Raw genomic sequence first — 57,671 nt, 5'->3', positions numbered from 1 at the left:
CTTATTCAGGCCTACACCGGGAAGTCGGGGCTGGGTAGGCTTGGCACCGGGAGAAAGAATCAGCTTGTCATAGCTTTCCTCGAGTTCCTCTCCGGTTTGCAGATTCTTGACGGAAACGGTCTTTTTGTCAGGATGGATAGCCGTGACCTCATGGCGTACCTTCATGTTCACACGGAACCGGGAGAAGAAGCTCTCCGGTGTCTGAAGGGTCAGGTCCGACCGATCGGTAATCACATCACCGATATAGTAAGGCAGACCACAGTTGGCATAGGAGATATATCCCGAGCGCTCAAAAACTACGATTTCTGCCTGCTCATTTAGTCTGCGAATACGGGCGGCAGCAGTAGCACCGCCAGCCACACCGCCTACAATAACAACTTTCATATCAGCGTTCCACCTTTCCTGCATAAGCGGAAATTCCGCCTATGTTTTTCACATTGGTATAACCCATCTGCTGCAAAATAGCAGCTGCCTGACGGCTTCTTGCGCCGCTGAGACAATGAACAAAAATGGGGGTAGCTTTATTGTCAATCACGCCAGCCACTTTGTTAATGGACTGCAAAGGAATATTTTTACTGCCGGGGATATGCCCCTGCCGGTATTCGTCAGGGGTACGAACATCCAGCAGGACTGCGCCATCCGTAACGCTATATTCTTTGACACCCTGATTGATGTCAGGGCCTTTCAGGAAATCGAAGAATCCCATCTTTGCACCTCCTTACAGCATGGCGAGAATCTGAGCCTTAGGTCTGGCACCGGTGGCCTGATTTACGACTTTGCCGTTCTTCATAACCACCAGAGTGGGAATGCTCATCACACCAAACTGCATAGCCAGTTCCTGTTCCTCATCCACATTAATTTTAACAACCTTGATATCGGAGCGCTCCTCGGCAATTTTCTCTACCAGAGGAACTACCATGCGGCAAGGACCACACCAGGGAGCCCAAAAATCCATCAGGACGGGCTTGTCCGAGTTCAAAACCTCTTGATTGAAATTGTTTTTATTTACATTGATAGCAGACATATTTAAGTCCTCCTGTTTTCTTTTTTATGGCTTTAGTATATCCAGTAGTCGTTGCTTTTTCCGTGATTTTGTCACTTATCGCCGGCGACGGTTTCACCGGGCCAACTATTAATACCGCCGATTTCAACGATATTGGTGTAGCCCAGTTTTACCAGCTTTTCAGAGGCCTGCTTACTCCGATTACCGCTGCGGCAGTATACCAGAATCAACTGATCTTTATCCGGCAGCTCCGGAATGTCCTCTGTGCCGATGGATTCGTTGGCAATATTAATCGCACCTGGAATATGCTTTTCACTATATTCCTCAGCAGTCCGTACATCGAGGATGATGTATTCGGTTTCCTCCTCCATCATCGTGACAGCTTCCTCCATGGAAATCTGTCGATAGGTAGTTTCAGATGACTGGGCTCCACAACCTGTTAAAAGTAGAAGCATCATTAAAATGGGAATAAATCTTTTCATGTATAGACCTCCATATTTTGAAGATAGGGCAGCCGTTTCCAGCTGCCCTGTTTCCGATTTTTATGTTCTTGCCATACCGTCTACGCTGAGTACAACACCTGTGATATAGGATGCTTCATCAGATGCCAGGAATACAAATGCATTGGCAATATCCTCCGGCTGACCCAGGCGGCGCAGGGGAATCTGATTGATGAGCGGATCAATTACCTCCTTGGGAACAGCCTTCATCATATCGGTCAAGGTAATCCCGGGAGCGACTGCATTCACTCGAATACCCTTCGGACCCAATTCCCGGGCAAGGGAAACCGTCAGGCCATTGACAGCAAATTTGGATGTGGGATATGCAAAGCCACTAGGCTGGCCGTAAATGCTAACCATTGAGGAGGTGGAGAGAATAACACCGTGACCTTTTGCAATCATGCACTCACTGGCGGCTTTTGTAGCATTGAACACGCCTTTTACATTCAGATCCATAACCTTGTCAAAGGTTTCCTCCGTATACTCGGTAAAGGGAGTGCTTTCGGATATACCGGCATTGTTCACCAGAATATCAATGCAACCGTATTTTGAGGCAGCTTCTCGGAAAGCATTGCAGACAGATTCCAAATTGGACAGGTTAGGACTGATTCCCGCAACTGTTGCATCAGGGTACTTTTCTTTCAGCTGCGCAACCGCTTTGTCAGCAGAACCTTGCGAGCTTGCGGTCAAGATTACCGTAGCCCCTTCCTTCAAAAATTTCTCTACGGTAGCGTAGCCAATGCCACGGCTGCCTCCGGTGATGATTGCAACTTTATCTTTCAGCCTCATAAGAATACCTCCTTGTATTTTGTATTTGTAGTATAACCTGTTTCGGAGGAACTCTCCGTGATAAAATCACATTTTTCCAAGAAGGAATGATAGAAAAATCATGCCCATGAATAAATAAAAAAGTCACAGTCACGCTCCGATTTGAACGCAGATAAGCATTCCCCCACTTCAAGTGTGTGGGGCACTAAGCGGTGGGTGAGTGGGATGCTTATGTCAGTGGGAGTTGAAAGCTCCCACTGACAGATCGCGAAGCGACTGCGTTCATGAGCAAGTAGCGAAGCGGATTGCGAATGTCCGCTTTACTTAAGTCAGGGGATTCGCAGCCAGATATTTTTTGCCACTTTCGTAAAAAATATCGAAACACACATAAAAACAACTGCGGTGAAAAGGCTTTAAATCAGTTGATTCATCAACAAGTCTATCATTTATAAAGTTGTAAAGTGGTGAAATGGTGGAAAGTCTTGTGTATCCAGCTGCTTCAGCAGCATATCCAAAATCAATTGGCTTCTGGCAGGCAATGTTAATGATCCAGGCTTTTTCTTCGTCTGTAATCTCAGCATTCCTGCCACGACCAGGGGAATTCCAGGAAAAGAAGAAGGAACAGGAAGCGGCAAAGCCTGATCCGGATGCTGATTATGTGGACGATGACGAGGACTATGGCCACAGTGAGGAATACGAGGACGATGATGTAGGCTTCATCGCTGATGATGAGGACAACGAACCCGTATAACAAAGAACAGGCATAATGCCTGGGGCAATCTTCGGATTGCCTTTACATAGTATCTGCTTTCAAAAATTAAAAAATTTTATGTTTTTGAAAGCGATCTCTTGCATATACTATTAGCAGACGGTATAATAAGTACATCGAAGCAGTTTCAAAAAAATAAAAATCTTCGACTTTTGAAAGCGGGTGACGATATGAAAACAATTACAAGAGCAAAGTATCTCGACAGAATCATTGAACTGAATGGTACTCCTGACATCAAGATCATCACGGGCATTCGTCGATCCGGTAAGTCCAAGCTGATGCAGGCGTATATTGAGTATCTGAAAAGTAATTTTGAAAACATCAATATTATCTTTATTGACTTCATGGATTTGGCGTATGAAGAAATCAAGGAATACCATGCCTTACACGCCTATGTGGAAGAACATTATCAGGAAGGTAAAACGAACTACCTGTTTGTAGACGAGGTTCAGATGTGTCCCAAGTTTGAGTTGGCAATCAATAGCCTGTACTCTAAGGGAAAATACGACATCTATGTAACCGGCTCCAATGCTTTCCTGTTGAGTGCGGATCTGGCAACTCTATTTACCGGACGATATATTGAAATTCATGTGTTTCCTTTCAGCTTCCAGGAATATTGCCAGTATTATGATGATGTTAGTGATAAAGATAAGCTCTTTGATGATTACGCTATCAAGGGCGGTTTAGCAGGTTCTTACGCTTACAGAACCGAAAAAGACAGAACAAACTATATCAAAGAGGTCTACGAAACGATTGTTACAAGGGATTTGGTGCAGAAATATGCACTCCCGGACACGTTGGTTTTACAACGTCTGAGCGAGTTTCTTATGGATAATATCAGCAACTTGACTTCTCCTAATAAGGTCAGTCAGCTGCTGACAGCAAATGAGACTCCAACCAATCATGTAACCGTCGGCAAGTACATTAAGTATTTGTGCAATGCTTTTGTATTTTATGATATTAAGAGATACGACATCCGAGGCAAGAAATACCTTGAAAGCTCTGAAAAGTTCTATCTTTGTGACAGTGGTATTCGATATGCAATACTGGGAAGCAGAAATATGGATTACGGCAGAGTATATGAAAACATCGTTTGCATCGAGCTTCTTCGCCGTGGATACGATGTCTATGTCGGCAAGCTCTATCAAAAGGAGATCGACTTTGTTGCTCAGAGAGGCAGCGAGAAGATTTATATTCAGGTCAGCGACAACATTTCCGGACAGGAAACATTTGAGAGAGAATGCTCTCCTCTGCTTCAGATCCGAGATGCTTATCCGAAAATGATTATTGCCAGAACCAAGCATCCAAAATATAGTTATGAAGGAATCGAAATCCACGACATAGCCGATTGGTTGCTACAAGAATAAACAAGGCGAAATATATCTCTTTTATCATTCCCTTGCCCTTATAAAGTATATTGCAGCTGATGATAAGCTTGACAAGGTTCTTGAAAATCCGAAGGTGATTAAGACACCAGTGGTTAGAAATGGTAAGCAATCAACCCTGGGTTATCTGCCGGATGTTTGGAAAAACTGGAATTAGAGGATAAGAATATGGTGAAAAAAATTATGCGGGACCCATTGTTTCTCGCTCAGAAATCTACAGATGCAACGGAGGCAGACCAACAGGTAATTACAGATCTGCTTGATACATTAAGGGCAAATCTGGATCATTGTGTTGGAATGGCAGCCAATATGATTGGTGTAAAGAAAAATATCATTGTGGTGGCAGCAGGCCCATTTCAATTTGCTATGGTAAATCCAGTTATTACAAAGAAGACCGGAGCATTTATTATAAAGGTTTCCACCACCGGAATGCTGGTTCCCTTAAAAGCGGATTTGCGGTTTCCTATTTCCGGACAGTAGGGACACGGAACCCTGATTATTTAGTTAGTGCCGGAGCATCGTCCTTGCATGAAGCCATCAAACTATTCTGGACCTTCCGTGTTCCGTGGGATGGACATACACTGCAGGAACAGTAGCTGATTGTAAAAGGCATATGTCAAAAAACGTTATTGACATATGCCTTTTATAGAGCTAATATATAAGAAAAGCGAGAAAGGAGCAGTTTATGCCGAGACCAGTAAAATGCAGGAAAGTCTGCCATTTCCCGAATGTTTTAGAATTCTTTCCTGCAGATGATACTGAGAAAAAAGTACCCATTGTTCTGACGGTAGATGAGTACGAGACAATTCGTCTTTTGGACAAGAAAGGTTATAGTCAGGAGCAGTGTGCAGAATCTATGCAGATCGCAAGAACAACAGTTCAACGAATTTACGAGATTGCCAGGAAGAAAATAGCAGATGCTCTCATTGATGGACATCCGCTCAGAATAGAAGGTGGAGATTTTAGAATCTGTGATGGTCAGAGCAGTAACTGTAACCTTGGAGGATGTTATAAGCAGGAGATATATCAAAAATATGCAGTGGAAAAAGGAGAAGGTATCATGAGAATAGCAGTAACATATGAAAATGGACAGATTTTTCAGCACTTTGGACACACAGAGACATTTAAGATCTACGATGTAGAGGAAGGAAAAGTGGTACATTCAGAAGTAGTAGATACGAATGGAAGCGGACATGGTGCATTGGCAGGAGTTCTTAATGCATTAAATGCAGATGTTTTGATCTGCGGCGGAATCGGAGGAGGTGCCCAGACCGCGTTAGCGGCAGCAGGCATTAAGCTTTTCGGAGGAGTTTCAGGAGATGCGGATAAAGCGGTAGAAGCTTTTATCAATGATACACTTGATTATAATCCAGATGTGAAGTGTTCTCACCATGAGCACAGCCACGGAGAGGGACATACATGTGGTGAGCATGGATGTGGAAGCCATAGCTGTCATTAAGAAGAATAGAAAAAAATAATCATACGAAAGGATGCGTCAAGGTAATGGAAGAATTATCGTGATACATCCTTTTGTATTATTTGATAAGATGGCAGATTACATTTTCAATATGGCAATTAAAACCTGTGAATGCGATATCGATCTCTATATGGATTGAGTATTTAGCTTTTCTTGCTTGTAGAAAGTGATGAACGGAAGGTATAATATTGTTAATGATCCAGAGATATTTATTTTGGAAACAGCTTAATCAATTTGGAGGTATAGAATGAAAGCACATAAGTATTGGTCATTCGGAGCGTTAATTACTATGATTGGAACTTTTTATACTGGATATAAAGGATCTAAATCAAGTCATAGGTATTTTGCGTGCAGCACTCTTATATGTATGATTATGTCCATATACACTGGACATAAAATGATTTCAGGTAATAAGAGAACAAGAAAACAGGTGGAAAATACAGAAGCGGAGGAATAGTAAATGTTAGAAATAGGAACCAAAGCACCGGATTTTGAATTGCCGGATCAGAATGGGGAAATGCATAAATTAAGTGATTATGCAGGAAAAAAGGTAATTTTATATTTTTACCCAAAGGATAACACGGCAGGCTGTACAAAGCAGGCATGTGGTTTTTCCGAGCGTTATCCTCAATTCACCGAGAAAGGAGCAGTTGTTCTTGGAGTGAGCAAGGATTCTGTAGCCTCTCACAAGAAATTTGAAGAAAAATATGGATTGGCATTTACACTTTTGGCAGATCCAGAGCGTAAGGTGATCGAAGTATATGATGTATGGAAAGAAAAGAAAAATTACGGAAAGGTTTCTATGGGTGTAGTAAGAACTACGTATCTTATTGATGAGCAAGGGATTATTATCAAAGCCAATGATAAAGTAAAGGCGGCAGATGATCCTGAAAACATGCTTAAGGAATTAAATTGATGAAGATTATATTGTCACCTGCAAAAAAGATGATTGCAGATACTGATAACATAGCACCGGTTGAACTGCCTGCCTTTATTGATAAGACAGCAGAGATATTGGGCTGGATGAAAAGCAAATCAAAAGAGGAACTGAAAGCTATCTGGAAATGTAATGACAAGATTGCAGAGCAGAACTTTAACAGATTGGAAACTATGGATCTTTATAACAGACTTACTCCGGCTGTTTTAGCATATGAAGGAATTGCATTTCAATATATGGCACCAGCTGTGTTTGAAATCCAGCAGTTTGAGTATCTGCAAAATCATTTAAGAATCCTGTCTGCGTTTTATGGCATTTTAAAACCACTGGATGGTGTGACTCCTTATCGCCTTGAAATGCAGACAAAAGCTGAGATTGAAGAAACAACAAATCTATATGATTACTGGGGGGACCGGTTATATCATTCAGTAATTGATGACAGCAGGATTATCATTAATCTTGCATCAAAAGAATACTCAAAATGTATAGAAAAGTATCTGACACCACAGGACAGATATATTACGATTGTATTTTGTGAGTTATCCGGAGATAAATTGGTAACAAAAGGTACCTATGCCAAGATGGCTCGTGGTGAAATGGTCAGATTCATGGCAGAAAATAACATTGAAAATCTGGTGGAAATTCAGAAATTTGACAGATTTGGATATTCCTTTAGGTCTGATTTATCATCAGATTCAGAATATGTTTTTGAACGCAAAATACAATAGTTATTCAGATAAAAGATGCTCAGTTTGGCATTTTTTATAATAATGATAATTATTACTATTTTTGTTGACAACAGGATAATAGTGGTATATAATCCTTATTAAGAACTAATACTAATAAGGAGCATGAATGACAAGTAGGAGAAATACCATTTAAAAAGATCTTGCAAGAAATGCCGTATACGAAATGAGAATACACGTTACGGCAAATGAAGTTACATATTATGGAATGGCAATGTCTGTAAAAAGAATCTGTGAAGTGATTATGAGAAATTAAAAATCAATACTTCCGGTATCGCACATGATTCATGGCGTATATGATATTGACGGAGTATCGTTAAGTATGCCAGTTATTGTAGGTGTTGATGGTATTGAGTCTAATATACCTATTAATTTAAGTGGTGAGGAAGCATTAAAGCTTAAGAAATCTGCAGATTCTTTGAAAAAGATTATAGAGACAATTGAACTATAAATTATACACATGGAAGGAGATAAAAGCATGGAAGTAAAGTATTATATATGTAAGCATTGTGGAAACATTGTTGAAAAGGTAAAGGATAAAGGTGTTCCTGTAATTTGTTGCGGAGAACCTATGCAGGAATTAAAAGCCGGAGTGACAGATGCGGCTGTTGAGAAGCACGTGCCTGTATATACAGTGGAAGGCAATTATGTTCATGTCGTGGTCGGAGAGACAAAACATCCAATGCTTGAAGAACATTTCATTGAGTGGATTACATTAAATACCAATCAGGGAATATACAGAAAACAGTTAAATCCAGGGCAGGAGCCGATAGCAGATTTTTGTCTTTGCGATGGTGAACAGGTAGAAGAAGTATATGCATATTGTAACCTGCATGGATTATGGAAATGCTAAAAGCATTTATACATATTAAGATTTAAGAACAACACAAATATAACCGTAATATAGGCTGTGTATTAATGTATTTACAAGGAGGAACAACAAATGAAATATGTATGTGATGTTTGCGGATGGGAATACGATGAGGAGAAGGGATATCCAGAAGGTGGTATTGCACCTGGTACAAAGTGGGAGGATATTCCGGAAGATTTTGAATGTCCGTTATGTTCTGTAGGCAAAGACCAGTTTTCAAAGGCTGAATAAAAATGAAAGCAGAACTAATGGATGTATGAAATGAAACCAGAATATAATATTGGAATAAATATGATAGAATTGACATAATATTGGAAAATCTTCGTGATTATACAGTAAAACACTTTACTGATGAAGAGCAGTATATGGAATCTATTAATTATAAGAAGTTATTTACACGGAAAGTTCAACATCTGAAATTTATACACAAACTTGATGAATTTATAGAACATCATAATGATGAGATAGAAGATCAAGATGAACAGATTATGGTTATATGTGTAGAGTCTGCGGAGAGACTATGAGAAAATCTCTGTAAATTAGATTCTTCTATGATAATGAAGGGTGAGAAGCTTACAAATCAGGCTTTTCACCCTTGTTTTATATATAACAGTTACTGCTAGGCATGTCAAGAGCAGGCGGCTGGCCGCCTGTCTTAGATTATGTTTTTACTTATTCTGGAAGTCGTCCTTCGTACATGATACTCAACTCCCCATAGACCTGGCCCCAGTCCCGGATGGTAGTTGTCCATTTCTTAGTAGCCTCGAAAGTGGCCAGATATAAGGCTTTTAACAGCGCTGTATCACTTGGAAATACGCTTCTCTGACGATTCAGTTTCCGGTATGTGGAGTTCAGTGATTCTATCGCATTTGTTGTATAAATGACCTTCCGGACAGTGGTTGAAAACTTAAAAATTGAAGAAACAGCATCCCTGTTGTCCTTCCAGCGTTTCATGGAATTCGGATATTTCGGACTCCATTTTTCTGTCACACGGTCTAAAGCAGCCTGAGCATTCTGCTCATCATCAGCCTGATAGATGGTTTTTAAATCTGAGAGGATAGGGGAATGTGCAGCATGTTTCCGTATTACTCCCATTTTGTTACCAATTACTATCCTTTTGCTACCATTCTGCCTCTTTTTTTCAGAATTGACCTGTGCTAATATTATCATAGACAGATGCGACATGCGCTACAAACTTACATTTCATTTGTTTCTCTTTTGCAAAAGAATACGGACAAAATATAAAGCGTCTGCTCATTGCCGGAATGGTGATGAGTATGGCGTTTTTTTGATGCCGAAAACCGGGTGACGACCTGAAAAGAAACACAAAATGATTCGTGGAATGAACGCAGCGAGAATACGGAACGGGCAGTGATCATAGAAAAAATCCAGAAGCGCTTTTATAAAGAGCGCGTGAAAATTCGTACACCATATATTATCTGCAATGATATAATGTATAATACACGGGAGAATATTGCAGAGAGTGATTCAGAATGTTTTCGGCGTTGTATTTGCATTTGTATTTTGTGCTATGTTTTATTTGTTTACGTCGAACAAAAAGGAAACCGGGGTGACCGCAGATGAAGAGTGAGGTGGATTGGAAAGAAAGTAAGTGGTACACGATGTCCGGTGGTCAGAAATGTATTGACTGGAAAAAACATTGAAATCAAAATTTACGGAGAAGACTATGATACGAGAAATTGAGAACAGAAGAAGTATAAGAAAATATAGATCCGATGAGATTGACAGGAAGCTGATCGAAGAGATCATATATAGTGCTACTCTTGCGCCATCAGCCAAAAACCGACAGCCATGGAAATTTATCGTATATCAGGGAGAAGCGAAAGATAAACTGGTTGAGGTTATGCGCCATGGTATAAATTCAGAAAAAATCACACATGAACTTATGCCGGAATGGGCATTTGCAATCCCCGATGCTGAAAATACAGTCAGAATCATGCAGGAGGCGCCGTGCCTTATAGCAGTGCTTAATACAAATCAATATACACCATTTGCAAGCATCGAGAGAGAAAAACGGATCGTAGAAATTTGCGATTCGCTGTCGATCGGTGCGGCTGTTGAGAATATGATATTGACAGCGACCGGATATGGATTAGGTACATTATGGATTGCCAATACCTGCTTTGCCTATAATGAGCTGATAGAATTTATCGGAACAGACAACCAGCTGACAGGAATTGTTGCTGTTGGAGCTGCAAATGAAGCTCCGCCGAAAAGGCCACGAAAAGCATTAAGAGATGTTGTCGAGTATAGATAAAGAAATCTTAGAGAGATTTTAAACTGCCAAACAACGAAGAGATAAAATTCATATTGGAGATGATCAGCTTTGAAGAAAGCATATGAGCAGGAAATAGAAATGTGAACCCGGGTTTTTGAGGAATGTATACCGGTGGATCTGAGAAATCTGGATTTAAAGATGGAACCCATGTCGTTTGATGGAGTGATCCTGTCCAATGTTCTGGATGTAATGCCGAAGGACATATCAACAACCGTGATCGATGATCTGGAACGGGTGCTGAAGCCCGGCGGATATTGGTTTATTAAGATGAATCCGTACTATTCAAAAGAAGAGCTTGAAAGCTTTGAATATAAAAATGCGGGTAATAATATTTATGAAAAAGATCATATTATGAGATTAAGACAGGCAACTACAAACTATTGGAAAGAAAAATTTGCACGTTTTGGGAAAGAGATCATATATTTGGAATTCGAATACCCGTGGCAGGAGGGAATGAACCGTCTGTTTGTTTACCAGAGCTAAAGGTGCCAGAAGATTCGCAGCAAGAAGCCGGATACTGAAAGAGATTGTCCGGCTTCTTTTACGAGGTGCGCCAGACGGCGCACTTTGCAGATGGATATAAATTTCTGGAAGAACGTTTTATTTCTCACGGCAATATTCCCGGATCATTTCCAGAAAATCCCTCGCATGCTGCGGCAGATACCGGTTTTTCCGATAGGCGGCGATGGTAGTTGTGAGGGCCGGTTTATGGCCGACGGAAAAGCAGAGGGCGCGGTTTCCGGTGTACTGGTTTTCATGGTGGAAATAGCTCTCCGGGGCGAAGGCAGCGCCGACGCCGTCCATAGCCAGATGGATCGACATGGAGGAGTTTCTCGTGTGGAGAGAGACCGGTGGATTGATGTTGTACTCTTTAAAGAGATCCAGAGCGATGCCGCCGGTGTTCTGGTCCGGGTAGAGGAGAATGAAGTTTTCCTCTTTTAATAGGGAAAGATCTAACCACGGGTAGCGGAAGCCGGGGCGTGTGATGGCTTTTGCGGCGAGAGGATGGTTTTCATGCAGGACCAGAACAATCTCCTCAGAGCGCAGGATCTGGTAGTCCATGGTCTCGGGAAATTCATGGATATTGTAAAGAGTCAGGTCGATGGATGAGGTCTCCAGACTGTTCTCCGCAATGAAATTTACAGCTTCCATGATATTTAAGGTCACATAGGGGTACCGTTTATGAAACGGCGCCAACATCGGTTCGATCAGTGTGCTGCCCATCATGATCGGCACGGCGATGTTTAAGCGGCCGCGCTGGCGGTGAGCGATATCGTCGTATTCCTGCATCCACTCATCACCGCAGGCAACGATCTGTTCGGCGTAGTGAAGGTAGCGTTCACCCATGTAGGTCGGGTAGTAGCGGTTCTCGTGGCGGCTGAACAGCGGAGCACCGAGACGTTCTTCCAGGTTTTTTAAGTACTTGCTCAGGGACGGCTGGGAGATATAAAGGGATTCGGCGGCTTTGCCGATGCTCTGGTGGCGGGCGATCGCCAGGATATAGCGGGCTTCTTTTAATTCCATACAGGGCCTCCTCATAGCTTTACTGCATAAAAATTATAGATAATATGTATTTGACGTATAGTATATCACTTTTTATAATGAATGTAAAATATAAGTGTAATTGATGAAAAAACAAATATTTATAAGAAACACTAATTAAAACTTATCACGCACAGTTAAGAAAGGGGCAAACCAATGAAAAAGAGCAGTGCATGGTGCATGCTGGTTCCGGGACTGGTGATCTTATTTCTGTTCCTGATGATCCCGCTGCTTCGCGTTCTGGTTCCAAGCGTGTTTACGGGAGATTACCCGTTCAGCGCATACGTGGACTTTTTTAAGGACGAGTATTACAGAAAGATCTTTTTGAGAACCGTGAAGATCGCGGTCATCACCACCTTTGTCTGTATGGTGGGCGGTATCCCGACGGCGTATTTCATCAGCCGCTGTGATAAGAAGTGGAGAGGACTTCTCCTCTCTGCATCGATCTTCCCGATGATGACGAACTCCGTTATCCGAAGCTTTGCATGGATCAATATTCTCGGCAGCAACGGGATCATCAACAAGGCAATGATCGCTATGGGACTGATCGAGAAGCCGATGAAGCTTTTATACACCGACTTTTCTATCATCATTGGTTCTGTCTACCTGTTTCTTCCGTTAATGATCGTGACAGTTGCCGGTGTTATGGAAAATATCGATGATGACATGATGGAGGCGGCACAGAGCCTCGGAGCTTCAAGGACGGAAGCGTTCATGAAAGTCATTTTCCCGATGAGTCTTCCTGGAATCATCGTCGGCGGTATTCTGGTATTTACCGGAACCCTGACAGCTTACACGACGCCGCAGTTATTAGGAGGCAACAGCAACATGGTTATGGCGACATTGATCTACCAGAGAGCGATGTCCGTCAGTGACTGGACCGGCGCGTCCGTGATCGCCCTCATCATGATCGTTGTAACTCTGGTTGTGATCAAAGGATTTAACGCTCTGGCCGCACGGCTGGACCGCAGAGGTGAAGATTATGCGTAAAAATAAAGTGCTGACCATATGGGCAGCGATCGTATTTGCATTTTTGATGATCCCGTTACTGATCATCACCGTAACAGCATTCGGCGGTGGAAGCGCCATCACATTCCCGATCGAGTCCTTCTCGACGAAATGGTTCGCGAACGTGTTCGCGCTAAAGTCTTTCCGCAGATCATTCCTGACCAGCCTTGAGGTTGCGCTCCTCGCGACATGCATCTCTCTTCTGGTCGGAATCCCGGCGGCTTACGCGCTGGCGAGATCCGGTTTAAAAGGAAAGCAGTTATTAAAGTCCATCTTCCTTTCCCCGACCATCGTTCCGGGAATCGTAATCGGCTTTATTATGTACCAGTGCCTGATCCTGACACTCAGGATCCCGGTATTTGCGGGACTTCTGGCAGGACACTTTATGGTAACACTGCCGTATGTGATCCGCGTAGTCGGCTCCGCAATGGAACAGTTCGACTTTTCCATCGAGGAGGCGGCATGGAGCCTCGGATGTCCGAAGGGAGCGGCGTTTTTCAAAGTCGTTCTTCCGAACGTGACCTCCGGAATTTCCTCCGCATTCATGCTGGCGTTCATCAATTCCTTTAACAACATTCCGGTTTCCATGTTCTTATCCGGACCGGGCGTATCGACATTCCCGTCGACACTGATGAACTATATTGAATACAATTATGATCCGACCGTATCGGCGGTTTCCGTACTTTTAATGGCAGCGACCGTGGTCATCATGGTGATCGTAGACCGCACACTGGGTATCGCAGCCCTGGCAAAATAAGGAGAATATGACCATGGCTTTTATGAGTTTAAATGGAATCGATGTTAGTTACGATAAAAAGAAACAGATCTTAAAGGGATTAAATCTTGAGGTCGAGGAAGGTGAGCTCGTTTCCCTTCTCGGACCGAGCGGATGCGGTAAATCCACAACGCTGCGCGTGGTTGCCGGATTTATCGACCCGCAGGGCGGCACCTTCACACTGGACGGTGAGGACATGACGAAGGTTCCGGTCCACAAGCGCCAGTTCGGTCTGGTATTCCAGAGCTACGCTCTGTTCCCGCATCTGAGTGTTTACGACAACGTGGCATTCGGACTCAGAACGAGAAAGATGGACAAGGACGTGATCGATAAGAAGGTCAAAGAGATCCTTGAGGTCTGCGGTCTGACCGAGCTTGCAGACCGTTTCCCGAAGCAGATGTCCGGCGGACAGCGCCAGAGAGTTGCCCTCGCGAGAGCACTTGTCATCGAGCCGAAGTTACTGCTCTTAGATGAGCCGTTATCCAACCTTGACGCGAAATTACGACTTTCCATGCGTGTTGAGATCAAACGTCTTCAGAAGCGCCTTGGAATCACGACATTATTTGTCACCCATGACCAGGAGGAATGTTTCTCCATCTCCGATAAAGTTGCCGTTATGAACGGCGGCGTGATCGAGCAGTTCGACACACCGGAGAACATCTACAAGAGACCGGTGACTGAGTTCGTCGCAAGATTCATCGGTTTCGAGAACTTCCTGGAGCTTGCGAAAAAGCAGGACGGCGTCTACACAGCGCCGGACGGAAGTGAGTTCTTAACTTCCATGGATCTTGACTGTGAAAACTTTGCAGGAACGATCCGGCCGGATGATATCTGCCTGGCGGATGAGATCCAGACAGAGAATGTTTTAAGCGGAACGATCGGCGTCCGCACCTTCCTCGGAAAGAGCTACCAGTACGAGGTCGAGACTTCAGCCGGAGTCTTAAAGGTCAATATGGGTACCGACCATGTTTACAAAGAGGGCGAAAAGATCCGCCTGTATCTCCCGAAGGACAAGCTGATCCTGGTGAGAAAATAAAAATTTAACTTAGTGAACCATCGCGCGGGCAGAGATCCTGTCAACGCGAAGAAATATTATCTCAAAAAGAGAGAAAGAGGAGAAAAAATCATGAAGAAAACAGCAGCAGTTGTACTTTGCGCAGCAATGATGCTTACCGCTTGCGGCGGCGCATCCACAACAGAGACCACAGCAGCAGGAAGCCAGGCAGCAGGATCTGAGGCAGCTACTTCCGCAGAGGAGACAAAGGCAGCTTCCGGAGACGCACAGAAGCTCGTATTATCCACATATGGCCTCAGCGAGGACATTTCCGAGGAAGAGGTTTACACACCGTTTGAGAACGAATTCAACTGTGAGATCGTTACTGAGACAGGCGGTACAAACGACCGTTATACAAAATTAGCGGCAGACCAGAACTCCACCATCGATGTGATCGAGCTCTCCCAGGCTATGACAGCAAAGGGCGCTGACGAGGGACTTTTCGATACGATCGATTTAAGCAAGATCCCGAACGCTGAGAAGTTAATTCCGGCTGCAAAGGAGATTGCAGAGGCTGGTCAGGGTGTTCCGTACACCATCAACAGCATCGGTATCATCTACAACCCGGAGCTTACAGGATTTGAGCTCACAAGCTTTGACGACCTTTGGGACGAGCGCCTTGCAGGCATGGTTTCCATTCCGGAGATCACAACAACATTCGGACCGGCTATGGTTTATGTTGCAAGTGACCATGCAGGCGTTGATGTGACAACTGATAACGGCGAGGCAGCTTTCAAGGCACTTGCTGACTTAAAGCCGAACCTTGTTAAGACATACACAAAGTCTTCCGACCTGATCAACATGTTCACATCCGGTGAGGTTGCAGCGGCAGTTGTCGGTGACTTCGGTGTTCCGACGATCGTAGCAGCAAACCCGACACTTGTTTATGTAACACCGGACGGAGCTTACGCAAACTTCAACACCATCAATGTGACAAAGAACTGTGCGAACAAGGAGCTTGCTTACGAGTACATCAACTACCGCATCAGCGAAGAGCTCCAGACAAAGACAGGTAAGGCATTAAACGAAGCTCCGACCAACATGGATGTTACATTCACTGAGGAAGAGTCCCAGAACATGACTTACGGCGATGCAGCTGAGAAGGTTAAAGTTGTTGACTACGCTTTCGTAAACCCGATCTTAAATAACTGGATCGACCAGTGGAACAGAACGATCAACAACTAATAATGAGGAAATTTATATGAGACCCGATTTCATTCTGAAAAATGTCATGGTCTATCAGACCTTCAGACAGTGCTTTGAAAAACGGGATGTGGCAGTTGCAGGGGAAAAGTTTTATTGCATTTCCCCTGCAATTTCATATCCGGGAGTGCGGGAGATCGACGGAAAAGGCAGATACATGCTGCCTGGTCTCGTGGATATCCATATGCACATCGAGAGCTCGATGACATATCCGGGCGAGTTTTCAAGGATCACGCTTCCATATGGAGTGACAACGGTGGTTGCCGATGCCCACGAGATGGCGAACGTGTTCGGCATGGACGGCATCCGGGCGTTTATGGCCCAGAAGACGAAGCAGGACATTTTCTGGGCGATCCCGTCCAGTGTACCGGCGACAAATGAGAAGTTAGAGACAGCCGGGGCGGCCCTTGGTGTAAAGGAAATTTCTGAGATGGCATCCTTAGATGGAGTTCTCTGCCTTGGAGAGATCATGAACTATAAGGATCTCTCGGCGGAAGGCGAGAGCCGGACGAGGGCCCTCATCGATGTGTGCCGGAAGGCGGGAAAGAATCTAAGGATCGAGGGACACTGCCCGGGACTTACGGGGACGGATCTTAACCGCTTTATCTATGAAGGTGTTGATGCGGACCACACCCAGCAGACACCGCAATCGGTGATGGAGAAGACGGAGCTTGGGATGTTTCTGGAACTGCAGTCCAAATCCCTGACACCGGAGGTCGTGAAGACCGTCTGCGATCATGAACTCTATGAGAATGTGGCGCTGGTGACGGATGACACGATGGCAGATAAGCTTCTGACCGGACATCTCAATAAGATCATCGAGACGGCTGTGAAGGCGGGGATGCCGATGGAGAAGGCGATCTACTGCGCGACCTGGACACCGTCGCGGCGGATGCATCTGGATGACAGAGGGATGATCGCGCCGGGAAAGATCGCAGACTTTATGCTGCTTGACAGTCTGGACGGGATCGAGCCGGTGGTGGTTTATAAGAAGGGCGAGTGTGTGTACTGCAAGGACGAGGAGGCGTGCGGTGCGGCAGAAGCTGCGGCATGCAGTTTCCCTGATCCGTTCTACCACACGATCAACTGCCGTCCGGCGGAGATCTCCGACTTTGTGTTAAAGGCGGAAGATCCAGACGCGAAATGGGCGGAAGTCAATGTCATGAAGATCGGCACCTTCGGAACGGCTACCACGCCGGTGAAGCGCAGAGTCGAGGTGAAGGACGGTGTGCTTGACTGGAAGTCGGCGGGACTTACCCTTGCAGTCGTTTTCGAGCGGTACGGCAAGAATGGAAATGTCGGATATGGTCTTGTGGAAGGAGCGCTGACGAAACCGGGTGCTGTGGCCACCACGTGGTCCCACGACAGCCATAACCTGTTTGTCCTGGGAACAGATGAGAACGATATGAAACTGACCCAGAGGCGCGTCCTGGAGCTCCAGGGGGCATATGTGGTGTTCTCTGAAGGAAGATCCCTGGCAGAGGCGAGACTTACAATCGGCGGCATCGTTTCGGATCAGCCGATCGAGGTCCTCGGACAGGAACTGAAAGAAGTCCGGGCGGCGATGGAAGGTCTCGGATATGTGAACAACAACGTGATCATGTCCATGTCCACGCTTTGTCTGCCGGTTTCACCGAAGTTAAAGCTCACGGATCACGGGCTTTTGACGGTGCCGGGGCAGGAACATGTGCCGTTGGTTGAGAAGTACGGGAAGTAGTTTTACGGCCCGCCGCCGGTTTTCTCCCCGGATAGTGGAAGAGCCGGATCAGATCGAAATTATGAAGGATGAAATTAGAACGATGAAGAAGATTATCAAAAACGGCATTGTTGTGACGATGAACGCGGCAGGTGATGTCTGGGATCATGGTTATGTAATGTTTGAGGATACGAAGATCCTGGCAGCAGGTCCGGAAGATGAGCTTGAGAAAACGCTTCAGGAGCTTACTGCGCAGGGGATCTTAAAAGCTGGCGAGACCTTCGAGGAGATCGACGCGAAGCGCGCTATCGTGATCCCAGGCCTCGTAAACACCCATTGCCACCTCGGCATGATCCCGTTCCGCGGTCTCGGGGACGACTGCAAGGACCGCCTGCGGGTGTTCCTGCTTCCGATGGAGAATCAGGCCATGGACGCGGAGATGGTCAGGCTTTCCACGAGATATGCCATCGGCGAGCTGCTGCTCTCCGGTGTGACGACGGTGCTTGACATGTACTATTTCGAGGAAGTTGTGGCGAAGGTCATGGACGAGATGGGGATCCGTGGAATCGCCGGGGAGACGGTGATGGAAAAGGATTCCTGCGACAGTAAGAACGCGGATGAGGCCATCGAGCGGGGAATCGCCCTGATCGAGGCGTACAAAGATCACCCGCGCGTTTCCGGAGCGATCACGCCCCACGGAACAACGACCTGCAGCCCGGAGACCTTAAAGAGGGCCTATGAGGAGGATGTAAAGGCGGGAACCGTATTTACGCTCCATGTGGCGGAGATGGACTACGAGATGACCCAGTTAAGGGAACAGTATAACATGACGCCCATCGAGTTTATGGAGCATATCGGAGTCCTCGGACCGAATACGCTGGCGGCCCACAGCATCCGCACGACGGAACATGATGTGGAGATCCTCGCGAAGCATGGCGCGTCCGTGGCCCACTGCATCGCCTCCAACACGAAGGCCGCAAAGGGCGTAGCCCCGGTGTCACTGATGCATAAGCACGGCATGTCCGTCGGCTTCGGCACCGACGGTCCGGCGAGCGGAAATACGTTAGACCTGTTCATCCAGATGCGGATGTGTGAGAACTTCCACAAAAATGAGCTCCACGACCGCAGCGCGTTCCCGGCAAAAGAGGTCGTCTCCATGGCGACCATCGAGGGAGCAAGAGCGTTAGGACTCGGTGACATCACCGGTTCCATCGAGCCCGGAAAACAGGCGGATCTCGTCCTCGTAGAGACCGACTCCCCGAATATGTTTCCGGTATACGACCCGTATTCGGCACTTGTGTACAGCGCGATTGCATCGAATGTGAGAGATGTTTATGTTGCGGGTGAGTGCCTCGTAAAAGAAAAGAAGCTTGTCCGTGAGGACTTCGCGAAGATCAGGAATGACCTTCGGGAGAAGATGGAGCGGACGGCGTTTAAGGATATGAAGAATCTGGTGTAGAAGACAAATATCTTGACGGAAACTGTAAAAGTACATATAATTCTGAATATAGGACAAGGAGATAGCTTGAGGAAGAGTTATCTCCTTTTTTTAAAATTTAGAGAGAAAAATACACAGACAGAGGTGCCTGTCAGGCAGCTGGGAGAAAAATAATGAGGATGTTCAGGATAAAAATGACGGCGGCGAGGACAAACCCACAGCAGATCCGTGAGGTGCGGATCGATTCGGAAAAAACGGTGGGAGAACTTCTGGAACTTGTCCGTATTGTATATGAATATGGGGATGTAAGAGGAAGTCTGTTAAATGAGGCGGGGGCCAGCCAGTCCCCGGAGACAAAGCTTAAGGACCGGATCCACGTCAGAGATCTCCTGACCGTAAATTATGCGGACAAATCGATCACACCGATTTATCTGGAAGTCCTTGAGGAGTTTGATGGATCCGGGGAGACAGCCCCGATTCTCGAAAGATACAGGATAATTCCAAGGCGGACAAGAAAGACGGCATTTGGTTATCCTGTGTTTGCGCCTGAAGAGGCGGAGCGCTTTCAAAAATATCTGAATAAGGAGATCAGTAAGGTATTCGCCCCGGAACTTGTGGTGCCGGACTTTGCCTGGGAAATTGCGACACCGTGGCAATCATTGCTGGATTCCGGTACGGCTGCGGATCTGAAAATATTAATAAAAGAAAACAAGCTTCCCGTCAATGTCTATCTGAGAAAAGCGGAGCTGGAAAAGGGGATCATAAAAGAAGCAGGAAAATCAGATTTCTGGGAAAATATCATGCAGACAATGGGAATCACTGAGTATTTTCAGGTCAAAGAGCTCTGCATTCAGGGCAGTAAATTTGTAAATGGAGACGCGGTGGATACAACATTCCCGGTTTTAAGCAGGAACCGTCTTGTTGATGAGAATTACTGGTATCGCACGATACTGGCAAAAGAATTCATGGAATTTTTTGAAAACTGGCTGGGGAGCGGAAAAGAAAGAGAATACATAAAGGACCATGCGGAGCAGACCTGCTTTTTGGCAGCATGCAGGCTTTACGGCTTTGCGGACCGGGAGCTGGTGACTGAATTTTATAAGATCATGTGTCCGGAGCAAAATGCGGCAGAGCGGGTAGGAACTTTCTGGAAACAGGCGATGCAGTGCGCACTCCAGTATAATATCAAAAAGATAGTGGGGATGGAAGTCTACTATGATTCGCAGAGTGTTTCCTCCAATTCTGTAAAGCTGTTATATCGGTCATTTCTTACGTCAGACCGGTTCCATTATGTTCCGACAAAGGCGGAGATCGAGGATATCGCAATTTCCGGCATCGGTTTTTCAGAAAAAGACAGGGAAGCGCTGATAGACATGATGGAGAGAAAATACCGCTGTGAGAGAACGAACGGAAGATTTATAGTTGGGGAACTTGAAAAAGCGATACATACAGGAATTCCGGTGGGAGAGCTTACCGGATATCTTCAGAAGGTATTATTATCGGGCAGAAGATCCTCATACCTTGGCGATATCATGGAGATTCTTGAACGTGCGCAGCGGACGGTGAGGAAAATACCACTGGGAGGATATACGGAGACGGAGATCAACCGTGCGGTGACAAAGAAAAAAGTAGTACGGGTCGAAAAGAAGATATATCCGAATGACCCGTGTCCGTGCGGTTCCGGAAAGAAATACAAGAATTGCTGTGGAAGAAGGTGAGAGGCGTGGGGACAAAGAATGAGATAGTTTACGATCTCAGACATTTTGAGAGAGATTTCAATGGGACAGAGCAGGTCAATGGTCTGGAGCTGGCTCTGGCGGAGCCTAAAAAAGATATCAGGATTAAGATGCTGGCAAACGAGCAGAGGGAGGCTGGGATTCCTTATGTGTCAGGGGATAAGATCTTTTCACTGAGGGCAGTCTGGAAGAATGATTCCAATACGCAGAGCGCGTTATGCAACGTGTACGTGGACGAAACACACGGGGAATGGATCTCGGCAAACTGCAGCTGCTCAGAATTTAATAGGAACAGATATTGCTGCCATCATGTCACCGCGCTTCTCTCCCAATATCTGATGGATCATTGGGGAACGGAAATTTTCCGGGGAACAAAAATCGAAAAGAAGCTGGCGGAGCAGGCCGGAGTACCGGATCCATTTGTTCCGGGAGTTCTGAGAAAAACGGATCAGGATCTTCTTGAAATGTTGAACATGCCCCAGGTCGGGAATATGGATCCGCTGGCGGAACTTGCGACAAACACGGAACTTCATATGGAATGCCATCTGGCGAAAGAAAAGGGTGGTGTCTCCCTGGAGCTGAAGATCGGAAGTAAGAGAAGGTATGTGGTAAAAAGCATGCTGGAATTGTTTAGATCCTGCGATGAGGGAAGAGTGTACCAGATCGGAAAGACAGACTGTCTTTCATCGCTTGACCAGTTTGACATGGATGGGCGGAGAGCGATGGAGCTTCTGCTGGGACAGTACCGTCATAAAAAGAGCACACCATATTTCTCAACTATGTTTCTGCGCACGAGTGGCAGTTACAATGAGAGATATGTTTATCTGGAAGGACGCGATCTTGACGCATGGATGGAAAATGTGGGAGAGATTCCATGCTATGTCGGAGATGATCAGGTAAGAATCAGACTTGATGGTGCGGGACCGGAGATTTCCATGGAGAGGCAGCCATATGGAATGCTTTTAAAGACGGAAAGCTTTTTTATCCTTGCTAAGACGGAAGACTGGATCTATTTTCAGACAGGAGACCGGGTCAGCCGTACCAGGAATCAGCAGGGTGGACGTCTGGGAGAAATTTTGGAGTTATTGTCTGGAAAGTCGGAATTTTATATCAGAAATAAAGAACTCCCCCTGTTTTTTGGGCAGGTGCTTCCGGCAATCGAGGATCAGACAGAGATCCAGACAACGGGATTTGCGCTGGATGAGTATCGTCCGGAGATCCCGAAAGTATCGATCTATCTTGATATCTCTCAGGATGAGATCATCTCCTGCCAGGTAAAATGCAGGTATGACAGAAGCGGGAAAGAATATCTTCTTTATGATGAGACAGACCGTTCCGTGAGAAACAACGGATTTGAGGAAGAGTTGCGGAGAGTGACCGGAAAATATTTCAATGCTTATGATGAGACCAACAAGTCAATGTGCCTCTCCGGCGGTCCGGAGGAGCTGTATCATTTTCTGACAGAGAGTGTGACGGAGTTAGGAAAATCCGGGGAAGTATTTATTTCGGACGCGCTTCAGAAACTGAAGGTGCGGAAGCTGCCATCGGTGGATATCGGAATCCGCATGGATACAGGTCTTCTTTATATGTCGATTCAGGCGCCGGATATGACAAAGGATGAGCTTGCGGAGATCCTGTCGTTATATTCAAATAAAAAGAAATTTTTCCGCCTGAAAAATGGCAGCTTTATGACAACAGATCCGGAAAAACAGAAGGAGTGGGCGGTTCTTGCTGAGACCTTTTTACAGTATGGAAAGAAAGATCCGGCGAGTATGGAGATTCCGGCGTTCCGGGCACTTTATCTGGACGAGATGCTGAAGAACCGGGATGGGATTATCCTTGAGGAGAATCGGAAGTACAAAGAGCTGCTCTTTAATATGGATACAGCAAAAGAGGCAAATGATGAGGTCCCGGAATCCTTGAGGGGAATCCTGCGCCCGTATCAGGCGGATGGATTCCGGTGGATGAAGACGTTAAAACGATGCGGCTTCTGCGGAATCCTTGCGGATGACATGGGACTTGGAAAGACTCTTCAGATGCTGACGTTCCTGCTATCTGAGAAAGAGGAAGGAAAGACAGGAGATGAACTGCGGACGTTGATCGTTACTCCGGCTTCTCTTGTATACAACTGGAAAAAAGAGATCGGCCAGTTTGTGCCGGAGCTTTCCTGCAAGGTGATTACAGGAAATGCGGCAGAGCGGCAGGAAATGATCCAGAATGAGGAAGATAGGGATATCTGGATCACATCCTATGACCTTCTGAAACGCGATATTGCATGCTACGAGAATATCCGGTTCGCAAATCAGGTGATCGATGAAGCGCAGTACATCAAAAACCATGGTACCCAGGCGGCAAAGAGTGTGCGTCTGATCCAGAGTGGATTCCGGATGGCGCTGACGGGAACTCCGATGGAAAACCGTCTCAGTGAGCTTTGGAGTATTTTCGATTTCCTGATGCCAGGCTTCCTTTATGGATACCAAGGCTTCCGGGAGAAATTTGAAGAAGCGATCATGAATGACAGAGATGAAGAAGTGAGTGCGAGATTGCGCAGCATGGTACATCCGTTTATTCTTCGCCGACTGAAAAAGGATGTGCTCACGGAGCTTCCGGACAAGATTGAAAAGACGGTAACGATTGAGCTTGAAGGAGAGCAGAGAAAGCTGTATGACGCATACGCAAAGCGGCTGAAACTGTATCTGGAAAAGCAGAGCAAAGAGGAATTTAAACAGAGCAAGCTGGAAGTATTGAAGGAACTCACAAGACTGCGCCAGCTTTGCTGCGGTCCGGAGTTATTTCTGGAAAACTATCACGGTGAAAACGCGAAGATGGATGCCTGTGTGGAACTTGTGAGACAGGCAGTCGACGGTGGACATAAGGTGCTTCTGTTCTCCCAGTTTACGAGTGTGTTGGATGAAATTGAAAAGGCGCTTGCGAAAGAGAAAATCGAGGATCACCGAATTGATGGAAGCGTGTCGAAGGAGCAGAGGATCCGGCTTGTGGATTCCTTTGAGACGGACGATGTTCCTGTGTTCTGTATTTCCTTGAAAGCTGGTGGTACAGGACTGAACCTGACGGCGGCAGATATCGTGATCCACTACGATCCATGGTGGAATGTTGCTGCGCAGAATCAGGCAACAGACCGTGCGCACCGGATCGGTCAGAGGAACACGGTGACGGTCTATGACCTGATCGCGGAGAACACGATCGAGGAGCAGATTAAAAAGCTTCAGGAGAGCAAGAGTGCTCTTGCGGAGGAGATCTTGTCTGGAGAAGGAATCCAGAGTATTGTACTGGATCGGGATGAGATTTTGAAGATGCTGTAAAAGTGTATTGCCGCTTCAGATAAGCTGGGGTAGTGCATTCAGAAGAAGTAAAGGTCACTTGGCCCCCTTTGATCGGTGGGAGTCATGTGACCTTTGTCTTATTCACGGAATTTTCTACGATAAACTTGATTGAGTAATGTGGTGAGAAAATTCCTTTTCGATATCTTTTTGGTAGACGGGATGAAGCGCGGATTCCACCAGAATAAAGTTTAAGATCCATTGGATCATGTAGCAGAAGCAGTTCCTCTGCGAAAAAAAGCAAATCCAAATATTACTTCGGAACCTAAATATATGGCAGAACCGGAGAAATATCAATGATAGTTCAGAAAGTGAAATAACGTGAGGATAGAAATAAAAAGATCCTGCCCCATAGTAAGACAGGATCTTCGGCGATACTCCTGCAGGAGTACAAAATTGTTTATATGATCAGTGATTGAGGGTTAATCCACCAGCTCATTCTGATGTCTCGACAAATGCTCATAGGGCAGGATCAACCGTCCGCGGTAGAGGCCGCAGCCATCGTTTACGAGGTCATTATTGATGGCGGAGAACATGTTTACGTCGAGGTCGGCGAGGTTTAAGGTTACGAGGCGGCGGCAGCGCTCGTAGGCTTCATCAAAGTAGACGCATTCGCCCACAGGGATCTCGTCGCGGCGGGCGCGCTCGCCCTCCTGGCGCTTCTCGTAGCTTAAGTGGTTGGCGACACCGATCTCCGCAATATCGTCCATGTGCTTGGTGCGGAGCTGGACTTCCATATAGCTGCGGGAGCTGTTGTCGTAGAAGGTGATGTGGAGTGACTGGTAGTCCTCAGAAGTATTTCCACAGATATAGTCGCGGTAGTAAGGCTTCACATCATCGTTTAATAACGGCGAGGTGCTTTTCTTCACACCGTAGGCCGGTTCCGCGGTAAATCCCCGCTCTTCGAGAAAGCCCGGAAGTTCGTTGGCGATCTGGTAGAGGTATCGGAGGTCAGCTTCTTCCTGAGATTCATCAGGTTTCAGGTAGCATTTCGGCAGAGAAGTCACGATCCGGTATGCGATCAGATCCCGAAAACAGCTGAGGCGCTGCTTGAGTTCGGAAATCGACGGGTAGGCCTTATTTTCCATATAGTAATCATAGATATATTCGACGATGTAGCCGTTGAACTTTGCCTCCGCGCGGATCAGGGATTTGATGCGCCCTTTGAAGTTAAAGGCCAAAAGCGGATATTCCTTTGCCATATGGATATAAAATTCCCGGATCTTCTGGGACTGGGCAGTAAGGAAATCATTGTGCTCGAGCAGCTCCCGGATCTGGAGCAGAAAGTTCGCATGCATCAGGTCGATCTCATTGCCGGTGCATTTTGCCTCTTTCTTCAGGTCCTGGCTGTAGTTTTTTAAAATTTTGAACATGGTATCGCCGGAATAAAGATAATCATTTAATGTAACCATGGCTGTCACTCCTCTGTCGTAGATAATTATATTTTATCAAAATCAGCGGCATTATCAAGAAAAATGTAACGATGTTTTCCGATGGTCGAGACATGGATCGGCAAAACAGAAATGGAAAAAGAGCTTGCCGCACGAGTTAGTTTGTGCTAACATATCACACAGACAACTGTGCTGCAGCATGTACTTGTGAATGGAAAGGAAAAGGTAACCGTGAAGGTACTGAATGGTTACAGGAAAATAATAAAATGGAGATCAAACAACTGGAATATTTTGCGGCGGCGGTGGAGTATGGGAGCCTGAACCGCGCGGCAGAGAAATTATATACAACACAGCCGAATGTGAGCCGCGTGTTAAACAGTCTGGAAAAAGAGCTGCATGTGACGCTTCTGGAGAGAAGCAACAAGGGAATCAAGATGACACCACAGGGGGAAGAACTCTATGGTCATGCGATGAGCATCTTAAAACACTCCAATGTCATCCGTTCGATGTCGGAGCGGCCGAACGGGAGAAGATTTTCGGTGTCCGGTTACAGGAGTGGCCTGCTCACAAAACTGATGGTGCAGCTGTATCAGGGCGGTAGAGAGCAGATAAAATATGAATACCGGGAAGGAACTGTGGAGGAGATCACAGATAACGTGGCGGCAAGGATCTCAGAGATCGGGATCGTCTATTTCGCGGAAGCACAGATGCCGTGTTTTCAGCATATCATGTGGCATAAAAAACTGGAATTCTATAAGCTGGCGCTTAGGGGGATTTGTGTCTATGTTGGGGAAAATCATCCGCTATATGAACGGGAATCTATTCGCTTTCCTGAACTGAAGGGGATGAAATTTGTGACGGAGACGGAAGATTTCTTTGCCATGGAACATCATATCGAGAGGATCAGCGTCGGTGCGTTCATCTCGGAACAGCATATGAATGACAGGTTTTATACAAACAGCGATTACATGATCAATAACCTGCTTTTGCATTCTGACGTGTGCTGCCTGGGGATCGATATTGTCCCGGCAGGTTACCGGAAATACGGAATCAAAGCACTTAAAATCGAGGACTGTGAGCCATTCCTGGCATTCGGGTTTGTGGCGGCGGAGAATGCCTCGCTGTCTGCGGAGGCAGAGCAGTATCTGGGGAAATTGAAGACATATTTACAGTGATGATGTTAGTCAGTAACGGTTCAGCAGGCCTGCGTATTTGAACTCTAAAATCCTGTTGACGGAACCGATCTGGAATGGATATCCGCAAGGATGCGCAGTGATTCTGTGAAGAATAAATCAGTTTACGCTGACCAGAATCACGCGCCAGACCTCATGGACGTTCGACTTGAAATGAAAAGCGTATAGCAGATGGTATTTATATGAGTGATATCATATAAAAAATCCTCATTGCTATACGCTTTTGTTATAACTGATCCCCCATGAAATGGCATTGGTAAGTTTGAACTAACCATGGTATAGTAATTCCTGCGAAAAACAGACACAAGCGGGGATTGCAAAAATGTAAAGATCCCCCACACATACTCAAGAGGAGGACAACATGAAAAAAAGAGTACTTAGCCTGTGCCTGGCAGGTCTTATGGCGGCATCTTTGACAGGATGCGGCGGAGCAGGAAACGCAGCAGAGACAACGGCAGCAGCAGGAGCAGAGAACAGTGCCGCAGCATCGGAAGCCGGTGCTTCTGAAGGAAAAGAAGAACTTGTATTTGTAAACTATCGCGATATCCGCGATTTAAATCCACATCTCTACGCAGGAGAAATGTATGCCCAGGAGATGCTTTATGAGACACTTGTAAACATTACGGCAGATGGATATGAGGGATGCCTGGCGGAATCCTGGGACATCAGTGATGACGGAAAGACCTATACATTCCACATTCGTGACGGCGTGAAATTCTCCGACGGGGAAGTTTGCGACGCAAACGCGATCAAGGCAAACTTTGACGCGATCATTGAGAACAAGGACCGTCATACATGGCTGGAGATGATGAATCTTCTCGTGGGCGTATCGGCACCGGATGATAAGACCTTCGTGATCGAACTCTCCGAGCCTTACTACCCGCTTTTAACAGAGCTTGGTGTTACGAGACCGTTTGCCATGATCTCTCCGAAGGCGATGAAGGATGGAAGCACAAAGGACGGAGTCAACGCGTATATCGGAACAGGTCCGTATGTCCTGACTGATTTTGTGACAGACGAATATGCCGTTTTTGAGGCAAATGAAAATTACTGGGGTGAACAGCCGAAGATCAAAAAGATCACAGTTAAGGTGATCCCGGATAACCAGACGAGAATCCTTGCGCTGGAGAAAGGCGAGATCGACATGATTTTCGGTAAAAACATGATCGACGCGGACGCTATCAACCAGTACACAGGAAACGATAAATTTACAGTATCCCTTTCTGACCCGACATCTACCCGTCAGATCGTATTAAACACGACAAGAGATGTCCTTGCGGATAAGGAAGTCCGCCAGGCGCTTCAGCACGCGACCAACAAGCAGGCAATTTCCGACGGCATCTTCTATGGACTTGAGCAGCCGGCAGACACTCTGTTTGCGAAGACAGTTCCGTACTGCGATATCGACCTTGAGCCGTACGCATACGATGTGGAGCTTGCCCAGAGTATGTTAGACGAAGCCGGATGGGTCGTTGGAGCGGACAAGATCCGTGAAAGAGACGGTCAGAAGTTAAACATCGATCTTCTTTACAACAGTGACAGCGTAACAGAGAAAGCGATCGCTGAGTATCTGCAGAGTGAATACCAGAAGATCGGAATTTCCTTAAATATCCACGGAGAGGAAGAACAGTCCTATCGCGACAATATGAAAGCCGGTAACTTCGACATGGTATTCAATATCTGCTGGGGTACGCCGTATGATCCACAGTCTTCCCTGGCAGCGATGCGCGCACCGGTTTACGGTGACTATGCAGCGCAGCTCGGACTTGAAGATAAGGCGGATATCGACCAGGCGATCACGGATATTCTTGTATCCACCGATGAGACAAAACGCCAGGAACTCTACACATTTGTCCTGACAAGACTCCATGAGGACGCGGTATACATTCCGCTCACATATGAGTGCAATAAGGCGATCTACCGTTCGGATCTTCAGGGCTTCCATTTCACACAGACCCAGTACGAAGTTCCGTTTGCGGATTTCTATTTTGAGTAAAAATTCAAGTCGAACGTCCGTGAGACTTGGCGCGTGATTCCGGTCAGCGCAAGCTGACATATTCTTTACAGAATCACTGCGCATCCTCGCGGAGCGTTTATCTCAGTCGGAGACTGAGATAAAGCCCGATCTGACAGGCCGTCCATCCGGGCGGCTTGTTGTTGTGCGTATGTACGGAAAGGAGAATTTCATGAAACAGTACGTCATTAAGCGGATCCTGTCAGCGATCCCTCTTCTGATCGTGATTTCATTTGTTTGCTTTGTATTTATTAACCTGATCCCGTCGGATCCGGCGGAGGTAGCGCTGCGTGTCCGCCAGGTGCCCATCATAACAGAAGAGGCCATCGCGGAAGTCCGTGCAGAGCTGGGACTTGATAAGCCATATCTTGTGCGGTACTTTTCCTGGCTTGCGGATTGCCTGAGGGGAGATTTTGGGATCAGTTATGTAAATCCGAAAAGAACTGTGGCGGGTGAACTGGCAAGATGTATGCCTGCGACACTCCAGTTGGCGGGCGTTTCTTTCGTGATGGTGATCCTTTTAAGTCTGCCGATCGGCTTTCTTTGCGCTGTCTATAAAGATGGATGGTTCGATAAGATCATGAGAGCCATCGTCTTTATGACAACGGCGATGCCGGCATACTGGGTGGGACTACTTCTCATGTGGCTTGTATCCATCAGGCTGGATCTTCTTCCGACAAGCGGAAACGGAACATGGAAACATCTGATCCTCCCGGCATTCACGGTGTCACTCAGCTATATTTCTACCTATATCCGTCTGATCCGCAACAACATGCTGGAAAATATGAAGCAGGATTATGTCCTTTACGCGAATGTCAGGGGGCTGCCCCAGAAGCTGATCCTTGTAAAACATATCCTGAAAAACTCCATGCACACCTGTATCGTTGCAGTCGGAATGAGCATTCCGCAGCTGATCTCAGGAACGATCGTGGTGGAAAATGTGTTTGCATGGCCTGGACTCGGGACGCTCTGCATCAGTTCTATTTTTAACCGGGATTATCCGGTGATCCAGACATACGTGCTTCTGATCGGAGTCCTGTTTGTCGTTTTCAATCTGTTATTCGATATTTTACAGACGGTATCAGACCCGCGTATGAGAAGGGAGGAACATTAATGCTTCAGCGCTTTTTACATAACAGGACTGCAATGTTCACTGTGGTGATCGTTCTCCTCACAGCGCTCGTGGGGATCTTCGCCCCGTTTATTGCGCCGAACGATCCGTATGAAACGGACATCCTCAACAAATTTGCCGGATTTTCGGCTGAATATCCGCTTGGAACGGACAATCTTGGCCGCTGTATTCTTTCGAGAATGATCTATGGGATCCGCCCGACACTGGGGCTGGCAGTCCTGACGATGCTTGGAACCATCGGTCTTGGAGCTCTTATGGGACTTTTGGCGGGATATTTCCGCGGAATCCCGGAGGAGATCATCATGCGGACGGTCGACGTTATGCTCTCCTTCCCAAGTCAGATTATGGTATTTGCGGTGGTTGCGCTTCTCGGCATCAATGTCCAGAACGTGATCCTGGCGAATGTGTTCATCAAGTGGGCTTGGTATGCACGAATGATCCGGACCGGAGTCATGCAGCACAGAGACCGCAATTTCGTCCAGTTTTCCAGATGCGTGGGAACTCCGGAGAGATTTATCCTGTTCCGCCATCTGGTGCCGTCCATCGCGGCGGACCTCGCGGTTCTCGCGTCACTCGATGTGGGCTGGGCGATCATCAATATCTCCACGCTTTCATTCCTGGGACTCGGTGTTCAGGCACCGACACCGGAGTGGGGAGCGATGTTAAATGAGGCAAAAAATGTCCTCACAAGCAACCCCACCCAGATGATCGTGCCGGGTGTCGCGATCGTGATCCTGGTATCTGCCTTCAACTTGATGGGAGACGCGCTGAGGGATGTTCTTGATCCGAAGGAGGTGAATGTATGAGCACAGTGATACGGGCGGAAGACTTGTGCGTAACGTTAAAAATTCCGCGCAGACCGGAAAAAGAGCTTGTCCGCCATGTAAACTTTGAGGTTCAGCGAGGGGAATGCCTTGGAATCCTGGGAGAATCGGGAAGCGGAAAAAGCATGAGCATCAAGGCGATGCTGGGACTTCTCGATAAGAATTTCTCCGTCTCCGGTCATGCCTGGTTTGGGGAAAAGGATCTCTTAAAGGAAAGTGGGGAGTCCATGAGAAAGATCCGTGGGAGTGAGATCGCTGTCGTCCTACAGAACCCGATGACGTGTTTTGACCCACTCTACCGAATCGGAAGCCAGATCGGGGAGACATTTGCGACACACACGGACTGGAATGCGAACGAGATCCGAGAGAAGTCACTGGAGACACTGGAACGCATGCGGATCCGCAATCCGGAGGAGACGCTTCAGAAATACCCGCATCAGCTCTCCGGCGGCATGCTGCAGAGGATCATGATCGGGATCGCGATGGCATTAAAACCGGCACTTCTGATCGCGGATGAACCGACAACGGCCATCGATTCGATCACCCAGTATGAGATCCTGGAAGAATTTGTCCGGATCAAGAAAGAGCATGATACGGCAATGATCTTTATCACCCACGATCTCGGTGCGATCTCTAAGGTTGCGGACGACCTTGTGGTCATGAACAGCGGAACGATCGCGGACCGGGGAAGCTTTTCCCATATCCTGCATCATGCGTCAGATCCATATACGAGACTTCTGGTGGAAAAACGGTCGGCGGTCATGAAAAAATACAGGGAAAGCATTGGGCATGAGAATGGAGGTGCGGCATGATCCGGATGAGAGATATCTGCGTCAGCTTTCGCAGTGAGCGGCAGGAAAAGATCTTTGGTGTCAGCAGGACACAGGTACTGTTTAATGTGTCACTCTCGATCCCCAAAGGAAGCTGCCTTGGAATCTTAGGTGAATCCGGAAGTGGAAAATCGACGCTTGGACGGGTGATCTGCGGTCTGTTAAAGCCGGACAGCGGGGAATACCTGCTGGAAGGGAAAAATGTGTATGCGTCACGAGATGGAAAGAAGAATCTTCAGAACATGCTCAGCGTTGTATTCCAGGATTATACGACATCTGCAAATCCGCGGTTCAGGATCCGGGATATTCTGGCGGAAGGAATCCGGGTGAAGGAACGGAAGAACGGAAAAAAAACGGACCGGAGCGCGGAATACTGCAGACTTTTGGAGTTAGTCGGCCTGGATGAGACGTTTCTCGACCGTTTTCCGCATGAGCTTTCGGGTGGACAGCTTCAGCGTGTCTGCATCGCCCGTGCCGTGGCGTGTGAGCCGGAGTTTATCCTGTTTGATGAGGCGATCTCTTCCCTCGACGCGCACACGCAGGTGCAGGTGATGGATCTCTTAAAGGAGCTGAAGGAGAAGCTGGGGCTGACGTATGTGTTTATCACCCACGACCTTACATCAGTCACATATCTCTGCGACGAAGTCATGTTCTTATATAAAGGACGGATCACGGAACATATCCCGGTATCCCGGATCGCGCAGACTACGGATGTGTATGCGCGAAAGCTGCTGGATTCCATTATTGAGTTTGATGAAGAGTACGATGATGAAATGGACGTAAAAGAAAGTGAAGAAAGTGCATAGTAGCTGTGAGTGCATTGAACAGTTACAGTGCACGACAGAAAATATGCTCAGGAGGTGGCAGAAATATGCTGGAGATCGGAATGATCTGTGCAGAAGCAGGAGAAAAGAAGACTGGGTGGCTGGAAATAGAAGGCGGCGGACAGAAACTTCCGCTAACACTTATCTGCGGGGCAAAGGAAGGACCTACGATGATGATATCAGCGGGAGTCCATGGAGCGGAATATATCGGCGTGCAGGCGCTTTCCGAGCTTTCCAGAGAGCTTGATCCCAAGGATACTGCGGGGAATGTGATCTGCCTTCATGTGGCAAATCCTTCAGCATTCCGGGATTATGTGCGCTTTTTCGTGCCTGAAGATGGAAAAAATCTGAACCGGGTATTTCCGGGGAAAAAGGATGGAACATTGTCGGAGCGGATCGCGTGGACGATCACGGAAAAACTCCAGTCAAAGGCGGACTACTATATCGATCTTCATGCGGGGGATACCAGTGAAGAGGTTATGCCGTTTGTCTATTATAATGTGGCAGCAGGAGAAAAGATCGCCAGGGTGTCTGCGAACATGGCAATGGCAGCGGATATGGAAGTGCGTGCCAGCTCCACAGCGACCACCGGCGCGTATAGCAGCGCTTGCCAAAGAGGTCTTCCTGCGATCCTCATGGAGCGCGGAGGCGGCGGAAAATTTACGGACAGCGAAGTTCAGGCATATAAGCGGGATGTGAAGAATATTATGATCCGCATGGGACTTCTTTCCGGTGAAGAGGTTCATACAGTGCAGCAGAAAAATGTGACCAGAGCAGAGTATCTGGAGGCAGAGACAGATGGATTGTGGTATCCGGTATTTTCCGCAGGAGATACGTTCGCGGGAGGTGCGGTTCTGGGAACGGTGAGAGATATCTGGGGAAACCTTTTACGGGAGTATCGGGCAGACTATCCGGGAATCGTTCTGTACCAGACGGTAGGTCTTGGCGTGAAGACAGGGGATCCGCTGATCGCTTATGGGGAATATGTGGATAGATAAATAACAGATGTGAAATAAAAATGTCAATAAAAAGCCATTTTATGGGAAAGTCCTGGAATTCAGGAGATATCCATAAAATGGCTTTTTATGCTGCCATGCATACAAAAGAAGCTGCCGGCGGCAGGTTTCGCAGGCGCGCACTGGAGCAAACAGGATATTAAATCTTAAAGCATTTCTGCAGATCGCGATACTGTCCGAGAACCAGAATCGTATCGCCTTCTTCAAAGCTGGTTTCCGGCTTGACGGAGAAATCCAGGGTGCCGTTTCGACGGACGGCAATGATGTTGATGCCGTATTTTTTCCGGATATCGATCTCACCTACGCTCATGCCAACCCATCGTTCCGGAAGATCAACCTCATAGATATCGTAGTCGCCTTCCAGATTGACGAAATCAAGAATGTGGTCGGAGCTGAAGCGGATCGCTGTCCATTTCGCAAGCTGCTGTTCCGGGTAGACGACCTGATCGGCACCGTTTCGCAGAAGAAATTTCTGGTGAACGTCACTGGAAGCGCGGGAGACAACGAGCTTTGCTCCGAGCTCCTTTAAGAGAGAGGTCGTTTCAAGGGAACTCTGGAAATTATCGCCGATCGCGACGATGCAGGCATCAAAATTGCGGATTCCCAGAGAGGAAAGGAAGGACTCATTTGTACTGTCACCGATCTGCGCTTCCGTCACATAGGGAAGGACTGCGTTGACACGTTCTTCCGTACTGTCAATGGCCATAACCTGGTGTCCGAGGTTGTGAAGATGCATGGCAACATGTTTTCCAAAACGGCCGAGACCGATCAAAAGAATTGATTTCATAATTTTCTCCTTAAATATATGATCTATTATCCGACGGAAATTTTTTCCTGCGGGAATTTTCCGCACCGGATCCTGTAACCGGACATGGTCGCGTAGATGATCGTGAGCCCGCCAACACGGCCGATGAACATAAATGTGATCAGGATCAGCTTCGATGGAACGGAAAGTGTCGGGGTGATCCCGAAGCTCAAGCCTACCGTAGCAAGCGCAGAAATCGCCTCAAACAGACACGGTATAAGAGGCAGGCTTTCCAGAATGCTGAGCGTCATGGCACACAGGATACCGAGGCTTGTATACATGAAAAGGATCGCGATCGCTGTGGCGACAATATCGGGGATAATGCGCCGTTTAAACATTTCCGGGCTGTCCTTTCTGGCAAAGACAGCAGTCGCACAGGAGATCAGAACGGCCAGAGTGGTCGTCTTGATTCCGCCGGCGGTGGATCCCGGGCTTCCTCCGACCAGCATGAGAAGAATCATAAGAAACTGGCCGGATTCCCGCATGGAGGAAAGATCCGCTGTATTAAAACCGGCAGTTCGCGTTGTCACCGACTGGAATAAGGATACAAGGATCCGTTTTCCGGCCGGGATATCCTGAAATTCCAGAAAAAAGAAGAGGATAGCCGGGATAAAGATCAGTGCCAGCGAGTAGGAGAGGATGACCTTACTCTGCATCCGGTATCGGGAAATATGGTGGCGGTTTCTGTAAATATCATCCCAGGTCAGGAAACCGATTCCGCCGATCACGATAAGCAGGATGATCACGAGATTGATCAGCGGGTCATATGCGTAGGATGTCAGGGAGGAATATGCTCCCCGGACACCAAGCAGATCGATTCCGGCATTGCAGAATGCGGATACGGAGTGGAATAAAGACATCCAGAGTCCCCGGAAAAGACCAAAATCGCGGCAGAATACAGGTGCCATCAGGAGAGCGCCGATCAGTTCGATACCGAGAGTGACTCTTACAATAAAACCGGTCAGGCGGACAACTCCTCTGAGCTGAGGGGCAGCGACCGATTCTGCCATGATACTCCGCTGGGAAAGACCGATCTTCTTTCCGGAGAGGATCGTAAAGGAAGCGGAGATCGTCACAACGCCGAGACCGCCGGTCTGGATCAGAAGCAGAATTACGGCATGTCCAAAGGAAGACCAGTAGGTTCCGGTGTCACAGACCACAAGACCGGTCACGCAGACGGAGGTGACGGAGGTAAACAGGGCGTTTACAAATGGAGTCCAGCTTCCGTCCGCGGAGGATACCGGCAGCATCAGGATGCCGGCGCCGAGCAAGATCACGAAGGCAAAGCCTAAAACAATGATCTGAAATGAATTTAACCGCCTGAAAGCGGAAAGAATACGAAACATAATCTGAATCCTTTCATAAAGCATTTGTTCCATTATAAACGTTTATGGATGTAAAGAAAAGCGAAATTTATGGATTTTAAAGTCCTGAAAATTCCTGATTCGCACAGGAAATTATAAAGAGCGGCTGGATCCGTTCTGGTCTGCGAAAAGTGTGAGAGGTGGACGTGTGGAAATTATTTCCAGGTGGTCTGTTTAAAAATGTTGTAATTACAACATACGAAAGCTGATTTCGCGGATATAATGTGTACATGGTTCGGCGGTGCCGGACAGGGAAACATGATGACTTATCGGTTATGGCTGCCGCAGGGACGGCAGGCGTGTCAGGATAATTTGAGATCGGCAAAACTGCGAAGACAGTGTTGGCTGCTTGTATGGGCTGCCTGGAGTCACGCGGGAAGAGTCGGGGAAATATATGGAGGTATATGAAATGGATCAAAAAATGTTCTGTTATCAGTGTGAGCAGACCGCAGGCTGCGCGGGATGTACCGGGAGCACGGGTGTCTGCGGAAAGACGGCGGAGACAGCAAGGCTGCAGGACCAGCTTGTAGGTGCGATGATCGGGCTTGCGAGAGCGGCAGAAGGCGTGGAATGTCCGGGAGATCGAGTGTACCGCACGGTGATCGAGGGGCTTTTTACGACACTTACGAATGTAAGCTTTGATGATGACGCGATCCGGGCGCAGATTGAGAAGACGCACAGGGAGAAGGAGCGGCTGCTCGCAGCGCCGGTGAAGAAAAGTGCAGGACCGCGCGAAAAGGCAGCGGGAGAGTCAGGTGCGGCAGCAAGTGTGCAAGATACGGATGATTATAATCTCGGTCTGCTGTGGGACATGGACCCTGATATCCGCTCCCTGAAATCCCTGATCCTGTTCGGATTAAAGGGTATGGCGGCGTACGCGTACCATGCGCTGATGCTGGGGGCATCTGATGAGACGGTAAACCAGTTCTTCTTAACGGGGCTCCGGGAGATCGCAAAAGACGGTACCGTCGAAAGCCTGCTCCCGACGGTCCTGAAGGTCGGCGAGGTGAACCTCACCTGCATGGCGATGCTGGACGCAGCAAACACGGGAACTTACGGGACTCCGATCCCGGTCAGCGTACCGCTTGTAGTAGAAAGAGGACCGTTTATCGTTGTGACGGGACATGACCTCAAGGACCTGGAGCTTCTCTTAAAGCAGACAGAGGGAAAAGGCGTTAACATCTACACCCACGGCGAGATGTTGCCGGCCCACGCTTACCCGGAGCTCAGAAAGTATCCGCAGTTAAAGGGCAATTTCGGAACTGCATGGCAGAATCAGCAGAAGGAATTTGCGGATATCCCGGCTCCGATCCTCTTTACCACAAACTGTCTGATGCCGCCGAAGAAATCCTACGCGGACCGCGTGTTCACGACGGAGGTCGTAGCATATCCGGGAATGGTTCATATTGATGATGAGAAAGACTTTACCCCGGTGATCGAGAAGGCGCTGGAACTCGGCGGATATCAGGAAGACCGCCAGTTTACGGGAATCAACGGCGGAACTCAGGTCATGACAGGATTCGGACATGGAACGATCCTTTCCATGGCTGATCAGGTCATCGACGCGGTAAAATCCGGCGCGATCAGACATTTCTTCCTCGTTGCGGGCTGCGATGGCGCGAAGCCGGGAAGAAACTACTATACGGATTTTGTAAAGCAGACTCCGGCGGACAGCCTTGTCCTGACGTTAGCATGCGGAAAGTTCCGCTTTAACGATCTGGACCTTGGAAATATCGGCGGTCTCCCGCGGATCATGGACATGGGCCAGTGCAACGATGCCTATGGTGCCATCAAGGTGGCTATGGCGCTGGCGGAGGCGTTTGGGTGCGGGGTGAACGAGCTTCCGCTGTCCTTCGTGCTCTCCTGGTATGAGCAGAAGGCAGTGTGTATTCTCCTGACACTCCTGCATCTTGGGATCAGGAATATCCGCCTCGGCCCGTCCTTACCGGCGTTCCTCTCCCCGAATATCCTGAATTTCCTTGTGGAAAATTATGGAATCGGGCCGGTGACAACGCCGGAGGAGGATTTGAAGGCGTTATTGGGATAAGATAAAAAGCCCCCGGATAGGGAATGTGCCATCGGTCAGTTGACCAGCTGCGGTAGTTCCTTATCCGGGGACTTTACTTATGTACTTAAATTACAGTGATCCGCATGATCTGCGGTCAACCGAATTTTACAGATGCTGTAAAAGCTCCAGCTGTTCTCCGTTCGGTCCGATAAAAAATGCGTTGCGGATGCCGCCGAAGATCGGGAGGTCAGCTGCCTTGTCGACACCGCCCCGGAAGTTTGTGATCCCGGCTGCCTTTAAGTCTGCGATGGCAGCGTCGATGTCATTGACTTCGATTGCGATGTGCGGGAAGAGACTGCCCAGGGCGGTCACATCAGTGCCGTCATGTGGCTCGATGATCTCGAGGTCAAAGCCCGGCATGCTGACGATCTTGATGTGGTTAGTTCCAAGCGGCTTCTGGACATCAGCCTGTCCAGTGACCTTTCCACCGAGACATTCGTAGAATTTTATGGATGTTTCAAGATCCTTTGTGAAAAGCGCGATATGCGCAAGTCCTGTGATGTGTTTCATGATAAGAATCCTTTCCGCGTTCCAGCGCAGCAAATCTCCAGATAAAAGCACCAGATCAGAAGCAGATGGTCTTACCTGAGTGATCCTACAGAGGCGGAAACGCTGTTGCTGTAGTTTTTCTATCTCAAACTATGCTTATTATAGGATTATTTGAAACAGAGTGCAAGAAAAAAGTAAGCGACTGATCCCTGCCCGTGTACAGCAACAATTTTCTCAGTGACGGGCAGAAAAAACTGTGCTATACTCTTGTATTATGAAAAATTTTATTGTATTTGATTTGGAATGGAACCAGAACCCGGGCGGTAAAGAAGCGTCTGTGGAGCGGCTTCCTTTTGAGATCTTTGAGATCGGAGCAGTAAAACTGAATGAAGAGCGTGAGAAGGTCGCGGAGTTTCACCGGATCATCCGTCCCTGCGTGTACCGCCAGATGCACCGGATCATCTCTGAGGTGACCCATGTTTCCATCGAAGAGTTAGAGCGGGATGGAGAGCCGTTTGCGGCGGTAATGGAGGATTTCCTTAAATGGTGTGGAGAGGACTGCATATTCTGCACCTGGGGAAGTATGGACCTTACGGAACTGCAGAGGAACATGGTCTATCATGGGATGACGATCCCGTTCCCGAAACCGTTCCTTTTTTATGATGTCCAGAAACTGTACAGCCTGTGTTATCAGGACGGAAAGGCGAGAATTTCGTTGGATGAGGCGGTGGAGTCCTTTGCACTTGACGTGGACGCGCCGTTCCATAGGGCGCTTGGCGACGCAGAGTATACGGGACGTGTGATGCGGGCCATGGATTTTGAGTCTGTGAAGGACTATGTGTCCGTGGACTACTATATGCCGCCGGAGAGCGAGGATGAGGAGTTCACGCTGCGTTTCCCGGAGTACACGAAGTTTGTGTCCCGGATGTTTGAGACAAAGGAAGAGGCGATGGAGGAGAAGCGGGTGACAGATGTTGTCTGCACGAAGTGCCGCCGGATGTTGAGGAAAAAGATCCGCTGGTTTTCCTCGGGGCAGCGCTATTACCTCTGCCTTGCGACATGCCCGGAACACGGTATGATGAAAGGAAAAATCCGGATGAAAAAGTCGGAGGACGGCAGAGTTTTTGCCGTAAAGACGGTAAAACCGGTGGATGAGGAAGGTGCAGAAGCTGTTTTCCTGAAAAAAGAGGAGGCCCGGATCCGCCGTGCGGAGAAAAGCAGGCAGAAGAAACTCCATGGAGTGGAATAGAGGCGGCAGCCCGGAAGATACGGCAGCAATTGAGCACTTTGCTCCTGAAAAAACGGATGTGAAAAGATAGAAAAAGAGCAGAGGTATTGCTTCAAAAAGCATACATCTGCTCTTTTAGTTTACATAAAATAAAACTTATCGTCTCCGAAAATGATCTCTGAGCCGCTCCCGGAATCCCGGCTGCTTAATCCCGGACTTGGATCTTAAGTGCTTTTCCATGATCATATCAAATTCTGTGGAAGAATATCCCCATTCCTTTAAACGTTTTTCGCGCCGCTGATGACGGAGAAAACGCTCGTTCTGGGCTTTGTTTTCCTGATAGATCATGATTCCGGAGACGGCGCCGCCGATGGCTCCGATGACAGCGGCAGCGATCAGGACTTTCTTAACAATGCCGAAAGCAGGAGAGGAGGTCCAGGATGTCTTATTGCTGCCCGTTTTTTTAGAGGAAGGTTCGGTTTCCTTGTCAGGTGCCTTAGAAGGAATGGTTTCAGCCACAGTCTCAGTCTCCGCGGTATCCGTGCTCTGATTCACTGCTCCGGGCACATATCCCTGTGTCACAGTCGCCTCCAGATAAGCCTGTCCCACAAGCTTATCCCCATAGCGGTAATCGATCCGTGCAATCGCCCCATCCGGTGCATCGTCAGTCAGGTCGTAGTCCAGTGTGGAAGTCACATCGGAGAAGCTCCCATCCGCAGGTAAAGTCACCGCGCTGTTTTTATTTACCGTGAGTCTTGTAGCACTCCCGGAAAAGATCCCGGAGATCGTCAGATCATCAGCCACCTTGCTGTAAGTGCTGTCCTGATCCGCAACCGGAACGGACTTGAAATTTTTAAATCCATAGTCAAACAGTGCTTTTGTGTCGGAATAATGGGTCTGGTGACCATTGAGAACGACAGCTATGAGCTTCATTCCATCGCGCTCCGCGCATGTCACCAATGTATTTCCCGCGAGCAGGGTGTAACCGGTCTTTCCGCCGATGGCACCGTCGTAATAAAGGGAATCATTCCGCCGCAGCATTCTGTGGTGGGCGTAGTAGCGCCAGCCATCCGGGTACTGCTTTAATTTCCCCGCAGGAACGTCATAGTATGTTGTGGAATCAACCTCTACAAATGTCGGATTATTAAATGCCGCCTTCGCGATCAGAGCCATGTCATAAGCGGATACATAGTGATTCGGATTATTCAGACCGCTCGGGTTTGCGAAATGGGAGTCCGTACATCCAAGCTCCGCCGCCTTCTCATTCATCTTCTCCGCAAAAGCATCAATACTGCCTGCGCAGTGTTCGGCCAGAGCGTTTGCAACCTCATTCGCGGACTGTAAAAGCAGGGCATAAAGACAGTCCCGGACACTTAACGTATCTCCGGCGCGGGCCCCCAGAATGGAGGAGTTCGGCTCAAGAGAGTTCACCGCTGTATTGGAGAACGTCACGGTCTCATCAAGCCCACAGTTTTCAATCACGATCAGTGCCGTCAGGATCTTTGTGATACTTGCCGGATAATACGGTTCATGGCTGTTCTTCTCAAACAAAACCGCTCCCGAATTGATGTCCATTAGGATCCCGCCGTCCGCCGAGATCGAGATCTCCGACGGCCACTCAGCCGCCGCATATGCCGTCTGTCCCGGACAAAAGCCGAGGATCAGCGTCAGACAGAGAAAAATACTTAAAATTCGTTTCATGGAACTCCTTGAAAAAATTGCCGCCATGTTTACCCGACGTGGCGGCTGTTTTGATGTCTCAAATCCCATCGGCACAGCCGATCAGGAATGGATTTTTGCCTGTAATTGTGAAGGATTGAATGATCACAGTACTCGTACTATGGATTATAGCAGTTTGAAGACAGGGCTGCAACCGATAAATGATATAAAAAAACCGGCAGATCTATCTGCCGGCTCTTTTATATAATACCAGATTTCCAACAAAAAATACCATAACGATCCCTGCAAACACCATCGCGATCCGGGCGGCGGTATCGAAGAAGAAACCTTCCGGAACGATGTTGATGAGCATGTCGGTACGTGGATCGAGGACCCACAGATCATTGTTGAAAAAGATTTTGTGGAAAACAATGAAATATTTTGAGAAGTCTGTGGATATAATGCCGATCAGGGCCAGTGCTACAGCAAAGACCGCGCCGGTGCCGATACAGAGGGATTTCGGGATCAGGCGCTTTAACGCCTCTGTCCGCTCCGCACTCTTACGTCCCCGGAAATAAGCCAGGGCCGCGAAGCATAGGGTGATCAGGATCCCGATCCGGCGGAGCCACAGGCCGCCGATGAAGAGTCCCTGCACGTCCTCCATGTGGGCAATCTCCCGGTCATTAAAAAATTCCCGGTATTCCCCGCCCATGGTGGTGTATACGTGAAGATCCTCGCGCTTTCCGCGAAGGAACGCCATCATCTGGTCGGTGACGTCAAGAAGATCGTCCATGGTCATCTCAGGGAGATCGTTTAAAACCTGGTATTTCGTGTATTCCTTCTCATAATATCCCGGCGTCCAGTAGGTGACTGCCTCAACGGACGTGATAAGGAACGCGATGATCAGCCAGAACGCGGTGAAGATCCCGGCGGCGTAGGTAATGGTCTTTGCTGTTTTTGTCATTTCGTGGTACTCCGTTTGATTACTTTTAGTCTTGTGAACTCCTCGCGGTCCTTTTCCTCCAGAGCATTTGAAATGTCCTTCACAAGTGCCTGGTATGACGGGATCGTGATGTTTTTCAATGCATTGGCCCGCTTCTGGGTCTTCTTAATGCTCTCGGCAAGACGGTAGGCGGATGTCTCCACGGTTGCGAGGTCTGCGGTCAGTTCCTTCACGCGCTCGAAGGCGATTCGTGCCTCGTCCAGCGAATCGCTGGTGCTGTAAAACGAATAAGGCGGTTTTTCATCTTTTGACGGTGTATACTCGACAAGCGGGATCTCCGTTCCCATGATGCTGCGCGCCTTGATCCGGATATCATCCGTGACGGGAAGTGAACCTGCGATCTCCTCCACATAGTGGATTCCCATCTCGATATTGGCCTTCTGGAGTGCCTTGTAGGCGGCGGTAAAAGTGGAATCGATCTCGGACTGGATTGCTTTTGCCTGATCGATCAGGCCCATAAGTTCCCGCAGCAAGATGTTCCTCTTTTTATCCATCAGTCCGTACCCCTGAGTCGCAAGGGCGAGGGAGTTTTTCGCAAGGATCAGATTTCCCTTGGTGGGGAATGTGTTCGGATTCATGAGATCCCCTCCTTATGAAGCGTCTGAAGCGGCGTCTGCAGGTTTATAATACTTGTCTAAGATCTTCGTGTCAATACGGTCGAGCTCTTCTCTCGGAAGAAGTCCTAAAAGCTCCCAGCCGATGTTTAAGGTGTCGATGATGGTACGGTTGTCATGGATATCCTGTCCGATGAACCGTTTTTCAAATTCCCGGCCGAATTCCAGATATTTTTTATCGATCGGGGAGAGCTCATCTTCACCGATAACAGATGCGAGGGCTCTCGCGTCGCCCACCTTTGCGTAGCAGGAAAACAGCTGGTTTGCCACATCCTGATGATCTTCACGGGTAAATCCCTCACCGATGCCGTCCTTCATAAGACGGGACAGGGACGGAAGCACGCTGATCGGCGGGTAGATGGACTGACCGTTTAAGCTGCGGTCCAGAACGATCTGACCTTCTGTGATGTAACCGGTAAGGTCCGGGATCGGGTGGGTGATATCATCGTTTGGCATAGTCAGGATCGGGATCTGTGTGACAGATCCGTTGACTCCGGCGACGATTCCGGCGCGCTCATAGAGAGATGCCAGATCACTGTATAAGTATCCCGGATATCCCTTACGGGACGGGATCTCGCCCTTTGAGGAGGAGACCTCACGCAGCGCCTCAGCGTAGGAGGTCATATCCGTCAGGATGACCAGGATATGCATGCCCTTTTCAAATGCGAGGTATTCGGCAACTGTGAGGGCAACCTTCGGTGTGATCAGACGCTCGACGACCGGGTCATTTGCAAGATTGATGAACATGGCAACATGGTCCAGAACGCCGCTCTCGCGGAAGGTCCGTTCAAAGTATTCGGCAACATCGTACTTGACGCCCATAGCTGCGAATACGACGGCGAATTTTTCATCGGAATTGTCTCCCAGAGAGGACTGCATGACGATCTGCGCTGCCAGCTGGTCGTGGGGAAGTCCGTTTCCGGAGAAGATCGGGAGCTTCTGTCCGCGGATCAGGGTCATCAAACCGTCAATGGCGGAGATACCGGTACGGATGTAGTTACGCGGATATTCACGGGCCACCGGGTTTAACGGCTTTCCGTTTACATCCAGTTTTTTATCAGCTAAGATCGGTCCCAGACCGTCGATAGGATTTCCAAGACCGTCAAAGGTACGGCCTAACATATCGGCGGAGACGCCGATCTCCATTGGATGTCCGGTGAGACGGGTATGAGTGTTTTTCAATGCCATGTTTCCGGTGCTCTCAAACACCTGGATCACGGCTTTATCCTCGTACGCCTCGATAATGCGTCCGAGCTTCTTTTCTTTTCCGTCGACGGTCATTTCCACGATTTCATCATAAGATGCCCCGGAAACGCCTTCGAGGACGGCAAGAGGGCCATTTAAGGAACTAAGGCCAAGATATTCGACTGCCATTGTGATCTGCCTCCTTATGCGTTGCGCTCGATGACGGAATTGTAGAAGTCATCGATCTGCTTCTTATAGTCGTCAAACATGTCGAGACGGTCATTCGGGACGTCATATTTGATGGCAATGATCTTCTCAAAGATCTTTTCTTCTTTGAGGACGGATACCGGCATGCCCATGGCAACGAGGGCACGGGATTTTTTATAGAGATAAAGGATGATCTCCATCATCTTAAACTGCTTTTTCAGCGGAACGCAGGTATCTTCCTTATGGAAAGCGTTCTGCTGAAGGAAACCGAGACGGATAACCTTGGCGATCTCGAGAACGAGCTTCTGGTCATCAGGGAGAACATCGGATCCGATCAGTTTTACGATCTCCATCAGGCTGCTTTCCTGATTCAGGATCGTGACGAGCTGGTTACGGTAATTGACAAAGTTTTTATCCACATGCTCAGAGTACCAGGAAGAAAGATCCGTGAGGTATTCCGAGTAGCTGGTCAGCCACTGGATCGCCGGGAAGTGTCTCGCGTAGGCGAGGTTCTTATCAAGTCCCCAGAAGCAGCGGACGAAACGCTTGGTGTTCTGTGTGACCGGCTCGGAGAAATCGCCGCCCTGCGGGGATACGGCTCCGATGATGGATACGGAACCTTCCGTTCCGTTTAAGTTCTGGACCATTCCGGCACGCTCATAGAACTGGGACAGCCGGGATGCCAGATAAGCCGGGAAACCTTCCTCGGCCGGCATCTCCTCCAGACGGCCGGAGAGCTCACGGAGCGCCTCTGCCCAACGGGAGGTGGAGTCTGCCATGATCGCTACGTTGTATCCCATGTCGCGGTAGTATTCTGCAAGTGTCAGGCCGGAGTAAAGACTCGCCTCACGGGCGGCAACCGGCATGTTGGAGGTATTGGCGATCAACGTAGTCCGCTCCATCAGTGGGTTTCCACTCTTCGGGTCGATCAGCTCGCTGAATTCCTCCAGAACCTGTGTCATTTCATTTCCACGCTCGCCGCAGCCGATGTAGATGATGATATCGGCATCAGACCACTTGGCGATCTGGTGCTGGGTCATGGTCTTTCCGGTACCGAATCCGCCCGGGATCGCCGCCGTGCCGCCCTTTGCGAGCGGGAACAGGGTGTCAAGGATACGCTGTCCTGTGATCAGCGGTTTGGATGCCGGATAGCGCTTTACGGTCGGACGCGGGATGCGGATCGGCCATTTCTGTGTCATAGTGATGGTTTTTTCTGTTCCGTCCTTTGTCATAAGAGTGATCAATGTATCATTGATCGTATATTCACCGTCGGAGACAACGGAGAGGACATCGCCCTCCAGATCCGGCGGGATCATGACTTTATGGGTAATGGCTCTCGTCTCCGGGACCTCCGCGATGATGGTGCCGCCGTAGACATGATCACCGCGCTTTACGGTCATGTGGGTCTGCCATTTCTTTTCTGTATCAAGGGATGTTACATGAACACCGCGGTCAATATAATAGCCGCTTGATTTTTTGATCGCGGCTAACGGACGTTCGATTCCATCAAAAATATTTGTGATAATGCCGGGGGCAAGTGTGACGGAGACAGGAGCTCCTGTTCCTGTGACCGGCTCTCCGGGCTTCAGACCTGTGGTCTCCTCATAGACCTCGATCGTTGTGCGTTCGGAGGTCAGTCCGATGACCTCGCCGACGAGGTTTGCCTCTCCGACGTAGACCATCTCATTCATCTGAAAACCGGAATCACCGGCAATATAGACAATCGGGCCGTTGATCCCGTAAATTGTGCCTTTTGCAGCCATGTTGATTTCCTCCAAAAATGTTATAAAAAGTAACTGTCCGGCAGGTCTGCGCGTGTACCGCGCTGACCACGGGAACGTATTGCACAGTTACAGTGAGAACTGGAAGTCCTGTTCAGCTTCTTTGAGCTTCGTCTCAAAGGAGTTATCGATCAGGATATTTTTCGAGGCGATGACGGCCCGCGTGCCGCCGAGAAACGGGTACTGGCTGACGCGGATGTCGCAGTCGGTCCTTAAGGATAAAAGATTCTGCTTTTCCTTGTCGGACGGGTCGATATAGATGTGGATCTCACTGGATCCTGCAAATGCTTTTTCTTTTTTGATCTGCGCCTCTAAGAGTGCATCATATTTCGGGGTCTCCATGAACCGCGCCAGTCTGTCGCGAAGCTCGGAGAAGACTTTCCCGCGGAGTTCCTCATCTTTTCTGCTATAGGAACGGCGGATCTCGATCTGGCCTAAGGACAGGTTTTTGTTGGTCTCCCGTGCGATCCGCTCTTTTTCGGCAGCGATCTGCAATGCTGCCTGCTTTCTGGCGTTTTCTTTATGCTCATTCAGGATCTTTTCCTCATAAGCGGTATAATCAGAGACTGCCTGCTCGTATTTCTTTAATGCGTCGCCTGTGCAGATGTCTTCAAAATGCTGTAATTTTTCTTCGGTTGTCAAAGCAGCCACCTCCTTGATTCCAATATCGATCTGCAGCGGTTCCGGATCGCTGTCGCCTGCGGACGGAACCGCTGTGTGCATACTATAACTTTAGTCCGATCGCGTCATTTACATATGCCGTGATGAAATCGGGCCGCCGTCCTGTTCCGTGGCGGTCCGGGATTTCGATGAGAAGCGGCTTTTTATGTTCTGTGCGTACCGTCTTAACCAGCTCCGGATACTTCTTTCCGAGAGCTTCGGTGAGCAGGATGATCCCGATATTTTTGTCTTTTAACACTTCGTTCAACGCCTTTTCCAGCGTTCCTTTTTCATTTGCGATCACACCGTCCACGCCCGCCAGCCGCATGCCGGTCAGCGTGTCGGTATTATCGCTGATCAAATACATTCTCATAGCCGGTCTCCATTCCTGGTAATAGTTCAGCCATGTTGTCAGGCATTAAAGTTTACCGATGATCATGAAGGAGATGATAAGTCCGTACAGGCAGACACCTTCGGCAAGACCTACGAAGATAAGAGATTTACCAAGAATGGAGGAATCCTCACTGATAGCGCCAAGTGCTGCGGATGCTGCCGCGGAAACGGCAACGCCGCCGCCGATACAGGAAAGTCCGGTGGAAAGAGCAGCTGCGATGTAGCCCATACCGGTGGAGATGCCGCCAGCTGCAGCTGTGGACTCGGCTGCGAATGCAGTGCCGCCAAAGAGTACGCAGACGGCGAAGAGCATGGTTCCGAAGAACATTACGGTGTTGGCTGCGAGGGCTGTTTTATAGCGTCCTTTTGTCTTTTCACCTGCGGCGAAAGCTCCGAAGGGGACAGCAATGCTGAAAATAAGTGCAACGGTTAAAAGAAGTTTTACTGCGATTGTCATGACGATGACCTCCTAAAATCTGTATTTTACCATTTATTGTAACGATTCAGTGCCTTCATAGTTACACGCAAAAATCCATTCCAGATCAGCTTCGCTGATGGGATTTTTGCCTTCCAGCCTATGTTTTATTACGGTCAGCGCAGCAAGTGCGCAGACCTACTGAACAGTTACCATTTATTCTTATTTCTCGTAGAACGGTTTAAATTCCCGGCCGCTTCCTTTATAGAACCGGCTGAACAGCTCGTAGTACTCGAGACGGAGTACCTGGATCCCGACGATCAGGCCCTCCATGCCGCACACGAACAGGTTTCCGAGAACAATGACCGGTATGGACGGTGCTCCGGTTTCTGCGCCTGCGAGCATTAAAACAACCTGCATCATGGCTGCATGGCTGACGGCGAAGGCGCCCACACGGACGAAGGAAAGCGTGTTGGAGAAGTAGCTTAAGAGTACTTCAAACAGCTCGAAAAATCCCTGTGTGATGAACATTCCCACGCCACCGGAGATCTTCTCAGATTTCTTTTCCAGAACTGCTGTGAGCGGTTCCTTAAAGAACATCACGAGAAGCGGCAGGACGAACATGATGATCAGGACCGCTGCAGCCGGAAGTGTATGTCCGCTCATGAACATTACGATGGTGGCTGCAAGACTGAAATAAAAGACGAAGCCTGCGAGACCGTTTGTATCGAACCAGGTCTTTTCGGTGTCATGGTTCTTAAAGCTCGTAATCATGTTTAAGATCATCGTAAAGAGGATGACTCCCATGCCGAGAGCAATGGCAACGACGAACACGGTGTTCAGACGACCCACAAACGGAAGATCCGTCATGGCTTCGGTCGGCTTTAACCACAGCGCCGGAATCACATCTTCAAATCCGAAGACGCTTCCGAAGAGGCATCCGAAGATCGTTGAGAAGAATCCGCAGCAGGAGATAATGGCTGCCAGATCGATCTTTTTGAACTTATAGAGCAGGAAACCGCCGATCAGAAGGACAAGTCCCTGTCCGGCATCTCCGAACATGAAGCCGAAGAAGATGGAGTAGGTGATGGCGATCAGAAGCGTCGGATCAAACTCGCCGTAGGACGGAAGTCCGTACATCTTTACGAACATCTCAAACGGCCGCAGCAGCGGAATGTTTTTTAACTTGGTGGGCGGAATGCTGGTCACGTGCTCTTTGCTGTCCTCTAAGACGAAGAATGTGTCCGCGTCCTTTGCGAGGTCCCTGTGGAGAGCTTCCGCGTCCTCTTTTGTCATCCAGCCGCAGAGAATGTAGAACGGATGATCCTTATCATGGGTGCATGCCGCATACTTTCTCACATTGAAGTTTGCTTCATAGGATTTCAGCACCTGGCTGGCATCCCGGAGACTGGTCTGTCTCGTCAGCAGGTACCCGGAATCTTTTGCGTCCAGGGCCTGTTCCTTTGCTTTCAGATTTGCAAGCTCGTTTTCCAGACGTTCGACCTCGGTCTTCGGGGTTCCGGCGTACTCATCCGGGAGATAGATCCTCTCGAACTGCAGGGACGAGAAGACGGTGTCGATCCGGTCGGAGGTGATATCCGGTGTGAAGTAGAGCAAAGAAATATAGTGGTCTGATTCGTGGCATTTGAACAGGATCGTCTCATCCGAGCGGTCGGCGAATGCCTGAAGCTGCGGGAAGCTTTCCTTTCTGATACGTCCGAACCGGTATTTGATGTGCTTCAGCTTTAGAATTGCCGGAATATCGAAGTCCAGTTCCACATACAGGCGTACCTGCTCCAACAGGGAAGAGACTTCTTTTTCTTTTGCCTTTAAGGACTCCCGCTCCTCATCGGAGGCGGCGAGCTCCGTATCCATGTCATTTACAAGTGTGATGGCGTTCTCCACAGGCATTGTTCCGGTGGAAATCTCCTGCTGTTTTGCGCCGGGACAGGAAGCGAGAAGTTTCTGCGCTTTCTGAAGCGGTTCCCGGTATGGATTGGTTCCGGGATATGGTTCTAATTTTGATGCGGATCTTAATTCGGTCAGCGCGTTTTCCAGCTGGATCTCATAGTGGGAGAGATACTGGTTGACCATTCGGTCCAGATCGTTCTTTGGCCCGGAGATGCTGACGAATTTCATTTTTTCGATCACAAAGCATACCCCCTTTTCTAACTTTCTGCCAGGCAGGTGAGAATTTCTGAACTGCCAAGGCTGTAACGGATCCCCTCAACGGTGGTGATGATTTTTCTGATCTCCTCTTCCTTAAAATAGAAGTAGCTGTTTAACGCAGCCGCGGAATACGGATCATTCCGTCCGGATTTGCTGTACACAGCATCCAGAAGCGCCCGGAACAGGGAATGCAGTTCCGGATTCTCCTGCTGTTCGCCGGATGCCCGAAAGATCCGGTTTCCGTAGCGGGTCCCCTTTAGGATCCGGTCGAATTCCTCTATAGACGGCGCTTCGGCAAGCTCTCTTGCCTGAGACTTTTTTAAACGGTGCCATACGGGGATCAGAAGCTCCATAATGGCATCGGCAGATAATTTGTAGTGGCGTTTCGCTCTTGCGAGCCATTCAATATTTAAAAGATCGATCTTTTCACCGGCACAGTCGGCGATGGCCTCCCGGTCGTCTTTTGAAAGCTGGTCTTTTAAACTTTTCCAGAAACGGATGAAGTACAGGATGTCCAGAGCAGATTCGAACTCAGACAGGGAAGTGATGCCCTGATCCCTTAAGTCCTTTAACGGACCATAATAAGGGGTGTTCTGAATGCTGTCCAGATATTCGTCCAGATCTTTTGAATCAGTCAGGGCGGTGAAATCCAGGTGGGAGTGCTTTCGGAAGAAGGGCTCAAAGCTCTTAAAGTTCAAATCTGAGCGTTTTCCGGAAACCGCGTCCCTCAGACACCGTTTCATGACATCGATCTCGAAATGGAGAAAGTAGAGATCCAGAAATTTTCTCTGGGTTCCGTTTGCGAATCGGAACAGCCTTGAGAAATCACCGTAGAGGGAGTGCCACAAAAGCTCTTCGATCTTACTTCTGTGGAGTTCCTCATTTTCGACACCGGAAAAAACATCCCTGTAGGCGGGAGAACTTTTCAGGTATTCGACCGCAGCAGGTACATTCTCCATTCCCGCGAGGACCGAGAACTCATCATCCGTGAGGAAATGCCCGCGCATCGCGGCAAGCTTGGCAGCGATCGCACTGTAAGTGATGAGACTTCCCATAGATCACACCTCGGTCATAGAACGGAAGAGGGAGTCCACATACCAGGAATGCTTTTCTTCGTAATGCTGTTCCAGGCGGGCGATCTGGTCACCGGCGGCGGTTTTCTGCCTGTCAAGCTCCGCGGCGGCTTCTGCCTCCATTTTCTGGCGCATGGACTGGATCTCCAGTTCGGTTTCATGATTCAGCTCCTTGTCAAACTGTTTCGTCTTTGCCTCATATTCTGCTGCAAGAGTTTTTTTCTTGTCAGCAGCGCCGTCTAAGATCGCGACAGTCTTTTCTTCAATCTGGGAGAGCTGATTGATGATATTGTTCATTGATTTGTCTCCTTTCTGAGAAGGATTTTCCCTCATCCGGGGGGATGGGGCCAGAAACCTCGGAGTTTTATGCGGTAAAATTCAAGTCAGGTTTTCCTGGGTGTCTGACCCCGGTAACATTATAATATAGCTTGAAAATCAGGAATTTCAAATATATAATAATTATGCTATTATAACATGAATGTTATAATAATCGGAAAATGCTATAAATGAACGAAAAATTAGCACAAAATTAACATGATCGTTAAGGCGCGAAAGAAAAAGGGGGAATGATATGGAAATCCAGCAGTTTCGGTATTTTTTGGCGGCAGCGCGGTATGAAAATCTGACAAAAGCGGCAGAAGATCTGCATATCGCCCAGCCGGCATTGTCCCAGTCCATCAAGCGTCTGGAGACGGAGCTCGGCGTAAGCCTTTTTGACCGGAAAAATCACCGGATCGAGCTCAACGAACAGGGGAAACTCCTGAAAAAACGCCTGATCCCGATTCTGGAATCCATCGATAATCTAAAGGATGAGCTCTGGGAGTCGGTTTATTCATCGGAGCGCACGATCTATTTAAATTTCCTGTCCGCGTCGAACCTCATTACGAACAGTATTATTTCCTATCGGGCCCTGAAACCGGATGTCCAGTTTCAGGTATCCCAGCTTGAGATGACGGAGAGCTGTGATATCCATATCGAATCAAGGATCGCTATATCTGTGACGCCTCCGCATCCGCAGGAACTTCCGGATGGCGTGGTAAGACGGGAATATCTGAGGGAGGAGATTTTTCTGGCAGTACCGCCGGATTCAAAGTTTGCGAAACATAAGACCGTCGATCTGCGGGAAGTGAAGGAAGAAAATTTCATCCGTCTCGGAAACGGCTGGCAGCTCCGCGGGATCTGCGATGATTTCTGCCGGAGAGCGGGGATCCGCCCTCAGGCGGTGTTTGAGAGCAACAGTCCGGAGTCGGTGCGCAACCTGATCGCGGCAGGGCTTGGAATCGGCTTCTGGCCGGAAAAAGCCTGGGGTGGAAAGCCGGGGCATGGTGTTGTCCTGATCCCGATCCGTTACCCGAACTGCAGGCGTGACCTGGTGGTCACGGTGTTTGAGCAGGCAGGAAATAAGCCGGTGGTGGATGAGTTTGTGAATTATTTCTGTAAGTATTTTGAGAAAGACCCGTCGGGGATGGGAGATGTGACGGTGTAAGAATGTAGTATAAATGAAAAAAGAACTCTGAAGTCAGCAATAGGGCGGGATCCATCGGAATCCCGCCCTAAATATTGGCTTTAGAGCTTTTTTGAATTTGATATTCCAATAAGTTATTACTCCGCTGTTAGAAATTCCTTCGCGACATAGGCTTCCTGTCCGTTGTACTTGATGACGGCCCAGGTATCGTCGTGGTCGCGGAGATATTCAACGGATGCGCCCGGGTCCAGTTTTCCGATGCGGTCAGCGTCGGTGGACGGTTCTTTGCGGACGTTCAAGGTCGTTGTTGTCTTGTAGGAGGAGCCGGAAGCTGTGCTCTCCGGTTCAGTCTCCGGGGCTGTGGTCTCTGCTGTTTCCGTTGTGATCACTGGTGCGGAGGTCTCCTCTGTAGCCGGTTTCTTCGGCGTGAGGACACGGATCAGGACGATCAGGATGATCACGAGGACGATCGGAACCACAAATTTTAAAAGATCAGCCGGCTGCATGCCGCTTCCGGACTGCCGGGAACCGGCGCTGCGGTTTCTGGACTGCTGGGGACGGCTACCGGCCGGGCGTCTTCCGCGGGGGGCTTTCCCGTTGTCTGCAAAGGAGTAGATCTCCTGGGACAGCACGTGGTAGGCCTGGTTTGCATTGTAGGCACCGTTATCGCCGTTTTTTGCGGCTTTTGTGCCGATGTCGTAGATCTGTAAGTAGTGCTCGGCGGTGGATTTTGAGATCCAGCCGTTGTTGTAGAGCTCGTGGATCATAGAGTCCATGGAGCCTTCCATGATCCCCGCCTGTTCACATTGGAGCTTAACCATGTATTCCACGGTCTGTTTTGCTTTGATCATGGACTGGTTGTATTGTTTTTGTCCCATGAGACGCTCGGTCTCCTGAACATTCTGACGGATCTTATCCCATCCGTTAGGAATGTCGTTTCTTGCCATATAAATCCCTCCGTTTTATGTATTTTAACGGCGCGTGAAGGTGAAAATCCGGTGCCGGTGAAGGTGCCGGATACTCACAGATGCCGTTTTCTTCTATGTAATGCTGTGCGCCTGATGAAACGATCACAGACACGAAAAGAGCGATTTTGTCAGCCATTATCTTTATTATACTGGAACAGTGGGAAAATTGCACGAAAAATTTTTGGACAATTTAAGAATTTTCTGTTTCCAAAAGATATATTGAAAGAAAAATTCTGCGCGTCACTGTTACCTTGCAAAATAAGGCTTTCAATGATAAAATGAGACACAAGCAATATCAGGAGGAAATACATTATGAGATTACGCCATATCAAAGGCGCGGAAGAAGAGATTGCTGAGAGCCCATATGTGGTCCAGGATCCGCAGTCACTGAAGGGAAGGTGGCATGAATTTTTTGGAAACGATAATCCGATCCGCATTGAGGTCGGAATGGGAAAAGGAAAATTCATCATGGAGCTTGCCCAGATGAACCCGGATATCAATTACGTGGGAATCGAGCGTTACTCCAGCGTTCTGCTTCGCGGACTTCAGAAGCGCGCGGAGCTGGAGCTTTCTAATATTTATTTTATGAGGATCGATGCCTTAGAGCTTACGGAGGTGTTCGCGGATAATGAGGTGGAGCGGATCTACTTAAATTTCTCGGATCCGTGGCCGAAGGACCGTCATGCGAAGCGCCGCCTGACATCAGACCGTTTCCTTGCCGTGTATGATAAGATTTTACAGCCGGACGGAATTATCGAGTTTAAGACCGACAATCAGGACCTGTTCCGCTATTCTTTAGAATCCATTCCGGAGGCAGGCTGGCAGGTGACATCCCATACATTTGATCTTCACCACAGCGATATGGCCGAGGGAAATGTTATGACAGAGTACGAGACGAAGTTCTCCGCGGAGGGCAAGCCGATCTGTAAGCTGACCGCCCGCCGTGATAAGTCATAAATATCTGCATATAATAGACGTGAAATGACGGAAAGGCCGTGTGCCGGATGAGTATGTGGGCATGCGTAAAGCGGTGGCTCTCACAGGCAACCTGCGACAAGATGGAACTGAATCGGAAAATTATCCGGATCAGGAAATGTTTTGACGAGGCAAATGATGTTGTCTGCGGCAGAAAGAAAAAATAAGCGCGGCAGAGAGGTTTTCTGTGACCGCCGGAGCGGTAAGCGAATGCGGTGGAAAAGCTTTGAATGCAGCAGGATATTAATGGAAGGAGAAAATAATATGGAAACAGTATTTACAAGCGCAAATTTTGATGCTGATGTTCTGGGCTCAGAGATCCCGGTAGTTGTGGATTTCTTTGCGACATGGTGCTGCCCGTGCCGTATGATGGCTCCGGTGATCGAAGAGCTCGCTGAGGAGTACGACGGAAAAGTAAAGATCGGCAAACTCGATGTAGACGAGAACAGTGATATTGCTGCCCGCTACGGAGTTATGTCTATCCCGACGATCATTCTTTTCAAGGATGGAGAAATTTTTTCCAAGGGCGTTGGACTTCAGGATAAAGAAGTTCTGGAAAATGCGATCAAAGAGATGTTGTAAGAAACAGGGACAAAAAAGCCGGCAAACCCGCATGTTTGCTGGCTTTTTTAATCGTTTCATTTGTACCTGTTTTTTGAAAAACAAAAAAATTAAAAAAATTTCAAAAAAGGTGTTGACTTTTTTCTTGGTTTATCCTATAATACAAAACGTGCCACGGATGAGGCAAACAAAACAAAGAAAAACAACAAACCAAGCACCTTTAGCTCAGCTGGTAGAGCAGTAGACTCTTAATCTATTTGTCCAGGGTTCGAATCCCTGAAGGTGCACGAAAAAAAGCACTGTTTTAGCGGATGATAAGCCGCCGGGACGGTGTTTTTTGTTACACTGATATCGAATCATTCAATAATCATATCATTCGTTCAAATATTTGTTATCCATTATATATTCCCGATTTTATGATTTTAATTTAATTTTAAAATGTGATATACTATATAAATAGAAAAAGTGTATGAAAAATTTACCAACAGGATCCTCATTTAGGGGATCCTGTTTCGGAATCACAGGTAATTAAAGGGAGATTAAAAGGATGAAAGAGATCAAGATCACAGAGATCGAAAATATCAGGATCGGCAGCGCGGAGAATAAGGAAGCGGGGACCGGGTGCACGGTTATTATCTGCGAGCGGGGCGCGGCAGCCGGGCTGGATGTGCGTGGAGGCGGCCCGGCATCCAGGGAATCGGAGCTCTTAAAGCCCATGGCGGCGGCTGACGTGATCCAGGCAGTTTTACTCAGCGGCGGAAGTGCGTTCGGTCTGGACGCGGCTGGGGGCGTTATGGAGTATCTGGAAGAACGTGGGATCGGCTTTGATGTGGGAATCACGAAGGTACCGCTTGTATGCGAGTCCTGCCTGTTTGACCTGATGGTCGGGGATTTTAAGACGAGACCGGATAAGGCCATGGGATACGCGGCATGCGAGGGCGCGGAGAAGAATAATTATCAGGATGGAAACTTCGGCGCTGGAACAGGCGCGTCCGTCGGAAAGCTGGGGGACAAGTCTCTCTGCATGAAGGGCGGAATCGGAAGCTATGCGGTGCAGATTGGGGATCTGAAGGTCGGCGCAATCGTTGCGGTGAATGCGAGAGGCGATATCTATGACTGGAAGGACGGAAAGAAGGTGGCCGGTCTTTTAAATGCGGACAGGAAGACATTTGCGGACACAGAAGAAGCCGTTTATAAGAGCTATGAAGTGGTCAAGAACAAGTTCACCGGCGCAACAGAGAATACGACCATCGGTGCGGTGATTACGAACGCGGCATTCCCGAAGAGCAGCCTCTGCAAGATCGCCGGGATGGCTCACGACGGCTATGCGCGGGCGATCCGCCCTGTTCATACTTCTTCCGACGGAGACAGCATCTACGCGCTGTCTGTGGGCGATGTGAAGGCAGATCAGGATATGGTCGGAACCCTCGGTGCCCAGGTTATGGCGGAGGCGATCCTGAGGGCTGTGAGGAGCGCGGAGTCGGCCTATGGACTTGTTGGAGCGAAGGATTTGTAAAAATAGTGAAAAAGAGCGGCTGCCCGGCAAAGCTTTGCCGATATGACAGCCGCTTTTTCTATACGGTTACATCTGTCCTGTCACGCGCAGGTACAGACCAAGCTCCATCTCAAGCGCCTCTGAAATTCCGCGCTCATCTAATTGGAAATGGCAGTTATGGTGCGGGGAAGAGGTAATCGGGCGTTCGGGATCAGCCATTCCGATCTGAAAGTAGGCACCCGGCTTCTCAAGAAGATAGTAGGCAAAATCCTCACCGCCAAGGGCATCCGGGCGCTCGTAGACGGTATATCCGAGGTCTCTTGTGACACTGCGGACCGTTTCGATCTCCTCCGGCACGTTGATGGCTGCCGGATAGCCCAGAGTCGTGGTCACATCGCAGGTGAGGCCGAATCCGGCGCAGATCCCCCTGCTGATGGAGTGGATGGAGTCAAAGACTTTGTCGATCAGGTCATTGTTTAAAGTGCGGACATTGCCGCCGAGAGTCACAGTGTCCGTGATGATATTCGGATACTGGCCGCCATTTATATAGGAAACCGTAAGAACACCGCCTTCCAGCGGATTCTTTTTCTCAGCCAGGATCTGGTTTAAAGCAGATCCGACCATGCAGGCCACGGGGACCGGGTTCAGGGCATTCTGCGGATAACCGCCATGACCGCCCTTTCCATGGATCTTCACTTCATAAATACCGATCGCTGCGGAATACGCCCGGGGAGTCACGGCGATGGTGCCGAGCGGAAACGCGGAAGCACAGTGGAAACCATAGATGAGATCGACATCCTTCATGACACCTTCCTCGCAGAGCGCCTTAGCGCCTCCCGGGAGCTTTTCCTCGGCTGCCTGAAAGATCAGCTTCACAGTTCCACGGACAAGCTCCGGATGTGCTGTGAGAACCTTTGCGAAGGTTAAAAGGACTGCGGTATGGATATCGTGTCCGCAGGCATGCATAACGCCGGGAACCTCGGACTTAAACGGGAGATCATTTTCTTCCTCCACCGGGAGCGCGTCGATGTCCGCGCGGAACGCGATGCATGGACCGTTTTTTTCACCTTTTATGACAGCGACCGTGCTGGTTCCGGAGATCCCTTCCATCAGCGGGACGCCCAGGGCATTCAGGCTGCTGCGGATGTAATCGGCAGTGTCTGTCTCCTGAAAGGAGAGCTCCGGGTGTCGGTGCAGGTAACGGCGTGTTTCGATCAGTTCTTTTTCATAAGGGCTTGTGATGGACTTGACAAATTCTTTCATATAAAACCTCCGTTTTTCTCGTTTATACTATTTATAGGAACAACTTATTGGAACAACAG

The 57,671-nt window shown here is 48.4% G+C and carries 57 protein-coding genes, 1 tRNA gene and 3 pseudogenes (1 of these 61 cut by a window edge); 37 read left to right on the top strand and 24 right to left on the bottom strand.

All coding sequences use genetic code 11. The annotated features are described in order from the left end of the window. The 5 genes from DW677_RS04300 to DW677_RS04280 all read right to left on the bottom strand — a co-directional run. A protein-coding gene (locus DW677_RS04300) for an FAD-dependent oxidoreductase (protein ID WP_117566535.1) crosses the window boundary here: on the bottom strand, positions 1 to 384 show its beginning. Its footprint begins 1,308 nt before the window's first position; the window shows 384 of its 1,692 coding nt (coding positions 1-384); its start codon is at positions 382 to 384; the stop codon falls past the left edge of the window. A gap of 1 nt (position 385) precedes the next feature. Next, entirely contained in the window at positions 386 to 706 is a 321-nt protein-coding gene (locus DW677_RS04295) for a rhodanese-like domain-containing protein (RefSeq protein WP_117472034.1), read from the bottom strand. A 12-nt stretch (positions 707 to 718) separates the two neighbouring features. Continuing rightward, entirely contained in the window at positions 719 to 1,024 is a 306-nt protein-coding gene (gene trxA, locus DW677_RS04290) for a thioredoxin (RefSeq protein WP_117472032.1), read from the bottom strand. A 71-nt stretch (positions 1,025 to 1,095) separates the two neighbouring features. Then, on the bottom strand, positions 1,096 to 1,485 hold the full coding sequence (locus DW677_RS04285) for a rhodanese-like domain-containing protein (protein ID WP_117471148.1): 390 nt from the start codon (positions 1,483 to 1,485) through the stop codon (positions 1,096 to 1,098). Between the two features lie 60 nt (positions 1,486 to 1,545). Further along, positions 1,546 to 2,292 (bottom strand): 3-oxoacyl-ACP reductase family protein, encoded by a 747-nt coding sequence (locus tag DW677_RS04280; protein ID WP_117566534.1) that lies wholly within the window; start codon positions 2,290 to 2,292, stop codon positions 1,546 to 1,548. A gap of 523 nt (positions 2,293 to 2,815) precedes the next feature. Between DW677_RS04280 and DW677_RS04270 the strand changes: the two genes are divergently transcribed. From DW677_RS04270 to DW677_RS04215, 11 genes and pseudogenes are all read left to right on the top strand, one after another. Then, the gene (locus DW677_RS04270; protein WP_015552814.1) at positions 2,816 to 3,022 is read left to right on the top strand and encodes a hypothetical protein; all 207 of its coding nucleotides are present in this window, start codon (positions 2,816 to 2,818) and stop codon (positions 3,020 to 3,022) included. A 188-nt stretch (positions 3,023 to 3,210) separates the two neighbouring features. Further along, entirely contained in the window at positions 3,211 to 4,407 is a 1,197-nt protein-coding gene (locus DW677_RS04265; protein WP_117472074.1) for an ATP-binding protein, read from the top strand. A gap of 31 nt (positions 4,408 to 4,438) precedes the next feature. After that, positions 4,439 to 4,582 (top strand): annotated as a pseudogene (locus tag DW677_RS18670) (ArsC family transcriptional regulator); the annotation flags it as partial. A gap of 11 nt (positions 4,583 to 4,593) precedes the next feature. Then, a pseudogene (locus DW677_RS04255) lies at positions 4,594 to 4,824 on the top strand (peptide deformylase); the annotation flags it as partial. A gap of 286 nt (positions 4,825 to 5,110) precedes the next feature. Further along, positions 5,111 to 5,884, top strand: coding sequence for a DUF134 domain-containing protein (locus tag DW677_RS04245; protein WP_117515978.1), 774 nt, complete (start codon positions 5,111 to 5,113; stop codon positions 5,882 to 5,884). A gap of 265 nt (positions 5,885 to 6,149) precedes the next feature. Then, positions 6,150 to 6,359: a DUF6219 family protein gene (locus tag DW677_RS18665; RefSeq protein WP_015552817.1), complete on the top strand. Its 210-nt coding sequence runs from the start codon at positions 6,150 to 6,152 to the stop codon at positions 6,357 to 6,359. 3 nt (positions 6,360 to 6,362) lie between these two features. Then, positions 6,363 to 6,818, top strand: a complete 456-nt coding sequence (gene bcp / locus DW677_RS04235; protein ID WP_015552818.1) for a thioredoxin-dependent thiol peroxidase — start codon at positions 6,363 to 6,365, stop codon at positions 6,816 to 6,818. Next, on the top strand, positions 6,818 to 7,567 hold the full coding sequence (gene yaaA / locus DW677_RS04230) for a peroxide stress protein YaaA (RefSeq protein ID WP_117471152.1): 750 nt from the start codon (positions 6,818 to 6,820) through the stop codon (positions 7,565 to 7,567). Before bcp ends, yaaA begins: the two co-directional genes overlap by 1 nt. Before the next feature lie 280 nt (positions 7,568 to 7,847). After that, the gene (locus DW677_RS18660) at positions 7,848 to 8,036 is read left to right on the top strand and encodes a hypothetical protein (protein WP_278286988.1); all 189 of its coding nucleotides are present in this window, start codon (positions 7,848 to 7,850) and stop codon (positions 8,034 to 8,036) included. 27 nt (positions 8,037 to 8,063) lie between these two features. After that, positions 8,064 to 8,438, top strand: a complete 375-nt coding sequence (locus tag DW677_RS04220; RefSeq protein ID WP_107000936.1) for a desulfoferrodoxin family protein — start codon at positions 8,064 to 8,066, stop codon at positions 8,436 to 8,438. 90 nt (positions 8,439 to 8,528) lie between these two features. Then, positions 8,529 to 8,687 (top strand): rubredoxin, encoded by a 159-nt coding sequence (locus tag DW677_RS04215; protein ID WP_117472024.1) that lies wholly within the window; start codon positions 8,529 to 8,531, stop codon positions 8,685 to 8,687. Between the two features lie 441 nt (positions 8,688 to 9,128). Here DW677_RS04215 and DW677_RS04205 read toward each other — a convergent pair whose 3' ends face one another. Then, positions 9,129 to 9,626 carry a transposase gene (locus DW677_RS04205; RefSeq protein WP_278286987.1) on the bottom strand — a complete coding sequence of 166 codons (498 nt, stop codon included), beginning with the start codon at positions 9,624 to 9,626 and terminating at the stop codon, positions 9,129 to 9,131. A gap of 310 nt (positions 9,627 to 9,936) precedes the next feature. Between DW677_RS04205 and DW677_RS19160 the strand changes: the two are divergent. The 3 genes and pseudogenes from DW677_RS19160 to DW677_RS04190 all read left to right on the top strand — a co-directional run. Continuing rightward, positions 9,937 to 10,047: pseudogene (locus DW677_RS19160) on the top strand (FUSC family protein); the annotation flags it as partial. A 96-nt stretch (positions 10,048 to 10,143) separates the two neighbouring features. Next, positions 10,144 to 10,734, top strand: a complete 591-nt coding sequence (locus tag DW677_RS04195) for a nitroreductase family protein (RefSeq protein WP_015552824.1) — start codon at positions 10,144 to 10,146, stop codon at positions 10,732 to 10,734. 132 nt (positions 10,735 to 10,866) lie between these two features. Further along, positions 10,867 to 11,238: a class I SAM-dependent methyltransferase gene (locus DW677_RS04190; RefSeq protein ID WP_117471020.1), complete on the top strand. Its 372-nt coding sequence runs from the start codon at positions 10,867 to 10,869 to the stop codon at positions 11,236 to 11,238. 117 nt (positions 11,239 to 11,355) lie between these two features. On the opposite strand, the gene DW677_RS04185 is transcribed toward DW677_RS04190, so the two are convergent. Further along, positions 11,356 to 12,279 (bottom strand): LysR family transcriptional regulator, encoded by a 924-nt coding sequence (locus DW677_RS04185; RefSeq protein WP_117504407.1) that lies wholly within the window; start codon positions 12,277 to 12,279, stop codon positions 11,356 to 11,358. Positions 12,280 to 12,453: 174 nt separating this feature from the next. Here DW677_RS04185 and DW677_RS04180 point away from each other — a divergent pair, with 174 nt between their 5' ends. The 8 genes from DW677_RS04180 to DW677_RS04145 all read left to right on the top strand — a co-directional run bounded on the left by DW677_RS04180 (position 12,454) and on the right by DW677_RS04145 (position 24,530). Continuing rightward, positions 12,454 to 13,287 carry an ABC transporter permease gene (locus DW677_RS04180; RefSeq protein WP_015552826.1) on the top strand — a complete coding sequence of 278 codons (834 nt, stop codon included), beginning with the start codon at positions 12,454 to 12,456 and terminating at the stop codon, positions 13,285 to 13,287. Continuing rightward, positions 13,280 to 14,062, top strand: coding sequence for an ABC transporter permease (locus tag DW677_RS04175; RefSeq protein WP_117566533.1), 783 nt, complete (start codon positions 13,280 to 13,282; stop codon positions 14,060 to 14,062). Before DW677_RS04180 ends, DW677_RS04175 begins: the two co-directional genes overlap by 8 nt. Positions 14,063 to 14,075: 13 nt before the next feature. Continuing rightward, positions 14,076 to 15,116, top strand: a complete 1,041-nt coding sequence (locus DW677_RS04170; protein WP_117566532.1) for an ABC transporter ATP-binding protein — start codon at positions 14,076 to 14,078, stop codon at positions 15,114 to 15,116. A gap of 90 nt (positions 15,117 to 15,206) precedes the next feature. Continuing rightward, the gene (locus DW677_RS04165) at positions 15,207 to 16,319 is read left to right on the top strand and encodes an ABC transporter substrate-binding protein (protein WP_117566531.1); all 1,113 of its coding nucleotides are present in this window, start codon (positions 15,207 to 15,209) and stop codon (positions 16,317 to 16,319) included. Between the two features lie 16 nt (positions 16,320 to 16,335). Then, positions 16,336 to 18,054, top strand: a complete 1,719-nt coding sequence (locus DW677_RS04160) for an adenine deaminase C-terminal domain-containing protein (RefSeq protein WP_117566530.1) — start codon at positions 16,336 to 16,338, stop codon at positions 18,052 to 18,054. Positions 18,055 to 18,136: 82 nt separating this feature from the next. Beyond that, on the top strand, positions 18,137 to 19,492 hold the full coding sequence (locus DW677_RS04155) for an amidohydrolase (protein ID WP_117566529.1): 1,356 nt from the start codon (positions 18,137 to 18,139) through the stop codon (positions 19,490 to 19,492). A 158-nt stretch (positions 19,493 to 19,650) separates the two neighbouring features. Then, on the top strand, positions 19,651 to 21,189 hold the full coding sequence (locus DW677_RS18650) for an SEC-C domain-containing protein (RefSeq protein ID WP_242992103.1): 1,539 nt from the start codon (positions 19,651 to 19,653) through the stop codon (positions 21,187 to 21,189). Positions 21,190 to 21,194: 5 nt separating this feature from the next. Next, positions 21,195 to 24,530, top strand: coding sequence for an SNF2-related protein (locus DW677_RS04145; protein WP_147324924.1), 3,336 nt, complete (start codon positions 21,195 to 21,197; stop codon positions 24,528 to 24,530). 440 nt (positions 24,531 to 24,970) lie between these two features. Here DW677_RS04145 and DW677_RS04140 read toward each other — a convergent pair whose 3' ends face one another. Beyond that, positions 24,971 to 25,960, bottom strand: coding sequence for a guanosine polyphosphate pyrophosphohydrolase/synthetase (locus DW677_RS04140; protein ID WP_021904008.1), 990 nt, complete (start codon positions 25,958 to 25,960; stop codon positions 24,971 to 24,973). Between the two features lie 245 nt (positions 25,961 to 26,205). On the opposite strand from DW677_RS04140, the gene DW677_RS04135 reads away from it, so the two are divergent. The 7 genes from DW677_RS04135 (at position 26,206) to DW677_RS04105 (ending at position 33,754) form a co-directional block, all read left to right on the top strand. Then, a complete protein-coding gene (locus tag DW677_RS04135; protein WP_117566527.1) occupies positions 26,206 to 27,114 on the top strand; it encodes a LysR family transcriptional regulator in 909 nt (302 codons plus the stop codon). Between the two features lie 379 nt (positions 27,115 to 27,493). Next, the gene (gene nikA, locus DW677_RS04130; protein ID WP_117566526.1) at positions 27,494 to 29,128 is read left to right on the top strand and encodes a nickel ABC transporter substrate-binding protein; all 1,635 of its coding nucleotides are present in this window, start codon (positions 27,494 to 27,496) and stop codon (positions 29,126 to 29,128) included. A 190-nt stretch (positions 29,129 to 29,318) separates the two neighbouring features. Next, complete coding sequence (opp1B, locus tag DW677_RS04125) at positions 29,319 to 30,260, top strand: nickel/cobalt ABC transporter permease (protein WP_015552835.1); 942 nt, start codon at positions 29,319 to 29,321, stop codon at positions 30,258 to 30,260. Continuing rightward, entirely contained in the window at positions 30,260 to 31,084 is an 825-nt protein-coding gene (gene opp1C / locus DW677_RS04120) for a nickel/cobalt ABC transporter permease (RefSeq protein ID WP_117504417.1), read from the top strand. The genes opp1B and opp1C overlap by 1 nt, the downstream gene beginning before the upstream one ends. Then, positions 31,081 to 31,914, top strand: a complete 834-nt coding sequence (locus tag DW677_RS04115; RefSeq protein ID WP_117471010.1) for an ABC transporter ATP-binding protein — start codon at positions 31,081 to 31,083, stop codon at positions 31,912 to 31,914. Before opp1C ends, DW677_RS04115 begins: the two co-directional genes overlap by 4 nt. Continuing rightward, a complete protein-coding gene (locus DW677_RS04110; RefSeq protein ID WP_117471009.1) occupies positions 31,911 to 32,738 on the top strand; it encodes a dipeptide/oligopeptide/nickel ABC transporter ATP-binding protein in 828 nt (275 codons plus the stop codon). The genes DW677_RS04115 and DW677_RS04110 overlap by 4 nt, the downstream gene beginning before the upstream one ends. A 65-nt stretch (positions 32,739 to 32,803) precedes the next feature. Beyond that, on the top strand, positions 32,804 to 33,754 hold the full coding sequence (locus tag DW677_RS04105) for a M14 family metallopeptidase (RefSeq protein ID WP_117471008.1): 951 nt from the start codon (positions 32,804 to 32,806) through the stop codon (positions 33,752 to 33,754). A gap of 157 nt (positions 33,755 to 33,911) precedes the next feature. On the opposite strand, the gene DW677_RS04100 is transcribed toward DW677_RS04105, so the two are convergent. Both DW677_RS04100 and DW677_RS04095 read right to left on the bottom strand, forming a co-directional pair. Next, entirely contained in the window at positions 33,912 to 34,559 is a 648-nt protein-coding gene (locus DW677_RS04100; RefSeq protein WP_117471007.1) for a TrkA family potassium uptake protein, read from the bottom strand. 26 nt (positions 34,560 to 34,585) lie between these two features. Beyond that, the gene (locus tag DW677_RS04095; RefSeq protein ID WP_117471006.1) at positions 34,586 to 35,923 is read right to left on the bottom strand and encodes a potassium transporter TrkG; all 1,338 of its coding nucleotides are present in this window, start codon (positions 35,921 to 35,923) and stop codon (positions 34,586 to 34,588) included. A 427-nt stretch (positions 35,924 to 36,350) separates the two neighbouring features. On the opposite strand from DW677_RS04095, the gene hcp reads away from it, so the two are divergent. Beyond that, entirely contained in the window at positions 36,351 to 37,988 is a 1,638-nt protein-coding gene (gene hcp / locus DW677_RS04090) for a hydroxylamine reductase (protein WP_117471005.1), read from the top strand. Between the two features lie 126 nt (positions 37,989 to 38,114). Here the strand turns inward: hcp and DW677_RS04085 are convergent, their stop codons facing one another. Further along, positions 38,115 to 38,519: a VOC family protein gene (locus DW677_RS04085; RefSeq protein ID WP_147324922.1), complete on the bottom strand. Its 405-nt coding sequence runs from the start codon at positions 38,517 to 38,519 to the stop codon at positions 38,115 to 38,117. Between the two features lie 253 nt (positions 38,520 to 38,772). On the opposite strand from DW677_RS04085, the gene DW677_RS04080 reads away from it, so the two are divergent. Further along, entirely contained in the window at positions 38,773 to 39,747 is a 975-nt protein-coding gene (locus DW677_RS04080; protein ID WP_117503610.1) for a 3'-5' exonuclease, read from the top strand. A gap of 135 nt (positions 39,748 to 39,882) precedes the next feature. On the opposite strand, the gene DW677_RS04075 is transcribed toward DW677_RS04080, so the two are convergent. The 11 genes from DW677_RS04075 to DW677_RS04025 all read right to left on the bottom strand — a co-directional run bounded on the left by DW677_RS04075 (position 39,883) and on the right by DW677_RS04025 (position 51,182). After that, entirely contained in the window at positions 39,883 to 41,427 is a 1,545-nt protein-coding gene (locus DW677_RS04075) for a D-alanyl-D-alanine carboxypeptidase family protein (RefSeq protein WP_117471002.1), read from the bottom strand. Positions 41,428 to 41,629: 202 nt separating this feature from the next. Further along, positions 41,630 to 42,349, bottom strand: coding sequence for a TIGR01906 family membrane protein (locus DW677_RS04070; protein WP_117551970.1), 720 nt, complete (start codon positions 42,347 to 42,349; stop codon positions 41,630 to 41,632). Further along, entirely contained in the window at positions 42,346 to 42,966 is a 621-nt protein-coding gene (locus DW677_RS04065; protein WP_117566524.1) for a V-type ATP synthase subunit D, read from the bottom strand. The genes DW677_RS04070 and DW677_RS04065 overlap by 4 nt, the downstream gene beginning before the upstream one ends. Before the next feature lie 12 nt (positions 42,967 to 42,978). Then, positions 42,979 to 44,376, bottom strand: a complete 1,398-nt coding sequence (locus tag DW677_RS04060; RefSeq protein WP_015552849.1) for a V-type ATP synthase subunit B — start codon at positions 44,374 to 44,376, stop codon at positions 42,979 to 42,981. A 14-nt stretch (positions 44,377 to 44,390) separates the two neighbouring features. Then, on the bottom strand, positions 44,391 to 46,157 hold the full coding sequence (locus tag DW677_RS04055) for a V-type ATP synthase subunit A (protein WP_117566523.1): 1,767 nt from the start codon (positions 46,155 to 46,157) through the stop codon (positions 44,391 to 44,393). Positions 46,158 to 46,244: 87 nt separating this feature from the next. After that, positions 46,245 to 46,826: a V-type ATP synthase subunit E gene (locus DW677_RS04050; protein ID WP_347472270.1), complete on the bottom strand. Its 582-nt coding sequence runs from the start codon at positions 46,824 to 46,826 to the stop codon at positions 46,245 to 46,247. Between the two features lie 73 nt (positions 46,827 to 46,899). Continuing rightward, positions 46,900 to 47,208, bottom strand: coding sequence for a V-type ATP synthase subunit F (locus tag DW677_RS04045; protein WP_117470998.1), 309 nt, complete (start codon positions 47,206 to 47,208; stop codon positions 46,900 to 46,902). A gap of 45 nt (positions 47,209 to 47,253) precedes the next feature. After that, positions 47,254 to 47,685, bottom strand: coding sequence for an ATP synthase subunit C (locus tag DW677_RS04040; RefSeq protein ID WP_015552854.1), 432 nt, complete (start codon positions 47,683 to 47,685; stop codon positions 47,254 to 47,256). A gap of 180 nt (positions 47,686 to 47,865) precedes the next feature. Next, positions 47,866 to 49,794 (bottom strand): V-type ATPase 116kDa subunit family protein, encoded by a 1,929-nt coding sequence (locus DW677_RS04035; protein ID WP_117566522.1) that lies wholly within the window; start codon positions 49,792 to 49,794, stop codon positions 47,866 to 47,868. A 17-nt stretch (positions 49,795 to 49,811) separates the two neighbouring features. Further along, the gene (locus DW677_RS04030; RefSeq protein ID WP_117470996.1) at positions 49,812 to 50,867 is read right to left on the bottom strand and encodes a V-type ATPase subunit; all 1,056 of its coding nucleotides are present in this window, start codon (positions 50,865 to 50,867) and stop codon (positions 49,812 to 49,814) included. A 3-nt stretch (positions 50,868 to 50,870) separates the two neighbouring features. Further along, on the bottom strand, positions 50,871 to 51,182 hold the full coding sequence (locus DW677_RS04025; protein WP_117483838.1) for an ATPase: 312 nt from the start codon (positions 51,180 to 51,182) through the stop codon (positions 50,871 to 50,873). 274 nt (positions 51,183 to 51,456) lie between these two features. Between DW677_RS04025 and DW677_RS04020 the strand changes: the two genes are divergently transcribed. Further along, positions 51,457 to 52,371: a LysR family transcriptional regulator gene (locus DW677_RS04020; protein ID WP_117470994.1), complete on the top strand. Its 915-nt coding sequence runs from the start codon at positions 51,457 to 51,459 to the stop codon at positions 52,369 to 52,371. 116 nt (positions 52,372 to 52,487) lie between these two features. Here DW677_RS04020 and DW677_RS04015 read toward each other — a convergent pair whose 3' ends face one another. After that, complete coding sequence (locus DW677_RS04015) at positions 52,488 to 53,297, bottom strand: SH3 domain-containing protein (protein WP_015552858.1); 810 nt, start codon at positions 53,295 to 53,297, stop codon at positions 52,488 to 52,490. Between the two features lie 333 nt (positions 53,298 to 53,630). Here DW677_RS04015 and trmB point away from each other — a divergent pair, with 333 nt between their 5' ends. The 5 genes from trmB (at position 53,631) to DW677_RS03995 (ending at position 56,370) form a co-directional block, all read left to right on the top strand. Then, entirely contained in the window at positions 53,631 to 54,275 is a 645-nt protein-coding gene (gene trmB / locus DW677_RS04010) for a tRNA (guanosine(46)-N7)-methyltransferase TrmB (RefSeq protein WP_117470993.1), read from the top strand. Between the two features lie 47 nt (positions 54,276 to 54,322). Next, entirely contained in the window at positions 54,323 to 54,460 is a 138-nt protein-coding gene (locus DW677_RS18245) for a hypothetical protein (protein ID WP_165859928.1), read from the top strand. A 97-nt stretch (positions 54,461 to 54,557) separates the two neighbouring features. Beyond that, positions 54,558 to 54,875, top strand: coding sequence for a thioredoxin (gene trxA, locus DW677_RS04005; protein WP_117566521.1), 318 nt, complete (start codon positions 54,558 to 54,560; stop codon positions 54,873 to 54,875). Positions 54,876 to 55,068: 193 nt separating this feature from the next. After that, positions 55,069 to 55,141, top strand: a tRNA-Lys gene (locus DW677_RS04000). 260 nt (positions 55,142 to 55,401) lie between these two features. Beyond that, positions 55,402 to 56,370 carry a P1 family peptidase gene (locus tag DW677_RS03995; RefSeq protein WP_015552862.1) on the top strand — a complete coding sequence of 323 codons (969 nt, stop codon included), beginning with the start codon at positions 55,402 to 55,404 and terminating at the stop codon, positions 56,368 to 56,370. 66 nt (positions 56,371 to 56,436) lie between these two features. Here the strand turns inward: DW677_RS03995 and DW677_RS03990 are convergent, their stop codons facing one another. Further along, entirely contained in the window at positions 56,437 to 57,612 is a 1,176-nt protein-coding gene (locus DW677_RS03990; protein ID WP_117566520.1) for an amidohydrolase, read from the bottom strand. Between the last annotated feature and the right edge of the window lie 59 nt (positions 57,613 to 57,671).

It is taken from the genome of Clostridium sp. AM25-23AC, assembly GCF_003435125.1.
Taxonomy (GTDB): domain Bacteria; phylum Bacillota; class Clostridia; order Lachnospirales; family Lachnospiraceae; genus Pilosibacter; species Pilosibacter fragilis.
Note: the sequence above shows the minus strand (reverse complement) of the source record. Positions and strands in the feature narration are given on the sequence as shown.

Bases quoted from the DNA above. Each gene is read 5' to 3' on its own strand.
- trxA (WP_117566521.1), top strand. From the start codon at position 54,558: ATGGAAACAGTATTTACAAGCGCAAATTTTGATGCTGATGTTCTGGGC.
- nikA (WP_117566526.1), top strand. From the start codon at position 27,494: ATGAAAAAAAGAGTACTTAGCCTGTGCCTGGCAGGTCTTATGGCGGCA.
- DW677_RS04180 (WP_015552826.1), top strand. From the start codon at position 12,454: ATGAAAAAGAGCAGTGCATGGTGCATGCTGGTTCCGGGACTGGTGATC.
- DW677_RS04020 (WP_117470994.1), top strand. From the start codon at position 51,457: ATGGAAATCCAGCAGTTTCGGTATTTTTTGGCGGCAGCGCGGTATGAA.
- DW677_RS04170 (WP_117566532.1), top strand. From the start codon at position 14,076: ATGGCTTTTATGAGTTTAAATGGAATCGATGTTAGTTACGATAAAAAG.
- DW677_RS04100 (WP_117471007.1), bottom strand. From the start codon at position 34,559: ATGAAATCAATTCTTTTGATCGGTCTCGGCCGTTTTGGAAAACATGTT.
- yaaA (WP_117471152.1), top strand. From the start codon at position 6,818: ATGAAGATTATATTGTCACCTGCAAAAAAGATGATTGCAGATACTGAT.
- trmB (WP_117470993.1), top strand. From the start codon at position 53,631: ATGAGATTACGCCATATCAAAGGCGCGGAAGAAGAGATTGCTGAGAGC.
- DW677_RS04085 (WP_147324922.1), bottom strand. From the start codon at position 38,519: ATGAAACACATCACAGGACTTGCGCATATCGCGCTTTTCACAAAGGAT.
- DW677_RS04025 (WP_117483838.1), bottom strand. From the start codon at position 51,182: ATGAACAATATCATCAATCAGCTCTCCCAGATTGAAGAAAAGACTGTC.
- DW677_RS04115 (WP_117471010.1), top strand. From the start codon at position 31,081: ATGAGCACAGTGATACGGGCGGAAGACTTGTGCGTAACGTTAAAAATT.
- DW677_RS04140 (WP_021904008.1), bottom strand. From the start codon at position 25,960: ATGGTTACATTAAATGATTATCTTTATTCCGGCGATACCATGTTCAAA.
- DW677_RS04220 (WP_107000936.1), top strand. From the start codon at position 8,064: ATGGAAGTAAAGTATTATATATGTAAGCATTGTGGAAACATTGTTGAA.
- DW677_RS04030 (WP_117470996.1), bottom strand. From the start codon at position 50,867: ATGGGAAGTCTCATCACTTACAGTGCGATCGCTGCCAAGCTTGCCGCG.
- DW677_RS04280 (WP_117566534.1), bottom strand. From the start codon at position 2,292: ATGAGGCTGAAAGATAAAGTTGCAATCATCACCGGAGGCAGCCGTGGC.
- DW677_RS04265 (WP_117472074.1), top strand. From the start codon at position 3,211: ATGAAAACAATTACAAGAGCAAAGTATCTCGACAGAATCATTGAACTG.
- DW677_RS04040 (WP_015552854.1), bottom strand. From the start codon at position 47,685: ATGACAATCGCAGTAAAACTTCTTTTAACCGTTGCACTTATTTTCAGC.
- DW677_RS04155 (WP_117566529.1), top strand. From the start codon at position 18,137: ATGAAGAAGATTATCAAAAACGGCATTGTTGTGACGATGAACGCGGCA.
- DW677_RS18665 (WP_015552817.1), top strand. From the start codon at position 6,150: ATGAAAGCACATAAGTATTGGTCATTCGGAGCGTTAATTACTATGATT.
- DW677_RS04060 (WP_015552849.1), bottom strand. From the start codon at position 44,376: ATGGCAGTCGAATATCTTGGCCTTAGTTCCTTAAATGGCCCTCTTGCC.
- DW677_RS04205 (WP_278286987.1), bottom strand. From the start codon at position 9,626: ATGATAATATTAGCACAGGTCAATTCTGAAAAAAAGAGGCAGAATGGT.
- DW677_RS04080 (WP_117503610.1), top strand. From the start codon at position 38,773: ATGAAAAATTTTATTGTATTTGATTTGGAATGGAACCAGAACCCGGGC.
- DW677_RS04175 (WP_117566533.1), top strand. From the start codon at position 13,280: ATGCGTAAAAATAAAGTGCTGACCATATGGGCAGCGATCGTATTTGCA.
- DW677_RS04110 (WP_117471009.1), top strand. From the start codon at position 31,911: ATGATCCGGATGAGAGATATCTGCGTCAGCTTTCGCAGTGAGCGGCAG.
- DW677_RS03995 (WP_015552862.1), top strand. From the start codon at position 55,402: ATGAAAGAGATCAAGATCACAGAGATCGAAAATATCAGGATCGGCAGC.
- DW677_RS04195 (WP_015552824.1), top strand. From the start codon at position 10,144: ATGATACGAGAAATTGAGAACAGAAGAAGTATAAGAAAATATAGATCC.
- DW677_RS04285 (WP_117471148.1), bottom strand. From the start codon at position 1,485: ATGAAAAGATTTATTCCCATTTTAATGATGCTTCTACTTTTAACAGGT.
- DW677_RS18650 (WP_242992103.1), top strand. From the start codon at position 19,651: ATGTTCAGGATAAAAATGACGGCGGCGAGGACAAACCCACAGCAGATC.
- DW677_RS04095 (WP_117471006.1), bottom strand. From the start codon at position 35,923: ATGTTTCGTATTCTTTCCGCTTTCAGGCGGTTAAATTCATTTCAGATC.
- DW677_RS04135 (WP_117566527.1), top strand. From the start codon at position 26,206: ATGGAGATCAAACAACTGGAATATTTTGCGGCGGCGGTGGAGTATGGG.
- DW677_RS04245 (WP_117515978.1), top strand. From the start codon at position 5,111: ATGCCGAGACCAGTAAAATGCAGGAAAGTCTGCCATTTCCCGAATGTT.
- DW677_RS04065 (WP_117566524.1), bottom strand. From the start codon at position 42,966: ATGAATCCGAACACATTCCCCACCAAGGGAAATCTGATCCTTGCGAAA.
- DW677_RS04185 (WP_117504407.1), bottom strand. From the start codon at position 12,279: ATGGAATTAAAAGAAGCCCGCTATATCCTGGCGATCGCCCGCCACCAG.
- hcp (WP_117471005.1), top strand. From the start codon at position 36,351: ATGGATCAAAAAATGTTCTGTTATCAGTGTGAGCAGACCGCAGGCTGC.
- DW677_RS04105 (WP_117471008.1), top strand. From the start codon at position 32,804: ATGCTGGAGATCGGAATGATCTGTGCAGAAGCAGGAGAAAAGAAGACT.
- DW677_RS03990 (WP_117566520.1), bottom strand. From the start codon at position 57,612: ATGAAAGAATTTGTCAAGTCCATCACAAGCCCTTATGAAAAAGAACTG.
- DW677_RS04165 (WP_117566531.1), top strand. From the start codon at position 15,207: ATGAAGAAAACAGCAGCAGTTGTACTTTGCGCAGCAATGATGCTTACC.
- DW677_RS04295 (WP_117472034.1), bottom strand. From the start codon at position 706: ATGGGATTCTTCGATTTCCTGAAAGGCCCTGACATCAATCAGGGTGTC.
- DW677_RS04160 (WP_117566530.1), top strand. From the start codon at position 16,336: ATGAGACCCGATTTCATTCTGAAAAATGTCATGGTCTATCAGACCTTC.
- bcp (WP_015552818.1), top strand. From the start codon at position 6,363: ATGTTAGAAATAGGAACCAAAGCACCGGATTTTGAATTGCCGGATCAG.
- DW677_RS04055 (WP_117566523.1), bottom strand. From the start codon at position 46,157: ATGGCTGCAAAAGGCACAATTTACGGGATCAACGGCCCGATTGTCTAT.
- trxA (WP_117472032.1), bottom strand. From the start codon at position 1,024: ATGTCTGCTATCAATGTAAATAAAAACAATTTCAATCAAGAGGTTTTG.
- DW677_RS04215 (WP_117472024.1), top strand. From the start codon at position 8,529: ATGAAATATGTATGTGATGTTTGCGGATGGGAATACGATGAGGAGAAG.
- DW677_RS04045 (WP_117470998.1), bottom strand. From the start codon at position 47,208: ATGAGAATGTATTTGATCAGCGATAATACCGACACGCTGACCGGCATG.
- DW677_RS04270 (WP_015552814.1), top strand. From the start codon at position 2,816: ATGATCCAGGCTTTTTCTTCGTCTGTAATCTCAGCATTCCTGCCACGA.
- opp1B (WP_015552835.1), top strand. From the start codon at position 29,319: ATGAAACAGTACGTCATTAAGCGGATCCTGTCAGCGATCCCTCTTCTG.
- DW677_RS18245 (WP_165859928.1), top strand. From the start codon at position 54,323: ATGAGTATGTGGGCATGCGTAAAGCGGTGGCTCTCACAGGCAACCTGC.
- DW677_RS04075 (WP_117471002.1), bottom strand. From the start codon at position 41,427: ATGAAACGAATTTTAAGTATTTTTCTCTGTCTGACGCTGATCCTCGGC.
- DW677_RS04015 (WP_015552858.1), bottom strand. From the start codon at position 53,297: ATGGCAAGAAACGACATTCCTAACGGATGGGATAAGATCCGTCAGAAT.
- opp1C (WP_117504417.1), top strand. From the start codon at position 30,260: ATGCTTCAGCGCTTTTTACATAACAGGACTGCAATGTTCACTGTGGTG.
- DW677_RS04070 (WP_117551970.1), bottom strand. From the start codon at position 42,349: ATGACAAAAACAGCAAAGACCATTACCTACGCCGCCGGGATCTTCACC.